This is a genomic window from Novosphingobium oxfordense, from assembly GCF_044029435.1.
Lineage (GTDB): Bacteria > Pseudomonadota > Alphaproteobacteria > Sphingomonadales > Sphingomonadaceae > Novosphingobium.
In genome coordinates this window covers 2,054,264-2,109,603 of record NZ_CP147005.1, presented here as the reverse complement: position 1 = coordinate 2,109,603, position 55,340 = coordinate 2,054,264, and the positions used below count along the sequence as shown (strand labels likewise).

General features: G+C 65.0%; 52 protein-coding genes, 3 tRNA genes and 1 pseudogene (1 of these 56 cut by a window edge). 30 read left to right on the top strand and 26 right to left on the bottom strand.

All coding sequences use genetic code 11. From position 1 onward, the window contains the following. Positions 1-144 precede the first annotated feature (144 nt). Positions 145-1,917 carry a fatty acyl-AMP ligase gene (locus tag WBP07_RS09820; protein ID WP_395390845.1) on the bottom strand — a complete coding sequence of 591 codons (1,773 nt, stop codon included), beginning with the start codon at positions 1,915-1,917 and terminating at the stop codon, positions 145-147. A gap of 163 nt (positions 1,918-2,080) precedes the next feature. On the opposite strand from WBP07_RS09820, the gene WBP07_RS09815 reads away from it, so the two are divergent. Both WBP07_RS09815 and WBP07_RS09810 read left to right on the top strand, forming a co-directional pair. Next, positions 2,081-2,635, top strand: a complete 555-nt coding sequence (locus WBP07_RS09815) for a regulatory protein RecX (RefSeq protein ID WP_395390843.1) — start codon at positions 2,081-2,083, stop codon at positions 2,633-2,635. A gap of 3 nt (positions 2,636-2,638) precedes the next feature. Further along, on the top strand, positions 2,639-3,136 hold the full coding sequence (locus tag WBP07_RS09810; protein ID WP_395390842.1) for a DUF192 domain-containing protein: 498 nt from the start codon (positions 2,639-2,641) through the stop codon (positions 3,134-3,136). Positions 3,137-3,143: 7 nt separating this feature from the next. Here the strand turns inward: WBP07_RS09810 and WBP07_RS09805 are convergent, their stop codons facing one another. Further along, a complete protein-coding gene (locus WBP07_RS09805) occupies positions 3,144-4,199 on the bottom strand; it encodes a hypothetical protein (RefSeq protein ID WP_395390841.1) in 1,056 nt (351 codons plus the stop codon). Positions 4,200-4,410: 211 nt separating this feature from the next. On the opposite strand from WBP07_RS09805, the gene WBP07_RS09800 reads away from it, so the two are divergent. Both WBP07_RS09800 and WBP07_RS09795 read left to right on the top strand, forming a co-directional pair. Further along, a complete protein-coding gene (locus tag WBP07_RS09800) occupies positions 4,411-4,818 on the top strand; it encodes an NADH:ubiquinone oxidoreductase subunit NDUFA12 (RefSeq protein WP_395390840.1) in 408 nt (135 codons plus the stop codon). After that, positions 4,712-5,260 (top strand): annotated as a pseudogene (locus tag WBP07_RS09795) (DUF2155 domain-containing protein); the annotation flags it as partial. The gene WBP07_RS09800 and the pseudogene WBP07_RS09795, both read left to right, overlap by 107 nt. A gap of 35 nt (positions 5,261-5,295) precedes the next feature. Here WBP07_RS09795 and aat read toward each other — a convergent pair. Further along, a complete protein-coding gene (gene aat, locus WBP07_RS09790; protein ID WP_395390839.1) occupies positions 5,296-6,096 on the bottom strand; it encodes a leucyl/phenylalanyl-tRNA--protein transferase in 801 nt (266 codons plus the stop codon). Between the two features lie 177 nt (positions 6,097-6,273). Here aat and WBP07_RS09785 point away from each other — a divergent pair. The 4 genes from WBP07_RS09785 (at position 6,274) to nusG (ending at position 9,072) form a co-directional block, all read left to right on the top strand. Beyond that, positions 6,274-6,349 (top strand) — tRNA-Trp (locus tag WBP07_RS09785). Positions 6,350-6,618: 269 nt separating this feature from the next. Beyond that, complete coding sequence (locus WBP07_RS09780) at positions 6,619-8,169, top strand: hypothetical protein (RefSeq protein WP_395390838.1); 1,551 nt, start codon at positions 6,619-6,621, stop codon at positions 8,167-8,169. A gap of 145 nt (positions 8,170-8,314) precedes the next feature. Then, complete coding sequence (secE, locus tag WBP07_RS09775; protein WP_395390836.1) at positions 8,315-8,512, top strand: preprotein translocase subunit SecE; 198 nt, start codon at positions 8,315-8,317, stop codon at positions 8,510-8,512. Positions 8,513-8,535: 23 nt separating this feature from the next. After that, entirely contained in the window at positions 8,536-9,072 is a 537-nt protein-coding gene (nusG, locus tag WBP07_RS09770; RefSeq protein ID WP_395390834.1) for a transcription termination/antitermination protein NusG, read from the top strand. 96 nt (positions 9,073-9,168) lie between these two features. Here the strand turns inward: nusG and WBP07_RS09765 are convergent, their stop codons facing one another. Then, positions 9,169-9,885, bottom strand: coding sequence for a GNAT family N-acetyltransferase (locus tag WBP07_RS09765; RefSeq protein ID WP_395390833.1), 717 nt, complete (start codon positions 9,883-9,885; stop codon positions 9,169-9,171). Between the two features lie 136 nt (positions 9,886-10,021). Between WBP07_RS09765 and WBP07_RS09760 the strand changes: the two genes are divergently transcribed. The 6 genes from WBP07_RS09760 (at position 10,022) to WBP07_RS09735 (ending at position 15,251) form a co-directional block, all read left to right on the top strand. Continuing rightward, entirely contained in the window at positions 10,022-11,065 is a 1,044-nt protein-coding gene (locus WBP07_RS09760; protein WP_395390832.1) for an acyltransferase family protein, read from the top strand. A gap of 182 nt (positions 11,066-11,247) precedes the next feature. Next, positions 11,248-11,679, top strand: coding sequence for a 50S ribosomal protein L11 (gene rplK, locus WBP07_RS09755; protein WP_395331488.1), 432 nt, complete (start codon positions 11,248-11,250; stop codon positions 11,677-11,679). A gap of 4 nt (positions 11,680-11,683) precedes the next feature. Further along, positions 11,684-12,385, top strand: a complete 702-nt coding sequence (gene rplA, locus WBP07_RS09750) for a 50S ribosomal protein L1 (RefSeq protein WP_395390830.1) — start codon at positions 11,684-11,686, stop codon at positions 12,383-12,385. Between the two features lie 222 nt (positions 12,386-12,607). Further along, entirely contained in the window at positions 12,608-13,381 is a 774-nt protein-coding gene (locus tag WBP07_RS09745; RefSeq protein WP_395390828.1) for an SDR family NAD(P)-dependent oxidoreductase, read from the top strand. A 17-nt stretch (positions 13,382-13,398) separates the two neighbouring features. Next, on the top strand, positions 13,399-13,962 hold the full coding sequence (locus WBP07_RS09740) for a hypothetical protein (protein ID WP_395390827.1): 564 nt from the start codon (positions 13,399-13,401) through the stop codon (positions 13,960-13,962). A gap of 440 nt (positions 13,963-14,402) precedes the next feature. After that, positions 14,403-15,251, top strand: coding sequence for a TauD/TfdA dioxygenase family protein (locus tag WBP07_RS09735; protein WP_395390826.1), 849 nt, complete (start codon positions 14,403-14,405; stop codon positions 15,249-15,251). Position 15,252: 1 nt separating this feature from the next. Here WBP07_RS09735 and WBP07_RS09730 read toward each other — a convergent pair whose 3' ends face one another. The 4 genes from WBP07_RS09730 to rimO all read right to left on the bottom strand — a co-directional run bounded on the left by WBP07_RS09730 (position 15,253) and on the right by rimO (position 20,496). Further along, entirely contained in the window at positions 15,253-15,792 is a 540-nt protein-coding gene (locus tag WBP07_RS09730; protein ID WP_395390824.1) for a chorismate--pyruvate lyase family protein, read from the bottom strand. Further along, positions 15,782-16,543, bottom strand: a complete 762-nt coding sequence (locus WBP07_RS09725) for a competence/damage-inducible protein A (RefSeq protein ID WP_395390823.1) — start codon at positions 16,541-16,543, stop codon at positions 15,782-15,784. The genes WBP07_RS09730 and WBP07_RS09725 overlap by 11 nt, the downstream gene beginning before the upstream one ends. Positions 16,544-16,592: 49 nt before the next feature. Next, complete coding sequence (locus WBP07_RS09720) at positions 16,593-18,044, bottom strand: serine hydrolase domain-containing protein (RefSeq protein WP_395390822.1); 1,452 nt, start codon at positions 18,042-18,044, stop codon at positions 16,593-16,595. 1,072 nt (positions 18,045-19,116) lie between these two features. Continuing rightward, complete coding sequence (rimO, locus tag WBP07_RS09715; protein ID WP_395390821.1) at positions 19,117-20,496, bottom strand: 30S ribosomal protein S12 methylthiotransferase RimO; 1,380 nt, start codon at positions 20,494-20,496, stop codon at positions 19,117-19,119. A gap of 157 nt (positions 20,497-20,653) precedes the next feature. Here rimO and WBP07_RS09710 point away from each other — a divergent pair, with 157 nt between their 5' ends. Next, complete coding sequence (locus WBP07_RS09710) at positions 20,654-21,046, top strand: DUF1761 domain-containing protein (protein WP_395390820.1); 393 nt, start codon at positions 20,654-20,656, stop codon at positions 21,044-21,046. Here the strand turns inward: WBP07_RS09710 and WBP07_RS09705 are convergent. The 4 genes from WBP07_RS09705 to serS are packed head-to-tail and all read right to left on the bottom strand — an operon-like array spanning position 21,038 to position 25,265. Beyond that, positions 21,038-22,090 carry a potassium channel family protein gene (locus WBP07_RS09705; protein ID WP_395390819.1) on the bottom strand — a complete coding sequence of 351 codons (1,053 nt, stop codon included), beginning with the start codon at positions 22,088-22,090 and terminating at the stop codon, positions 21,038-21,040. The two genes, WBP07_RS09710 and WBP07_RS09705, sit on opposite strands and share 9 nt — an antisense overlap. Before the next feature lie 12 nt (positions 22,091-22,102). Beyond that, positions 22,103-23,224: a LysM peptidoglycan-binding domain-containing protein gene (locus WBP07_RS09700; RefSeq protein WP_395390818.1), complete on the bottom strand. Its 1,122-nt coding sequence runs from the start codon at positions 23,222-23,224 to the stop codon at positions 22,103-22,105. After that, the gene (gene surE / locus WBP07_RS09695) at positions 23,221-23,985 is read right to left on the bottom strand and encodes a 5'/3'-nucleotidase SurE (RefSeq protein ID WP_395390817.1); all 765 of its coding nucleotides are present in this window, start codon (positions 23,983-23,985) and stop codon (positions 23,221-23,223) included. Before surE ends, WBP07_RS09700 begins: the two co-directional genes overlap by 4 nt. Beyond that, on the bottom strand, positions 23,985-25,265 hold the full coding sequence (serS, locus tag WBP07_RS09690; protein WP_395390815.1) for a serine--tRNA ligase: 1,281 nt from the start codon (positions 25,263-25,265) through the stop codon (positions 23,985-23,987). Before serS ends, surE begins: the two co-directional genes overlap by 1 nt. Positions 25,266-25,654: 389 nt before the next feature. Between serS and WBP07_RS09685 the strand changes: the two genes are divergently transcribed. Continuing rightward, positions 25,655-26,905 (top strand): methyl-accepting chemotaxis protein, encoded by a 1,251-nt coding sequence (locus WBP07_RS09685; protein ID WP_395390814.1) that lies wholly within the window; start codon positions 25,655-25,657, stop codon positions 26,903-26,905. A gap of 107 nt (positions 26,906-27,012) precedes the next feature. Here the strand turns inward: WBP07_RS09685 and WBP07_RS09680 are convergent. Next, positions 27,013-27,087: transfer RNA gene (locus WBP07_RS09680), tRNA-Val, on the bottom strand. 89 nt (positions 27,088-27,176) lie between these two features. Here WBP07_RS09680 and WBP07_RS09675 point away from each other — a divergent pair. Beyond that, a complete protein-coding gene (locus WBP07_RS09675; protein WP_395390813.1) occupies positions 27,177-27,464 on the top strand; it encodes a DUF3297 family protein in 288 nt (95 codons plus the stop codon). A 36-nt stretch (positions 27,465-27,500) separates the two neighbouring features. On the opposite strand, the gene WBP07_RS09670 is transcribed toward WBP07_RS09675, so the two are convergent. Next, positions 27,501-28,154, bottom strand: coding sequence for a CHAP domain-containing protein (locus WBP07_RS09670; protein WP_395390812.1), 654 nt, complete (start codon positions 28,152-28,154; stop codon positions 27,501-27,503). A gap of 189 nt (positions 28,155-28,343) precedes the next feature. Here WBP07_RS09670 and der point away from each other — a divergent pair, with 189 nt between their 5' ends. Then, positions 28,344-29,717, top strand: coding sequence for a ribosome biogenesis GTPase Der (gene der, locus WBP07_RS09665; protein ID WP_395390811.1), 1,374 nt, complete (start codon positions 28,344-28,346; stop codon positions 29,715-29,717). Between the two features lie 91 nt (positions 29,718-29,808). Here the strand turns inward: der and WBP07_RS09660 are convergent, their stop codons facing one another. Next, positions 29,809-30,966 (bottom strand): AI-2E family transporter, encoded by a 1,158-nt coding sequence (locus WBP07_RS09660; protein ID WP_395390810.1) that lies wholly within the window; start codon positions 30,964-30,966, stop codon positions 29,809-29,811. Between the two features lie 160 nt (positions 30,967-31,126). Between WBP07_RS09660 and WBP07_RS09655 the strand changes: the two genes are divergently transcribed. Then, positions 31,127-33,244, top strand: coding sequence for a prolyl oligopeptidase family serine peptidase (locus tag WBP07_RS09655; protein WP_395390809.1), 2,118 nt, complete (start codon positions 31,127-31,129; stop codon positions 33,242-33,244). On the opposite strand, the gene WBP07_RS09650 is transcribed toward WBP07_RS09655, so the two are convergent. From WBP07_RS09650 to WBP07_RS09630, 5 genes are all read right to left on the bottom strand, one after another. Beyond that, a complete protein-coding gene (locus WBP07_RS09650; protein WP_395390808.1) occupies positions 33,231-34,289 on the bottom strand; it encodes an NAD(P)H-dependent flavin oxidoreductase in 1,059 nt (352 codons plus the stop codon). The genes WBP07_RS09655 and WBP07_RS09650 overlap by 14 nt on opposite strands. A 37-nt stretch (positions 34,290-34,326) precedes the next feature. Next, entirely contained in the window at positions 34,327-34,806 is a 480-nt protein-coding gene (bfr, locus tag WBP07_RS09645; RefSeq protein WP_395390807.1) for a bacterioferritin, read from the bottom strand. Between the two features lie 104 nt (positions 34,807-34,910). Then, positions 34,911-35,105 carry a bacterioferritin-associated ferredoxin gene (locus tag WBP07_RS09640; RefSeq protein WP_395331532.1) on the bottom strand — a complete coding sequence of 65 codons (195 nt, stop codon included), beginning with the start codon at positions 35,103-35,105 and terminating at the stop codon, positions 34,911-34,913. A gap of 86 nt (positions 35,106-35,191) precedes the next feature. Continuing rightward, entirely contained in the window at positions 35,192-36,493 is a 1,302-nt protein-coding gene (locus WBP07_RS09635; protein ID WP_395390806.1) for a DUF418 domain-containing protein, read from the bottom strand. A 141-nt stretch (positions 36,494-36,634) separates the two neighbouring features. Continuing rightward, on the bottom strand, positions 36,635-37,777 hold the full coding sequence (locus WBP07_RS09630) for an SPOR domain-containing protein (protein WP_395390805.1): 1,143 nt from the start codon (positions 37,775-37,777) through the stop codon (positions 36,635-36,637). A 281-nt stretch (positions 37,778-38,058) separates the two neighbouring features. On the opposite strand from WBP07_RS09630, the gene WBP07_RS09625 reads away from it, so the two are divergent. Genes WBP07_RS09625 through WBP07_RS09615 form a run of 3 tightly spaced genes read left to right on the top strand, consistent with a single transcriptional unit; the run spans position 38,059 to position 40,839 of the window. After that, the gene (locus tag WBP07_RS09625) at positions 38,059-38,784 is read left to right on the top strand and encodes an AAA family ATPase (protein ID WP_395331538.1); all 726 of its coding nucleotides are present in this window, start codon (positions 38,059-38,061) and stop codon (positions 38,782-38,784) included. Between the two features lie 14 nt (positions 38,785-38,798). Beyond that, the gene (locus WBP07_RS09620; protein WP_395390804.1) at positions 38,799-39,497 is read left to right on the top strand and encodes a hypothetical protein; all 699 of its coding nucleotides are present in this window, start codon (positions 38,799-38,801) and stop codon (positions 39,495-39,497) included. A 22-nt stretch (positions 39,498-39,519) separates the two neighbouring features. After that, positions 39,520-40,839 (top strand): tetratricopeptide repeat protein, encoded by a 1,320-nt coding sequence (locus WBP07_RS09615; RefSeq protein WP_395390803.1) that lies wholly within the window; start codon positions 39,520-39,522, stop codon positions 40,837-40,839. 276 nt (positions 40,840-41,115) lie between these two features. Here the strand turns inward: WBP07_RS09615 and WBP07_RS09610 are convergent, their stop codons facing one another. Both WBP07_RS09610 and WBP07_RS09605 read right to left on the bottom strand, forming a co-directional pair. Beyond that, on the bottom strand, positions 41,116-42,357 hold the full coding sequence (locus WBP07_RS09610; RefSeq protein ID WP_395390802.1) for a dihydroorotase family protein: 1,242 nt from the start codon (positions 42,355-42,357) through the stop codon (positions 41,116-41,118). Beyond that, positions 42,354-43,334, bottom strand: coding sequence for an aspartate carbamoyltransferase catalytic subunit (locus WBP07_RS09605; protein ID WP_395390800.1), 981 nt, complete (start codon positions 43,332-43,334; stop codon positions 42,354-42,356). The genes WBP07_RS09610 and WBP07_RS09605 overlap by 4 nt, the downstream gene beginning before the upstream one ends. 306 nt (positions 43,335-43,640) lie before the next feature. On the opposite strand from WBP07_RS09605, the gene sppA reads away from it, so the two are divergent. Further along, positions 43,641-45,539 (top strand): signal peptide peptidase SppA, encoded by a 1,899-nt coding sequence (sppA, locus tag WBP07_RS09600; RefSeq protein ID WP_395390799.1) that lies wholly within the window; start codon positions 43,641-43,643, stop codon positions 45,537-45,539. 103 nt (positions 45,540-45,642) lie between these two features. Here sppA and WBP07_RS09595 read toward each other — a convergent pair whose 3' ends face one another. Beyond that, on the bottom strand, positions 45,643-45,804 hold the full coding sequence (locus WBP07_RS09595) for a hypothetical protein (RefSeq protein WP_395390798.1): 162 nt from the start codon (positions 45,802-45,804) through the stop codon (positions 45,643-45,645). A gap of 199 nt (positions 45,805-46,003) precedes the next feature. Between WBP07_RS09595 and WBP07_RS09590 the strand changes: the two genes are divergently transcribed. From WBP07_RS09590 to WBP07_RS09580, 3 genes are all read left to right on the top strand, one after another. Further along, a tRNA-Leu gene (locus WBP07_RS09590) sits at positions 46,004-46,088 on the top strand. An 89-nt stretch (positions 46,089-46,177) separates the two neighbouring features. Then, positions 46,178-47,761: a trigger factor gene (gene tig, locus WBP07_RS09585; protein WP_395390797.1), complete on the top strand. Its 1,584-nt coding sequence runs from the start codon at positions 46,178-46,180 to the stop codon at positions 47,759-47,761. Between the two features lie 93 nt (positions 47,762-47,854). Beyond that, positions 47,855-48,472 (top strand): DJ-1/PfpI family protein, encoded by a 618-nt coding sequence (locus tag WBP07_RS09580; protein WP_395390796.1) that lies wholly within the window; start codon positions 47,855-47,857, stop codon positions 48,470-48,472. Here the strand turns inward: WBP07_RS09580 and WBP07_RS09575 are convergent. Then, a complete protein-coding gene (locus WBP07_RS09575) occupies positions 48,442-49,947 on the bottom strand; it encodes a hypothetical protein (protein WP_395390795.1) in 1,506 nt (501 codons plus the stop codon). The two genes, WBP07_RS09580 and WBP07_RS09575, sit on opposite strands and share 31 nt — an antisense overlap. Before the next feature lie 249 nt (positions 49,948-50,196). Here WBP07_RS09575 and clpP point away from each other — a divergent pair, with 249 nt between their 5' ends. The 3 genes from clpP to WBP07_RS09560 all read left to right on the top strand — a co-directional run bounded on the left by clpP (position 50,197) and on the right by WBP07_RS09560 (position 52,741). Then, positions 50,197-50,865, top strand: a complete 669-nt coding sequence (clpP, locus tag WBP07_RS09570) for an ATP-dependent Clp endopeptidase proteolytic subunit ClpP (protein ID WP_395331556.1) — start codon at positions 50,197-50,199, stop codon at positions 50,863-50,865. Between the two features lie 160 nt (positions 50,866-51,025). Next, entirely contained in the window at positions 51,026-52,288 is a 1,263-nt protein-coding gene (clpX, locus tag WBP07_RS09565) for an ATP-dependent Clp protease ATP-binding subunit ClpX (RefSeq protein ID WP_395390794.1), read from the top strand. A 96-nt stretch (positions 52,289-52,384) separates the two neighbouring features. Then, positions 52,385-52,741, top strand: coding sequence for a low molecular weight protein tyrosine phosphatase family protein (locus tag WBP07_RS09560; RefSeq protein ID WP_395390793.1), 357 nt, complete (start codon positions 52,385-52,387; stop codon positions 52,739-52,741). Here the strand turns inward: WBP07_RS09560 and WBP07_RS09555 are convergent. Together WBP07_RS09555 and WBP07_RS09550 are read right to left on the bottom strand one after the other, a co-directional pair. Beyond that, a complete protein-coding gene (locus WBP07_RS09555; protein WP_395390792.1) occupies positions 52,738-53,328 on the bottom strand; it encodes a nuclear transport factor 2 family protein in 591 nt (196 codons plus the stop codon). The two genes, WBP07_RS09560 and WBP07_RS09555, sit on opposite strands and share 4 nt — an antisense overlap. 114 nt (positions 53,329-53,442) lie before the next feature. After that, positions 53,443-54,309, bottom strand: a complete 867-nt coding sequence (locus WBP07_RS09550) for a cation diffusion facilitator family transporter (RefSeq protein ID WP_395390791.1) — start codon at positions 54,307-54,309, stop codon at positions 53,443-53,445. Positions 54,310-54,800: 491 nt separating this feature from the next. Between WBP07_RS09550 and WBP07_RS09545 the strand changes: the two genes are divergently transcribed. Beyond that, a protein-coding gene (locus WBP07_RS09545; protein WP_395390789.1) for a TonB-dependent receptor crosses the window boundary here: on the top strand, positions 54,801-55,340 show its beginning. It continues 2,061 nt past the right edge of the window; the window shows 540 of its 2,601 coding nt (coding positions 1-540); its start codon is at positions 54,801-54,803; its stop codon lies beyond the right edge, outside the window.

The window sequence follows — 55,340 nt, the reverse complement described above, 5'->3', positions numbered from 1 at the left end:
GGCGACGGGGTCTTGTATTGGGGCGATTGGTGGAAGCACCGACGTCAGATATCGGATGAGCGTTCTCGTTGCTCCCACCGGAATCGAAACGGGCCGGAAAGCGCAATGCTTCCCGGCCCGGTCCTGAAATCAAAAAGCCTTAAATCAGGCGGCGAGCTTGAACGGCTCGATCTCGCCCGAAAGGTACAGCTTCTTCGCCTTGGCGCGGCTGAGCTTGCCCGAACTGGTACGCGGCAGGCTCTTGGGTGGCACCAGTTCCACCACGCAGTTCATGCCGGTGATCGAACGCACCTTGTCGCGGATCAGGTCGCGCAGTTCGATGCGCTTCACCGGATCGGAAACGCGGCAGTGGACCAGCACGGCCGGCGCTTCCTCGCCATTGTCCATTTCCACCGAGAAGGCGGCGATGTCGCCATGGTTGAAGCCCGGCAGCTGTTCCACGGCCCATTCGATGTCCTGGGGCCAGTGGTTCTTGCCGTTGATGATGATCATGTCCTTCGCGCGGCCGACGATGAACAGGTAGCCATCGGCCATGTAGCCCATGTCGCCCGTGTCCAGCCATCCGTCGACGAGGCAGGCCTCGGTCGCTTCGGGGTCGCGGAAGTAGGAATGCATGACGCTGGTGCCGCGGCACCACACCTTGCCGATCTTGTGGTCGGACAGGCTGGCGCCGTTCTCGCCGCGGATCACCACTTCCATGTCGAGCACGGGCTTGCCGCAGTTGACGATGGCGCGGTAGCGGGCCGGGCGGCTGAGGTCGCGCGGCGTGCCGGAGAGGCGCTCTTCCTCCACCAGTTCCACGCGGATGCCTTCGCCCGGGGGCATGATGGTGACGGCCAGCGTCGCTTCGGCCAGGCCATAGCTGGGCAGGAAGGCGGTTGCCTTGAAGCCTGCCTGTGCGAAGGCGTTGACGAAGTTCTGCATCACGTCCGGACGGATCATGTCGGCGCCGTTGCCGGCAAGCCGCCAGCGCGACAGGTCGAAGCGATCGTCGACGTGGCTCTGGCTGGAAATGCGGCGGGCGCAGATGTCGTAGCCGAACGTCGGCGAGTACGAGATCGAGGTGCCCTCGTTGCGCGTGATCAGGTCCAGCCACGCCAGCGGGCGGCGGGCGAAGTCCTCGGTCTTCAGGTAGTCGCCCGAGACCTGGTTGGCGATCAGCGAGAGGAAGCAGCCGACCAGACCCATGTCGTGATACCAGGGCAGCCACGAGATGCAGCGGTCGGTATCGCAGAGTTCCATGCCGTGGCTGTGCGCGGCCAGGTTCGACATCAGCGAACGATGGGTGACGGCAACGCCATGCGGGAAGCGGGTGGAGCCGCTGGAATACTGCAGATAGCAGATATCGTCCGGGCTGGCCTTGGGCAGATCGACTTCGGGGGCGTCCCCATTGGCGATCTGCGCCGCGAAATCGGCCCAGGTGGCATGGCCGCAGCCCTGCTTGTCAGCGGCGGCGGCGGTCATCTCGGCAATCTCGTCCGGGCCGACCAGCAGGATCGGGTCCGAGCTGGAAAGCTGGACGGCCAGCTGCTCGATATAGTTGTCCTTGCCGCCGAAGCTGGTGGGCAGGGGCAGCGGCACCGGCCAGGCGCCGGCATAGACGGTGCCGCAGAACAGCGCCGCGAAGTCCGTGCCGGTTTCGGCGATCAGGGCGATGCGGTCGTTCGGCTTCACGCCGCGCGCGATCAGCGCATGGGCGACCTTGATCGAATCCGCGCGCAGTTCCGAAAACGCGTAGACGCGCTTCAGCACGCCACGCGGATCGTGGAAATTGAACCCGCGCTGGCCCTTCGCCGCATAGTCGAGGGCATCGCAGAAAGTGTCGAAATCGGCAAAACGGCGGGCAAGCGCATCCCCGTTGGGGGTTGCGACAAGTGCTTCACTCGCTTGCGGCACCATATTGATGGTGTCGTTCATCTCGTTATAACCCGTTGTTGTTATACCGTTTTATTCTCATCGGAACCTGGCGCTTCTATCCGGCTCAACCTGAACCGGACATAGCTGTTTCCCGGGCTGTTCCACCTGCAAGGTTCCGCACGCTCTCCCCATTCGGAGCCGAGTGTGGCACGAATAGGGCAAGATGTCAGTCAAGCGTCGCAATCCACAACCGCTCAGCCAGACGCGCCTGGAAGAATTGGCGCTCGCCTATGTCGCGCGTTTCGCCACGACGCAAGGGAAGCTGCGCGATTATCTGCAACGGAAATTGCGGGAGCGCGGGTGGGAGGAGGAGATCGGCCCCGATCTCGACGCCTTGGTCGCCCGCTATTGCGAGCTTGGCTATGTGAATGACGAGGCTTGGGCGCGGATGAAGACGGGCAGCCTGCTGCGGCGCGGCTATGGCGCACGTCGCGTGGGGGAGGCGCTGGGTCACGCCGGGCTGGACGAGGACCTGCGCCACGCCGCGCGGCCGGACGAAGCGGCGGAGCGGCAGGCGGCGCTGGTCTTGGCAAGGCGGCGGCGGTTCGGCCCGTTCGCGGTTCAGCCGGCCGACAGGCCGACGCGCGAAAAGCACATCGCCGCTATGCTGCGGGCCGGGCATCGTTTGGACATGGCGCGCACGATCGTCGAGGCCGACAGTCCCGAAGCGGCCGAAGCCTGGGCCTGCGAGATAGAATCCGAAGCCGGAGAATTCTGAACCATGCGCCTGAACCGCAATCTTGCCATGCTGTTGCTGCCCGCATTGCTGCTGCCATCGGCTTGTTCGAAAAGCGGGGCGGAAGCGGCGGTCGCGGCGGCGACGGCAACCGGCGCGGTCCATCCCGAATCGGGCCTGCCGGTGGTGCCGCTGACGGTGGCCGGATCCGGCAAGGCCCACGTCTTCCAGGTCGAAGTGGCCGCCAGCGAGGCGGAGCAGGCCAAGGGCCTGATGTTCCGCACCGCGATGGGCGCGGACGAGGGGATGGTGTTCCCCGAGAAAGCCCCGCGCAAGGCGGCGTTCTGGATGAAGAACACCGTGATCCCGCTGGACATCCTGTTCATCGGGCCGGACCACCGCGTGCTCAACATCGCGGCGAATGCCGTGCCTTATGACGAGACGCCGCTGCCGTCCAACGGGCCGGTGATCGGCGTTCTGGAACTGAACGGCGGTCGCGCCGCCGAACTCGGCATCGCTCCGGGCGACAAGGTCAGCTGGTGAGCTTGTCCTAGTTGCCGGTTTCGGCAAGCCGGTCGATCATCGCCTGCACCGATTGCGTTTGCGGGCCGTACCGCGTGGCAAAGGGGCCGGTATAGCCCCACCAGTCCCAGCAACCCATCGGATTGCCCGAAAGCGGGCTTTTTTCGACCTGCGGATAGAGCACCACGATGCGGTTGCTGTCCGCCCAGGCATTGTAGCCAAGCTTCCCGTAGACCGCGTCCCCGGCATAGGCCGCCGCCTGTCCGCAGCCGTGGAAGACCACGTGGATGCGGCAATTGGCGCCTGGCTGACTGCATGGCTTGGGAACATAGACGTAGCCGGTCGTCGCCATCGAACTCATCGCCGAGAGGTAGGGCGATTGCGAGAAGGCCTGCGGTGCACTGGAAAGCGTGGCGGCCGGCGGGGTGACATCGCCGCCGATCACTTTGGTCAGAATCGCGCCGGGCTGGTCGTAGCGGGGCAGGCCGCCGACCGTGCCGTCCGCCCCACAATGGTTGACATAGGGACTGCCGAGCCGCGCGCAGTCGGATTTGGCGGTAAGCGAGAGGAAGGCGTGCTCTGCCGGAAAGTTCTGCAGGTACTGGAGATTCGCCGCCGGCACGCCGACCGCCGCATAGAAGTCGCGCAGCGCATCGAGCGCGCCCTGGCCGACCACCGTGTCTGCCGCGCCGCGGAACAGATAGACGCGCTGGCCCTTCACATGGGCCAGGGGGTCTATCAGCCCACTCATCTCGTTCATCTGCGCGGCCAGCCTGGCCCCGGCGCCGGACGGCGTGCCGGTCATGCAGGCAGAGACGACGGTCAGCCCCATCAGCCCGCAGCCGTAAGGCCCGCCGGCGACAATGCCGACGCCGGTGACCGTGGACGAATGAATCACCGAGAACTGCGCCGCCATGAACCCGCCCGAGGACAGGCCGGATACCGTGACGTGATTCGCGTCCACCCCCAGTGCGGGCAGCTTGGCAAGCCTGCCTGCGGCTTGTGCGTTTGACAGCGGGGCGGTTGAAAAAGCGAACTGAACCAAAGCGACAAATGCAAGTCGCGCGAAAGCCTGCTTGCGCATGAAACCCCTCCTCCGGGTCGTTGCCAAACCAGCGCCTTCAGGCTTCTCTCCCGCATTGCAGGGTGATCCTGCCGGGGTGGCCTGTCCAGAGCGGGGCAGAGGGAGATGGCTCGGAAACGGAGAGGAGGGCCTGGACGATACCCCCCGGAACTGTCGTTTTCGCGCGGGAACATGCTTGGCATCGGCGCGGAACGGCGCTAACGCGCAGCCCATGGGAATCCTGTCCAAGATCTTCACCTGGTGGGACGGCGCCACCATTGGCACCTCGCTCTGGAGCTCGCGCAATGGCGAGCATGTCGGCACCGACGCGCAGGGCAACAAGTACTATCGCTCGAAGTCCGCCAAAGTGCGGACGACCGAGGGGTACGAACGTCGCTGGGTGATCTATGCGGCCGCCAACGATGCCAGCAACGTCCCCGCCGAATGGCACGGCTGGCTGCACCACAGCTATGACGGCGTTCCCGAAAGCCACCTGCCGCCGCCGCGCATCTGGGAAGTGGACTACACCCCCAATGCCACCGGCACCGTTTCGGCTTATCGCCCGCAGGGCGCGCTGGAACGGGGCGGCGTGCGTGCACCTGCCACCGGCGATTACGAAGCCTGGTCCCCCGAAGCCTGAGCAGGCAAGGGGTATCGGGCCTGTGAAGCGGACTTTCGCTTTCGTTCCGGTTCTGGCCTCATCGCTGGCGCTCGCCGCCTGCGGCAAGGGTGAGCCGGCGCCCGAAGTGCAGGACACTTCGATCCCCGATGCCATTGCCGGCATGCAGGCTGGCCCGGCCCAGGCGGCGCAGGGCCAGCAGCTGGGCACGCCCAACAAGGACCGCGTGGTCACGCTGGGCGTTCTCAACAAACGCAACAACCTGACGCAGGACCTGGTGATGAAGCCGGGTGAGGCCAAGCGCCTGGGCAACCTGGTGGTCAAGGTCGCCACGTGCGAGAAGTCGCTGCCGTGGGAGCGTCCTCAGGAAGAGGGCGCCTTCGTGCAGGTCTTCGTGGAAGAACGCGCCACCGCGAACGAGAAGCTGGCCTGGCACAAGGTCTTCTCGGGTTGGCTGTTCAAGAATTCGCCCGCGCTGAACACGGTGCAGCACCCGGTCTATGACGTCTGGGTCAAGAGCTGCGCGATGACTTTCCCGGGTGAGGAAGCGCTGCCGGCCTCGGCGGCAAGCTCCACCAGCGCTGCGAAGGCATCGGGCAAGCCAAGCACGGCCGCCTCGCCGGAACCGTCCGAATCGGCAGCACCGGCCGCAACGGTCAGTGCCTCTCCTTCCGCAACGCCTTCGCCTTCGGGCACTACTGCCGACTGAGCCTGCTGCAGCAGCGCCAGATAGCGCTTCTGCGGCATTTCCACCGCGCCCAGCGAGGCGAGGTGCGGTGTCATGAACTGGCAGTCCAGCAAAGTCGCGCCGCCAAGCCGCAGCGCCGCCACCAGCCACGCCAACGCCACTTTCGATGCATCGGTCTCTCGCGAGAACATGCTCTCGCCGCAGAACACCCGGTCGAACCCCACGCCGTAGAGCCCGCCGACCAGTTTTCGCGTGCCGTCCTCCTCGCGCCAGACCTCGATCGAGTGGGCCTGGCCCATGAAGTGCAGGTTCTCGTAACTGGCCTGGATGCGGTGGCTGATCCAGCTGCCCGATTCGTCGTCGCTGCCCGGCCGCACCATGCGCGGGGCGGCGCAGGCTTCCATCACCTCCGAAAAGGCGGTGTTGCAGGTAACCGTGAAGCGGCCGCGCCGCAGCGTGCGTGCCAGCGAGTGCGAAAGGTGGAAACCGCCGAGCGGAAGAATCGCCCGCAGGCGCGGTTCTATCCAGAAGATTTCCGGATCGTCGCGGCTGTCCGCCATCGGGAAGATCCCGCTGCGGTAGGCGAGCATCAGAAGCTCCGGCTCGATCATGCGTGTGGAACTGGGGGCGTGCACGTGTCTGGTCTGGTTGAAGGGGCAGGGCTTCAGCGTGCCTCTTCCGGCGGCTGAAATGCAAGTCGGATATATGCCTGTGGATTAAGTTCTGCAGTATCTGCCGTAATCCCCTTGTCATCCTGCGGAACAGTGTCTAGAGGCCAGCCCGCCCGCAGGAGTGTAGCTCAGTTGGTAGAGCATCGGTCTCCAAAACCGAGGGCCGTGGGTTCGAGTCCCTCCACTCCTGCCAGCATCTTCCTTCGCTGGAATAACAAAGGCCCCGGACATCTCCGGGGCCTTTGCGCGTTCAGGGTGAAGCGATTCGCGCGCCATTGCAGGGCCCGCTCGCAAGCAGGCTGCCTGCCTTCGCAATTGCGATAAGCCGCAAGCCGCGATACCGTGATTCGCTTTGCCAATACCGCGATTGCGGTTAGGCGCGCTCTGGAGGGGCCGCGTCTGGCGATTCGGAAGGCTCGTTGAGAATTTGATTCTCCCCGCCCCGTTGGGCACCAGACTGGCTTGAAGTCGGGAAAGAATACGCCGCAGATGCACGGTACCGCGCAACCGCAGACTCAGGACCTGTTCAAGGCGGCCATCAGCCGCTTCCGCCTGCCGGCGATGGATCGCGGACTTATGTTCGCGCTTGCCATGGCCGTGCTGGCGGCTTTGCCCGTGCTGGTCGCCTGGGCGCCGCAGATGACCGACTATCCCTCGCACCTGGCGGGGTACAAGGTCGCGCTCGATCACGGGCAGGATCCCTATCTGACGCGCTATTTCCGCTTTAATTGGGAATGGACCGGAAACCTCGGCGTCGAACTGCTGATGGTGCCGCTGACGCCGATCTTCGGATTGGAACAGGCCGGGCGCATCATCGTCGCGCTGATCCCGTTCCTTTCGGTGCTGTCCGTCCACGCGCTGTGCCGTTCGCTCGGCCGCAAGATGGGCGTGGGGCCGATTCTCTCGCTGGCGATGATCTGGTCGCCCTCGCTGCTGATGGGCTTCGTCAACTGGTCGCTTTCGGTGGCACTGGCGCTGTTCGTGTTCGCGGCCTGGGTGAAGCTGGAAGGCAAGCCGTGGCGCTGGGCGGTGATGGTGCCGGCCAGCTTCGTGGTCTGGCTCAGCCACGTTTCCGGCTGGGGCGTGATGGGCGTGCTGATCTTCGGCTACGAATGGGCCCACCGGAAAAGCTGGCGCGACTGGCGCCCGTTCCTGAAGCCGTGGCCGCTGATCTTCCCGCTGCTGCCGATGCTGATGGGCATGGGCAGCAATTCCAAGGTTTCCTACGGACGCTGGGTGCTCGATTACAAGTGGAGCATCCTCTACAAGTCGATGCGCAGCTTCGACTACACGTTCGATATCGCCAGCCTGTGGATCGTGCTGGGCGTGCTGGGCGGGGCGCTGGCACTGCGCAAGATCGACGGGCGCTTCGGTTGGGCGGCGCTGATCCTGTTCGTGCTGACGCTGATCGTGCCGCGCCAGATCTTCGGCGGCGACTATGCCGACTATCGCCTGTCCACCATGGCGCTGATGGTCGCGTGCCTCTCGATCGACTGGAGCCTGCCGCGCTGGGCGGTGCGGGGGGCGACCGCGCTGTTCGTGGCGCGTACGCTGGTGACCACGGTGGTCTGGTATCAGGACGCGCAGACCGCGCGCGAACTGATCGCCGCGCTGGACAAGGTGCCCGAAGGCGCCCGTGTCGCCACCGCCGTGGCGATCCCGCGCAGCCAGTGGCGCTTCGGCCCGTTCGAGCATTTCGGGTCCTATGCGGTGGTTCGCCGCAGCGCGATGGAGAATTCGAACTTCGCGCTGCCCGACGTGCACATGCTGTCGATGCGTGACCTTTCGTACCGCTTCGCCGATCCCTCGCAGCGGATTATCTACGCGCCGCAGCAGCACATCGATCTGCGCACCTTCCCGCCGGCACGCCATGCCGATTATCTTTGGTACATCGGCACGATCAAGCCGGTGGCGCTGCCCGATGGCGCGCGCGTGCTCTATTCTAGCTCCAACTCGTTCCTTGCGCGTCTTGCCGATCCGGCAGACCTTGCAAATCAGGACGACGGACGCTAAGTCGCGCTTTCCTTCCGACATACGGATTTCATCTGCCCCTCCCGGCCCCGGCCGGGGCGGCGATGAGCCCTAGGCGGAAGCCACAAGACTTTTTCCCGCCCGGAACGCCTTTCGGGCACCAGGCAGAGACGCGAGTACGACTGACATGGCCAAGACCACTCCCGGCGAATTCTTCCGCCAGGTGCGCACCGAAGCCTCCAAGATTCACTGGCCGTCGCGCCAGGAAACGGTGACGACCGCGATATTCGTCGGCCTGATGACCGTGCTTCTCGCGGTCTTCTTCCTGGGCATCGACGCACTGTTCGGCTGGATCGTCAGCTCGCTCCTGTCGCTGATCGGCTGAAACCAGACAACGAAGAGAGAACCATGGCCCGCTGGTACATCATCCACGCCTATTCCGGCTTCGAGAACAAGGTGAAGGAAGCTATCCTCGCCGAAGCCGAACGTATCGGCCTCTCGCAGCTTGTCGAGGACGTGCAGGTCCCGCATGAGACCATCACCGAGGTCAAGCGCGGCAAGAAGGTCCAGGTCGAGCGCAAGACCATGCCCGGTTACGTGCTGGCCAAGCTGACCCTGAACGACGACGTCTACCACCTCGTCAAGAACACCCCGAAGGTCACCGGCTTCCTGGGTAACAACGGCAAGCCGCAGGCGATCAGCGAGAACGAGGCTGCCCGCTACTTCGGCGCCGCCGAAGCCGCCGCCGCCGCCCCGCGCAAGCAGGTCAGCGTCGATTACGAGATCGGCGATTCGGTCAAGGTGCTGGACGGCCCGTTCGCCAGCTTCAACGGCATTGTCGAGGAACTCGATTTCGACAAGAACCGCGTCAAGGTTTCGGTTTCGATCTTCGGCCGCGCCACGCCGGTCGACCTCGATTTCGAGCACGTCGAACTCAGCAAGTAAGCCAGGCCGCTTCGCTTCGGCGGAGCAGTCGGTACAAAAAGGGGCGCCTTCCCGAGTGGAAGGCGCCCCTTTTTCGTGCTGGCAATGCGGTTTGGATCAGCCCCGCGGGGCGTAGATCGTCAGGCCGACCCTTGCGCGCTCCACGAAGCCCAGCTTGCGATAGAGCGACAGCGCGGCCTCGTTATCGGCATAGGAATGCAGGATCGGGGTGCGACCGCCGTCGAGCACGGCTGCGGCCACCCGGCGCGAAAGCAGCCCGGCAAGGCCGCGTCCGCGCGCATCGGGGTGGGCGCAGACGGCGCTGACCTCGATGAAGGTGCCGGTGCGCGTGCGCTGCCCCGCCATGGCGAGCAGGCGGCCGTCTTCCTTGATTCCCCAGAAATCGCCCAGTTCCCCGGTGCGCGTACCGAACGGGCCGGGCTGGGTCAGCGTGGCGAGTTCCAGCATCTCGGCATGGTCCTGCGCCGTCAGCGCGACGATGCGCGGATCCTGCGCCGCCTCGGCAATGGCGTCGCGCGCGGCGGCCTCTCCGGCGAAGATCATCTGTACGCCCAAGGCAGACTTCACGAGGTCGATCCCGGGCATCTCCACCGGCTCGCCCGGCTGCATCAGGGCCAGCGGTCCGTGCTCGCGGGCGAGGGCGGCAAAGTCCGACCGGCTTTCGGCCGAAAAGTCGCGAATGGCGGCCAGCGGGCCGATCTCCGGATGAAAGCGGCGCGCGCCTCCGCTGCCGATGTCGCTGCCCAGCGCGAAGTGGGCCTGTTCTCCGGTAAGGGCGGTCCAGATCAGGTGGTCGAGTTCTGTATTGTCCATGGCCGCGCGGTATGGCGAGCGCGGCAACCCGCGTGAAGATGCAATTATCGGCATTTTAACTGTGCCTGCGTAACACTTCGCGGCGATGGGGATTTTCGCGACATTGAAAGGAGAGGCGACAGGGCCGGGCGGACGCTTGACGCGCCTCGACGGACTGCGCGGTCTCGCCGCCTGCGGCGTGGCGCTGCTCTACCACCCGCAAGCGCTGTTCGCGGCCGACGTGAACGAGGCGCTGCCGGGCCTGCTGCGCTGGTTCCAGCACTGGGGCTGGACGCTGGTGGACCTGTTCTTCCTGATCTCCGGCTACATCTTCGCGCACGTCTACCTGGTCGAGCGCGGGCCCGGGCAAGGCTATGTCCTCAAGCGCGGGGCGCTGGGCGGCTTTGCGGTGGCGCGCGCGGCGCGGCTCTATCCGCTGCATCTTGTCATGCTGCTGGTTTGCGCGGTGGCGTTTCTGGGCAATCCCGACAACACGCCGCTGGCCTTCATGGCCAACCTGTTCATGCTGCAGGGCTTCGTCGGAGCGGTGGGTCGCAGCTTCAACGGGCCGAGTTGGTCCATCTCGATCGAGTGCCTGTGCTACGTCCTCTTCGCGTTGGGTGCGGTCGGCGGCAGGCGCATGTTGCAGCGGGTGACGGTGTTGGCGATCCTGGGCGCGCTGCTGCATTTCGCGGTGCAGGGCAGGGCCGGCGGCCCCTGGGTGGGTGATAACCTTCCGCGCGGGCTGCTGGGCTTTTTCCTGGGGCAAGTGCTCTGGCATGCGCGGGCGCGATTACGCCATGCGCCCAGCGGGCTGCTGGTCTGCCTGATGGCCATCGGCATCGCGCTGGATATGGGCCGCGTAAGTTCGCTGCTGCCGCTGAGCCTGCTTGCCTGGCCGGCCCTGTTGCTGCTGGCGCTGCGGCTGAAGTTCATGGGGTCCGCGCCGATGCGCTGGCTGGGCGATCGCTCCTATGCGATCTACCTCGTTCACTGGCCGATCCTGCGCGTGCTGGACACGCAATATAGCCCGATCCCGGGCGGGATCGGCACGTGGTTCGCCGTAACTCTGGGTTTCGGCGTGCTGGTGCTGCTGGTATCGGACCTTTCGTTCCGCTATCTCGAAACCCCGGCCCGCCGGGCCATCCGCGCGGCATGGCAAAGGCGGGCGGAGACGCTGCGGGCCCCACGCGCGGCCTAAAACGGTTTCAGGCGGCGGAACCCTAATCCGCCCTTTTCTTTTCTCCCGATTTCGTTTAGGGGCGCGCCCTTCGGAGCGGCCTCGTGCCGACCGATTCCCTGCGGGAGGATGCCTCGGCGTCCGTAAAACCGCTAAACATGAGCATCTGCCCGGCAGGTGCGAAAGTGTGAAGGAGTGGCCACATGGCCAAGAAGATCGAAGGTTACATCAAGCTGCAGGTCAAGGCCGGCAGCGCCACGCCGTCCCCGCCGATCGGCCCTGCGCTGGGTCAGCGCGGCGTGAACATCATGGAATTCTGCAAGGCGTTCAATGCCGCCACGCAGGAGCTCGAAAAGGGCATGCCGATCCCCACCATCATCACGGTGTATGCGGATCGCAGCTTCACGTTCGTCACCAAGACGCCCCCGGCGACCTTCCTCATCAAGAAGGCCGTGAACCTGAAGTCGGGCTCGAAGGAGCCGGGCAAGATCAGCGCCGGTACCGTCAAGCGTTCGCAGCTTGCCGAGATCGCCCAGGTCAAGATGGCCGACCTCAATGCCAACGACATTGATGCCGCCACCAAGATCATCGAAGGTTCGGCCCGCGCGATGGGCCTGCAAGTGGTGGAGGGCTGATTCCATGGCCAAGGTGACCAAGAAGCAGAAGTCGCTGACCGAAAAGCTCGGCGATAACCTGAAGCACTACCCCGTCGCTGACGCGCTGCAGACGCTGCGCGACCTGAAGACCACCAAGTTCGACGAAACCGTCGAAGTCGCGATGAACCTGGGCGTTGACCCGCGTCACGCCGACCAGATGGTTCGCGGCATGGTTTCGCTTCCGGCCGGCACCGGCAAGACCGTTCGCGTCGCCGTGTTCGCCAAGGGCGACAAGGCTGCGGAAGCTCTCGCCGCCGGCGCCGACAAGGTTGGTGCGGAAGACCTCATGGACGACATGCAGGCCGGCAACCTCGACTACGACCGCGTCATTGCCACCCCGGACATGATGGGCGTCGTCGGCCGTCTCGGTAAGCTGCTGGGTCCGAAGGGCCTGATGCCGAACCCGAAGCTCGGCACCGTGACCCCGAACGTCACGCAGGCCGTGAAGGACGCCAAGGGCGGCCAGATCGAGTTCCGCGTTGAGAAGCAGGGCATCATCCACGCCGGTATCGGCAAGATGTCGTTCTCGGACGCCGACCTGCTGACCAACTTCAGCGCGTTCGTCGATGCGATCGTCAAGGCCAAGCCCTCGGGCTCGAAGGGCAAGTACGTTCGCAAGATCTCGCTGTCGTCGTCGATGGGCCCCGGCCTGAAGATCGACACGACCGACATCGCCGGCGCCTAAGCACCGGTTGGCGACATCGCCGGCGGCTAAGCACCGGTTGGCGATATCGCCGGCGCCTGATTTCAGGTCCAGCGAAACGGATAGAAGGGCCGGGGGGAAACCTCCGGCCCTTTTTCTGTGCCGGTGCACTCGTGTGGCGGCCCGGCCAGACATCGTGCCCGCGCTTGGCGTTCCGGGGCGCGCGCTCTTAAATCCTTCGTCGCTACGATGGAGGACATTGAAATGAACGGATCGGCTGCATCAGCGGGGGAGAGAGCTGGCTCGGTTGCGGTCATCACCGGAGGTGGCCGGGGTTTCGGGAAGTCTTTCGGTGAGGCGCTGGCGGCACAGGGCGCCCATGCGGTGCTGATCGATCGCGATGGTCCCGAAGCGGAGGCTGCCGCGGCGGGGATCCGGGATGCGGGCGGCGCAGCGACCGGTTACGCCGGCGACGTTGCCGACGAAGCGCGGATGGCTGCGATCATGGCCGAAGTCGCTGCTGCCCATGGCGGGATCGACCTGCTGATCAACAATGCCGGCCTCCACAGTGACGAATACAGTCAACCGATCGCCACGATGGGCGTCCCCAAGGTTCGCCGCCTGTTCGAAGTCAATGTGATAGGCACCGTCATCGCGACGCTTGCCGCCAGGCCCTTCATGGCGGGCCGCAGGAATGCCAGCATCGTCAACATATCCTCCTCTGCCGCGCATATGGGCGGAACGGCCTACGGGACCTCCAAGCTGGCGGTCGCCGGCCTGACGATCACGTTCGCGCGCGAACTGGCCCCCGACGGCATCCGTGTGAACGCGATCTCGCCGGGGCTGATCCTGACCGACACGATCCGCAGCGAATTGCCGGAGGCAACCAAGGTACGCGTGAAGGCGATGCAGTACATGGATGCCTTCGGGGAAGAGGCGGACATCGTGGAGGCCATGCTGTTCCTTTCATCCCCGCGCGCGCGTTTCATCACCGGGGAGACCCTGCGCGTGACTGGGGGCATGGCGGCGGGCATCTGACGGATTGCCGGATTGCCTTGCCGTCCGGGACCGAACGGTCCTTTATCTTCACTCCATTGGGTGAGGAGGCGGCATTGCATTCGGCGTTGACCCTGCTGTTGTCCGTCGCGACCTTGGCGACCGCCGGAGCCGCGGAAGCGGCGGATCTTTTCCCGGCCTGCACCGCTCCATTCGAGCATCTGTTTTCAGAGAACGCGTTCAAAACCCACCCAGTGTCGGTGCCTGTCTACATGCGCACTCCGCCGGATGTGAGGGCGGGGCGCGCGCATCTCTATCGGACGGTCATTTCATCCGATGCAGCGGCCGGCGCGAACTTCGCGGGCCATTACACCATCTCGTCGGCGGGCTGCGGCACGCGAACCGCCTGCATCGCGTTCATCGATCAGCGCAGCGGCAAGGTGCATTTTCCGGCGGAAATGCTGGAAGCATCGCGGCTTTGGGCCGATATCGGCGATCGGGACTACGCAGCGCTCCATTACCGGCGCAACAGCAATCTGCTGGTCCTGGTGGGCTCTGCGAACGAGAACTCGGATCGGGAGGGCATCAGCATTATCTCTGGAAGGACGATCGGCTTCGGCTGATCCGTTACATTCCGATTGGGACGCTCTGCCACGGGCCGGATGGGAAGCGGCCGTGAGGTTTCCTACAGAGCCGGGTTCCGTCATTCTGGGCGGCAGTGAGGCTCTTTGAAATCGTCGGATTTGTGCGCCGAAATGCGGCCCTCCGAACGCGCGGCGCCGTCTGGAAACGCGGTGGCGCCTTTCAGGCTCGGAACAGTGTCAACCGTGTCAACCTGTGTGTCGCCTTGTGGGCGTCCCCCATCATTGCGTTTCCCAAGCTCCGGTTGGCGAGCAGCTCGCCGAAGTCCGATGCAATCTCCTGCGGCCTATCTCGGGGGCATGAGCGGGATGGCGGCATCGATGAAAATCGTCTGGCGCCACGACTCATCCCTTGTGCGATTGCCAAGTTGCACACTGCGCTGTACATGTGTTCAGCATAACGAAACGGGAGAGGCGGCCAGATGGCTATCCGCTTTGAAGACATCAAGGAACACATCGGCTCGCGCGTGGTCTGGGACGACCGCGCCGACATCTTCACGCCCGAAGCGGCCAGGGCAATCCGCGCCAAGGTCGAGGAACGCACCGTCGTGGTCTTCCCCGAGGCGAACCTGACCGATGAAGAACAGCTGACGATCACCGGCCTGATGGGCGAAAAGGTGCGGCTGACCGCGCGTAACAATGTGCAGAGCAACGATGCCGACGTCTATCAGGTGACGCTGGACGAGAAGATCAATCCGCAGCCCGAATATGTGCTGGGCACGTTCTTCTGGCACATGGACGGGATCACCGTGGACATGCCGCCGCCCTTCGCGACGCTGCTGTCCTGCCGCATCGCTCCGGACAAGGGCGGCGAGACCGAATTCGCCAGCACGTATGCTGCTTACGAAGGCCTGTCGGATGAAGAGAAGCGCGATCTGGAGGGCATGAAGGCCGTCCATTCGGTGCGCGCCAGCCTCTCGCCGATTGCCGACGCGATCCCCGAAAAGCATCGTGAACGCGTGCTGGGCATCGGCCTGGTCAAGGAGCACCCGCTGGTGTGGACCCACGAATCGGGCCGCAAGTCGCTGGTGATCGGGACGACGGCCGACCACATCGTCGGCATGGAAGTGCCCGCCGGCCGCGCCATGCTGATCCGCTTGCAGGAATGGGCCGCGCAGCCGGCCTACTCGCTACGGCACAAGTGGACCAAGGGCGACTTCGTGATCTGGGACAATACCGGCGCGATGCACCGGGCGATCCCCTACGATAAGTCGACCGGCCGCATGATGCACCGCACCTCGATCGCGGGGACCGAGGCGGTCGCAGCCTGAGCTACTTCTCCAGCGCCTCGCGCTGGTAGCACTCGACGACGAGGCTGATCGGCCTCCCGTCGGGCAAACGCAGCAGCGCCCGGTGCGTCAGGAACGTGCCGGGCGGGCAGCCTTCAAGCCGCCCGTGCCGCGATTCGAGCCGCTCGCGCGTGAAGTGCAGCGGGGCGACGACTTTGCCGAAGGGAGTGTCGGTAGAGGCCAACGTTGCGTTCATCGCATCGGTCAGGCGCGAAGGCACGAACCAATTGTGCGCTTCGGACAGCGTTACGCCGTCGCACGTAAGGCGGACATGGCGATAGCCGAGCGGTTCCTCGCCCGCGGTTTCCAGCAATGCGCGCGCGTCGGAGGGGAGGGCGGCGTCTTCGCCCTTCACCGGCTTGGCGGTAACGACCGGGGCATCGGCGCTGCGGTGCGTGGCGCACCATTCGCCCAGCGCGGCAGTGGCGCTGTCGTTGCTGGCCAGCAGGCGTTCGAACTCGGCCTCTTGCGGCGCGGCGCCGGCAAGGAAGATCGGGGCGAGGGAGATGAGGCTAAATCCCACCCGGCACGGCCGCCTTGCCCAGCGCCGCCAGCCCTTCGACAAGGGTGCGCGTGCAGGCCGCCAGTTGCTCGGCATCGACTGAGCGGATCACGAAGTTGGCGCCGGTCCGGCCTTCGCCCCAGAACGGGTAGGAACCGATCTGGCAGCCTTCGAAGGCCTTCTCCGTCTCGCGCAGCAGGTCCGCAACTTCGCTTTCGCCCACCCAGCAGCCGACCGTTTCCGACAGCAGCGGCGCGCCGCCGTCCAGCGTGCCGGTGAGGGCGTCCAGCATGCCGGCGGTGATGCTGGGCACGCCGGCCATGATGAAGACGTTGTCGTAGCGGATGCCCGGCGCGCCGGTGTAGCGGTTGGGGATCAGGCTGGCACCTTCGGGCGTGCGGGCCATGCGCAGGCGGGCATCGGTAAGGCCGCCGCGCGTCTGGTAATAGGTCTCCAGGATCGCCCGCGCTTCGGGATGGACGATCACCGGGACGCCCAGCGCTTCGGCAATGGCGTCCACGGTGATGTCGTCGTGCGTCGGGCCGATGCCGCCGGTAGTGAACAGATAGTCGTTGCGCGCGCGCAGCAGGTTCACCGCTTCGACGATGGCGGGCGTATCGTCTGCCACCACGCGCACTTCCTTCAGGCGGATGCCCTGCACCTGCAGCCAGGCGGCGACCTGGGCAATGTTCTTGTCGTGGGTTCGGCCCGAGAGAATCTCGTCACCGATGACGACGAGGGCGGCGGTGTAGATACGCGACGAATCGACCATGCCGCATTGGCTAGCCGACCCGAAGAGACACCGCCACCCGTGCGCACCGTCAATCTTCAGCAGGCATGACGATGAACTGCTCCCACGCCCCCTTCGCGCCGGGATCGGCGTACGTCGATACGGCCAGCTTGCGATTGCCGAAAGTCGCAGTGAAGGTGCGGTTCACGAAGCCGCCGCGCAGCTTCGGCTTGCCCGCAGGCTCGAACGCGGTGAGCGGGCCGAGCGCGGCCAGACTCTCACGATAGTCCTTGCGGACGGACGCCGAGAAATAGTCGCGCGCGTGGGCGGTGAAGGCGGCGGGATCGAACTTGCCGGCGATCAGCGCCTCCAGTTGGGCGCGGGCGTCATCGGTGCGGGGCGCTTCGCCGCTGTCGAGCGGGAGATCGCGCGGCATCACGATATCGGCGATCGCAGTGGTGACCGATCCGGTCACCGCGCCGAAGTCCGCATTGGTCAGCACCACGATGGCGACATCGCTGTCCGGATAGATCGTGCTCTGCGACAGGAATCCAACCGATTCGCCGCCGTGGTTGATGATGCGCCGACCGTCAGCGGTCTTGGTGAAAACGCCCAGGCCATAGGAGGAATTGCTGCCGTCGGTGAGGATCGTGGGTGCTTCCTGCTCGTCCCAGTCGGCAGCAGACAACAGCGTGCGGTGCAGGCGGGCGATATCCCAGCGTGCAAGGTCGGATGCGGTCATGGAGATTTCGCCTGCCGCCCAGAGCCAGCCCGGCGCGGGCGGCGTGGCAGTCACCACCGGGCCCATCGCGTAACGGTGATAGCCTTGTGGGAAGCCGGGCTTGTTGGTGTCGTCCAGCTTCAGCGGATGCAGGCCGAGCGGTTGGAACAGCTCACGCTCGAACTGCGCCCACAGCGGCGCGCCGCCAGCCTTTTCGGCGATCAGGCCGGCGACGACATAGCCGGTGTTGGAATACTGCCAGCGCGTGCCGGGCTTGTAGTCCAACGGGGCCGTGGCCCAGCGCGCGACGATCTGTTCCGGCTTCACCGGCGTGCGCATGTCCGAGAAGAGGTAATCCTGTGGCCAGAAGTCGCGCAGGCCGGACGTGTGAGACAGCAACTGGCGGATCGTGATCTCGTCGCCGCCGGAAACCCCGGTCAGATACTTGGAAACCTTGTCGTCCAGCGAGAGCTTGCCCTGATCGCGCAGCTTGAGAATCAGCGCGCCCAGGAACTGCTTGGAATTCGATGCGATCTGATAGGGCTGGTTAGGCTTGGCGGGCATGCCGTCCGCCGCTTTGCCCCATGCCTTGGCCAGTACGATCTGGCCGCCGCGCGCCACGGCGATTTGCGCCGATGGCACGCCGCTATGTGCCAGCGCCTTGGTCACGGCCTCATCGATGGCCTTTTCCTGCGCCGGCGTCAGCGCGGCATTCGCTTCGGACGTGGCAGCCGGTGGAGCGGCAGTCTGGGCGGCTGCGATGGAGGGGGTGAGAACGAGGGCGCCGGCAGAGAGCAGGCTGGCAAGCAGGGTGCGATTCATGGCGCGACGCTACCGTCTGGTCGCGCGAATTCAATGCCGGGCCGCACGGAAGCGGGGCAAAAAGAAAGGGCCGATCCGAAGACCAGCCCGTGAAAGTTTTTGGGAGAGGATGCCTGAAAGGCCCGATCCTTATGCCGCCAGACACGCTTTGCTGCAAATGCGAAAAAATCGGCCATAATTGCATTTCATACAACACATCGCAGGTGCGAAGTGGCGGAAATGCGTGAACGGGGTTTGCCGCATTTGCATTTTTCCAGGTTCTGGGCGGTTTTTCATGCTGCCACTGCGTCGGGAATGGAGGCGGAAAGGCCTTCGCCGTCTCCGATCTTGCACGCGGTGTTCGGGATGCGGGAATGGCATCGCACACGCGTTGCGTGTGGCGGAGACAAAAAAGAAGGGCCGGTCCGAAGACCAGCCCCTTGGAAAGTTTTTGGGAGAGGATGCCTGAAAGGCCTGCTCCATATGCTCGCCGGACCGATTCTCCGCAAACGCGAAAAACTGGAGTGTAAGTGCAAGACGTGCAACTCATTCGGCGCGAGAGTGGCGGAAATGCGTTGAAGTGGTTTGAATGAATTGCATTTCTCCAGTCTTTTGACGGAGTAATGAATGATTCTGGCCACTGCTGTGGATGCGCCGAAAGATCGCGGGCGACGTTTCCCGGGGCGCGAACGGTTCGCTGACCATCCAGTCAGTCCATCTAAGTCGTCATCCCCGCGAAGGCGGGGATCCCGCTTCCTTCTGCGGTGCGTGGCGGAAGATTAGCGGGGCCCCCGCCTTCGCGGGGGCGACGGAATGTTTGGGGAAGCGTTCGTCGACTATAGGTGGTGGCGCTTTGTGGACCGGGCTGCAAGCGCATGAGTTCCACGCGCGCAAAACCAGCCTGGGCAGTTCGCGCACGCGTGCCGAAGGCAAAAAAGAAGGGCCGGTCCGAAGACCAGCCCCTTGGAAAGTTTTTGGGAGAGGATGCCTGAAAGGCCCGCTCCATATGCTGCTGCGACCGATTCTCCGCAAACGCGAAAAGATCGCCCTCGATTGCAAGACTTGCAATCGCAAGGCGCAGAACCGATCGGGCTCAGCCCTGCGTCAATGCGCCGTAGAGGTCGTGCTCGTCCGCATCTTCGACAAGAACGTCAACGATATCACCGACTTGCAGGCCGCCCACGTTGCGCAGGAAGACATTGCCGTCGATCTCGGGCGCGTCTGCCTGAGAGCGGGCGGTTGCACCGATTTCGCCATCTTCGTCCGGCTCGCCGACTTCGTCGATGATCACCGGGATCACGCGGCCGACCTTGGCTTGAAGCTTGGCGGCGCTGATCGCGGCGGTCTTTTCCATGATCCGGGCGTAGCGCTCTTCCTTCACCTCTTCCGGAACCGGATTCGGCAAGTTGTTGGCGGAAGCGCCCTCGACGGGTTCGAAGCGGAATGCACCCACGCGGTCGAGCTGGGCTTCGTCCAGCCAGTCCAGCAGGTACTGGAAGTCCGCCTCGGTCTCGCCGGGGAAGCCGACCACGAAGCTGGAGCGGATGGCGATATCCGGGCAGATTTCGCGCCACTTGTGCAGACGGTCGAGCACCTTGGCCTCGTTCGCCGGGCGCTTCATGGACTTCAGCACTGAAGGCGCCGCGTGCTGGAATGGAATGTCCAGGTACGGCGTCAGCAGGCCTTCCGCCATCAGCGGAATCACCGCGTCAACATGCGGGTAGGGATAGACATAGTGCAGGCGCACCCAAGGAGCGCGGCCTTGCGCATCCTTCAACTGGCCCAGTTCGCGGGCCAAGTCGGTCATGTGGGTGCGGACCTCATGGTCCTTCCACGTGCGCGTTTCATGCCGCACGTCCACGCCATAGGCCGAAGTGTCCTGGCTGATGACTAGCAGTTCGCGGGTTCCGGCCTGCACCAGCTTTTCCGCTTCGCGCAGTACCGCATCGATACGGCGGCTTGCCAGCTTTCCGCGCAGCGACGGAATGATGCAGAACGAGCACGCGTGGTTGCAGCCTTCCGAGATCTTCAGATAGCTGTAGTGGCGCGGCGTCAGCTTCACACCGGCTTCGTCGTAGATCTGCGGGATCAGGTCGACGTAAGGCGAAAGCTCAGGCGGGGCAGCGTCGTGCACGGCCTCCACCACGGCTTCGTACTGATGCGCGCCGGTTACGGCGAGCACGTCCGGGAAGCGGGCGCGGATCACGTCGGCCTCATTGCCCATGCAGCCGGTGACGATCACGCGGCCGTTTTCGGCAATGGCTTCACCGATTGCGGCCAGGCTCTCTTCCTTCGCGGAATCGAGGAAACCGCAAGTGTTGACGAGCACGACATCGGCGCCGGCATAGTCCGGGCTCATCGTATAGCCATCGGCGCGCAGGCGGGTGAGGATGCGTTCGGAGTCGACAAGCGCCTTGGGGCAGCCGAGGCTGACCATGCCGACCTTGGGCGGGGAGGGGATTTCAATAGCCATAGGAATGGCGCGCCCGATACGCTGATTGCGGCCGAGAGTCACGAAAAACGAATCATGGCCATCGTGATATGGCGAATCCGCGCCGCAAGTCGTTACATGACTTGCGCCTTTGCCGTCAGCCTGCGCAAGGGTGAACCTGTTGGAAAAAGGAATCGCAATGGGTCCGGTGAACTGGTTGGCCGTCGTTCTTGCAGCAGCGCTGGCCGTCGTGGTGGGATTCGTCTGGAACGGCCCGCCGTTCCAGGATGGCAGGCAGCTTTCTCCCGGCAAGTCAGCACGGGCGAGCAATTACGGGCTGGTGTGTCTGGTTTTCCTGATCAGCTCGATCATGCTGGGCCATAACTTCGCGCGCATTGGTGCCGAGACGCTGGCCGCGAAGCCCTGGCTCTATTTCATGCAGACCGGCGGAGTCGCCATCGCCTTCGTCATCCCCTCGGTCTGGCTGACCCATGTGCGCAATCGCATGGAGCCGATCCGCCGGGTGATGGACTGCCTTTTCTGGTTGGTCGCCTACCTGGCCATGGGGCTGGTGTTCTGGGCGCTATCCTGAGGTTTCTGCGTCCGATGGCGTGGTGGGGGTAATCTCCACCACCACGTCGCCGGCTTGCAGCGTTTTCGCATCGTCTTCCCAGAAGCCGATGCAGCGATTCCCGCGATAGATCCTGAGGCCGCGCCCGCCGCTGGCAAGGCGATCGAGGGGCTGGCCGATTTCGGATGGTTCGACCGGCCGTTCCACAAGTTGCACGCGCCCGGCTACCGAGGCGAGGTCGGACAGGTATTCGGCCACATGCTGCCCCTCAGCCGATCCCGCCAACAGGAGCCCGGTGAAGCGCACCGGATTGATCACATTGTTCGCCCCCGCCTGCCGCGCGAGCAGTTCGTTGTCGTCCGCGCGGATGACGACGGTGATCGGCACGTTCGGCGCGAGGTGGCGCGTGGTCAGCACGATCAGCACCGAGGTATCGTCACGCCCGGCGGAAACCAGCACAGTGCTGGCGGTACTAACGCGTACGGCTGTCTGGATCTCATCCCGCGTGGCGTCGCCCTGCAACACGTTGCAGCCCATGCCCTCTGCCTGCGAAAGCCGCGCCTGTGCGGGATCGACCACGACGATCCGCGCCGCATCGGTGCCGCGCTCGATCAGTTCCTTGACCGCTTCCGAACCGCTGACCCCGAAGCCGAGCACGACGATGTGGCCTTCAAGCCGTTCCTGGATGTGCTTCATGCGCCAGGTCTCCCAGCTTCGCTTGATGATGAAGTTGTAGGCGGTGCCCACGAAGATGGTGATCACCGCCAAGCGGATCGGCGTAACCAGCACCGCCTCGATCAGTCGGGCCCGATCGCTGACCGGGGCGATATCGCCAAAGCCCGTGGTGGTGATCGAGATCATCGTAAAGTAGACGACGTCGAGGAAGCTGACCTGCCCGTCATGCGTGTCGTTCAGGCCCGCCCGGTCGGACCAGTGGACCATGATGACGATGAAGATCAGCAGGAAGGCGCCGCCCAGTCGCAGCGCGACATCGGCCCAGACCGGAACCGCCAGCGAGCGGCGCAGCGGCCTGAACACCGCACGGACGGGGCGCTTTTTCGACATGCGCCGCGAAGCTTAGGGGGCCTTTGGCAACTCGTCCAGCGGGTCTACCGGCTTGCCGTCACGCCGCACTTCGAAGTGCAGTTCGTCGCCTTTCGCAAGGCCGGTCTTCCCGACCAGGCCCACGCGTTCGCCGGAGGCGACTTTCGCGCCTTCCTTCACGGTAATGCGGCTGAGGAAGGCATAGGCGGTGAACCATCCGTTGCCGTGATCGAGCACTACCAGATTGCCGAACTGCTGCTTTTCTGCGCCCGCGAACCTGACGGTGCCGGCAGCAGCGGCGCGGACCATCGTGCCCTCGGGCGCTTTGATGTCGATGCCGTCATGCGGATCGGTGCCGGCGGCGAAGGTGCGGCGCACCGGGCCGGAGACTGGCCAGAGGAAGCGGGTGGAGGCAGGTTTGGCGCCGGGTTTGGCCGCTGTGGCTGGTGCGGGCGTGGAGGCCGCAACCGACGCGGACTTCGCATCGACCAGGGTCGGGATCAGCAGCGACTGGCCGGGCTTGACCGGCGCTTCGGGATCGAGCCCGTTGGCAAGCGCGATCTGTTCCCACGGCACCGCGTACTTCATCGAGATCGAAAAGCCGGTGTCGCCGGCCTTCACCGTGTAGCGGCGGGTGCGCGGGATCTTCAATTGCTGGCCGGTGCGCACGGCGAACGGCGGCTGCAGTGCATTGGCCTCGATAATCAGCACGCGGGCCACTCCGGCGCGCTGGGCGATGCCGCCCAGCGTTTCGCCGGGCTCGACCACGTGGATTTCCTCGGTCTGGGCAGAGGCGGCCGCAGCCTTGCGCGCCACGGTCTGCGCGCGCGCGGCGGTGCGGGCTTCGGGCGTGGGTGTCGCGGTCGGTGTTGGTGTCGATGCGGGCTTGGCTGGCGTGGCAGGCTTTGCCGGCGTAGCCGATTTGCCCGGAGCGGCACGGGGGATCGTCAGCTTCTGGCCGGCCTTGACCACGTAAGGCTCTTTGAGGCCATTGGCCTTGACGATCGCACCGGCCGTTACGCCAGCCCGGTTGGCAATGCCGTTCAGCGTCTCTCCCTGCTCGACGACGTGGACCTTCTCGGTCGCCGTCGCGGCAAGCACGGGCGCACTAGCCAGCGCTAGCGTCGCAAGCAGGGGAAACGTACGAAGGATCATGCCGTGTAGCGGCTCGCGATCTGCGCCATCGAAGCGTCGTGCGTGAGATCCAGCTGAAGCGGCGTTACCGAGATATAGCCCTCGGCAATCGCTTCCAGATCGGTGTTGTGGCCCAGCGTGTGCTCAATGCCGTGCAGGCCGAACCAGAAGTAGGGGAACCCGCGCGGGTCCATGCCTTCGACCACCGAACCACGCGCATAGTCGTGGAAGCCCTGGCGGACCACGCGGATGCCCTTCACGTCGGCGGCAGCCACCGGCGGGAAGTTCACGTTGATCAGCGTGCGCGGCGCGAAGGGTGCGTCGAGCAGCGGCTTCAGCACCTTGGCGCCCCATTCCTCGGCAGCCGAGAAGCTGACGTTGTTGCCGTGCCCTTCGCCCGAATAGACCTGGCTCAGCGCGATCGAACGGATGCCCGCCAGCGCGCCTTCCATCGCGGCGGAGACGGTGCCCGAGTAGGTCACGTCATCGCCCAGGTTGGCACCGCGGTTGACGCCGGAGAGGATCAGGTCGGGCGGGCCGGGCAGGGCCTTCTTGATGCCCATCGTCACCGAATCGGTGGGCGTGCCGGTTACCGAGAAGCGCTTGGGCGCGTGTTCGCGCATGCGCACGGGACGGGTCAGCGTCAGCGAGTGGCCGGCGCCGGACTGTTCCTCGCTCGGCGCGCAGATCCAGATATCGTCCGAAAGCTGCGCGGCGATCTTTTCGAGAACGTAGAGGCCGGGGGCGTTGATGCCATCGTCGTTGGTGAGCAGGATACGCATCAGAAGCAGGGCTCCAGCTTTTCGATTCCGCCCATCCACGGCTTGAGCGCCTCTGGAACCAGCACCGAGCCGTCTTCCTGCTGGTAGTTCTCCAGCACGGCCACGAGCGTGCGGCCGACCGCGAGGCCGGAACCGTTGAGGGTGTGCAGGAACTCGGTCTTCTTCGAACCTTCCGGCTTGAAGCGCGCGTTCATGCGGCGGGCCTGATAGTCGCCGCAGTTCGAGATCGAGCTGATCTCGCGATAGGCGCTCTGGCCGGGCAGCCAGACTTCAAGGTCGAAGGTCTTGCGCGCGGTGGCGCCCATGTCGCCGGAGCAGAGCAGCACCTTGCGATAGGGCAGTGCCAGCGCCTGCAGGATGGATTCGGCGGCAGCGACCATCTTCTCGTGCTCTGCTTCCGACTGGTCGGGCTGGCAGACGGTGACGAGTTCGACCTTCTCGAACTGGTGCTGGCGGATGAACCCGCGCGTATCGCGGCCCGCCGCGCCGGCTTCCGAGCGGAAGCAGGGGGTGAGCGCGGTCATGCGCAGGGGCAGGGCTTCGAGATCGACGATCTCGTCCTGTACCGCGTTCGTCAGCGAGACTTCGGCGGTGGGGATCAGCCAGCGGCCATCGGTGGTCTTGAACAGGTCTTCGGCGAACTTGGGAAGCTGGCCGGTTCCGAACACGGCCTCATCCTTCACCAGCAGCGGGACGATGCATTCCATGTAGCCGTTGGTGGCGGTCTGCGTGTCCAGCATGAACTGCGCGAGGGCGCGGTGCAGGCGGGCCATCTGGCCCTTCAGGAACGTGAAGCGTGCGCCGGAAATCTTCGCACCGGTCTCGAAGTCGAGGCCGAGCGCCGGGCCAAGGTCCGCATGTTCCTTGGGCTCGAACGCGAAAGCGCCGGGGGTGCCCCACTTGGCGACTTCCAGGTTCTCGCTCTCGTCCGCGCCGTCCGGCACTTCGGCTACCGGGATGTTGGGCAGGCCGGCCAGGGCATTGTGAAGCTGGGCGGAAAGCTCCTTCTCCTCGGCTTCCAGTGCGGGGAGGGTGTCCTTCAACTGGGCGACTTCGGCCTTCAGTGCTTCGGCCGTGGCGGTGTCGCCCTGGCCCATGGCCTTGCCGATCGCCTTTGAGGCTTCGTTGCGGCGATTCTGCCCTTCCTGCATGCGCGTCGCGACCGAGCGGCGCTGCTCGTCGAGGGCGAGGATGTCAGCGGCCACGGGGGCAACCCCACGGCGGGCGAGGCCGGCGTCGAATCCTTCGGGATTCTCGCGGATCAGGCGGATATCGTGCATGGGCCGGGGCTATGCCGCCTCGCGCCCGCAGGCGCAAGATTGGGCGATACGCTTTGCGCCATTGTCGTTGCCGGGAGAGAGTTGTCCTTGCCGGGAGAGACGGTCTGGCCGCGCCATCCCCGGACTCTGCATTCGAAGAATAGCCTATAATAGGAAGGGTGCTTCTCATTAATTAGGAAAAAACCATTAAATTTCGGCAATATAACCTTTCGACAGTGTTGTTGATAATTCGTCGCAATCGAAGGCTCTGAACGCCGCCTATAACGTCCTTGGGGCCCGCAAAAGCAGGAACGGTTCCGGCTTACGTGGGCGGGATTGGGGTAAAAGCTATGGAATGGTTCAGAGCGAATGCACCTATTCGTCTTAAGTTGCTGATTTCATTCGGCAGCATGGTCGCATTGACTATGGCGAGCGGGCTGGCCGGCATGAATCTGGGCAGCGGCAAGGCCGGTTGGGCAGTCCTTGCGGCAACGGTAGTGGCGGCGGTTCTGGGATTTGCCTATCGCGAGGCCATCGCCGGGCCTTATGTCGCCACCGTCGTTCGCATGGAGGGCTTGGCTGCGGGCGATCTCGAAAGTCCGATCGAGTTCACGCATTTCCGTGACTGCGTGGGGCGCATGACGCAGGCGATGTTCCAGTTCCGCGCGACGGCGCAGGCAGAGATCGCCAAGGGCGGAGAGGCCCAGCGCAATGCCCAAGTGGTGCAGGGCATGGCGGTGAACTTTCGCCGCCTTTCCGATGGCGACCTGACGGCGGATATCGTCGAGGACTATCCCGGCGAATATGCGGCGCTGAAGGAGAGTTTCAACGATGCGCTCGGCAGTCTGCGCGGATTGCTGGGATCGGTGAAGTCCGGCACGCAGAACAGCCTCGTCGGATCGCGCGAGATCGCGCAGGCGTCGGAGGATCTGGCCCGGCGGACAGAGGCGAATGCTGCCAGCCTGGAGCAGACGGCGGCGGCGATCCAGCAGATCGATCATCGGCTGAAGGCGACGGCGGAGGCGGCGACACGATCGGTTTCGACGTCGGGGCAGGCGATGGATGCGGTGCATGAAGGTCGCACGCGTACGGACGCGGCGGTGGAGGCGATGAACCGCGTCAGCGAAAGCGCCAAGGGCATCGATGCCGTGATCGAAGGTCTCGACAAGATTGCCTTCCAGACGCGCGTCTTGGCGATGAACGCAGCGGTGGAGGCCGGTCGCGCCGGCGATGCAGGGCGCGGCTTTGCCGTGGTGGCCGATCTCGTTTCGGCGCTGGCGATGCGTGCCGAGGAAGAATCGAAGCGTGCGCGTGACCAGCTTGGTGTGACGCAAACCGATATCGAGGCGGCCGTGGAGGCCGTTCACAAGGTGGATTCGGCTTTCGGGGTGATCTCGGTCTCGGGCGAGGAAGTCACGCGCCTGGCCGGTCAGATCGCTGCCGACAACGACGCGCAGGCGGCTGCGATTGGCGAAATCAACGCGGCGGTGAGCGCGATGGACCATTCGACGCAGCAGAACGCGGCGATGGTGGAGCAGACGTCGGCGGCGGCGCGTAACCTCTCATCCGAAGTGGCGACGCTGGCGGCGGAGGCGGATCGCTTTCGCATGACGCCGGCACAGGTGGGCTTTCGCCCGACGCTGGTAAGTGGCCGCGTCTGATTTTCGATCCGTCGCGATGGCACGCACTGTCGCGACGGAGGCCGTCGCTTGCGTGCCGGAAGATCATTGATTTTCGGGATTTCCGCATGGACCATCTCTGGAAGAGATGGTGGGCGCGGCAGGGATTGAACCTGCGACCCCACCCGTGTGAAGGGTGTGCTCTACCACTGAGCTACGCGCCCGCCGGTCGGACTGTGTCCGCTGCGGAAGCGCGCCTCTAGATGAGTCGGATCGAATTGACAAGCGGTCATCTGGAATTAAATCGCGTGGCATGACCGAAGAGACCAAGACCGGCGCAGACGTGCCGCCCGACCACCTTGCCATCAACCCGAAGAGCCCGTTCTTCGATGAGGAAAAGCTGAAGCGCGGCGTCGGCATCCGCTTCAAGGGCACCGTGCGCACCAATGTCGAGGAATACTGCATTTCCGAAGGTTGGGTGCGTGTGCAGGCCGGCAAGACGCTGGATCGCAAGGGCAATCCGCTGACCGTCAAGCTCGCCGGTCCGGTCGAAGCCTGGTACGAAGACCTTGGCGAGGACGCGCCGGTCGCGAAGATCTGAATGCAGATCGGGCCGCAATCACGCGGCCCGGTTTCTTCAGCGACGATAGGTTCCGGCGATGATATCGCCGATGGGGTCGCTTCGGCGGCCCTTTTTCTTTGCCGGCGGCGGAGAAGGGGCAGGCGATTCGTCTGCCGCCGCAATGGCGTCGAGCCGCGCGCTGCCCACATCCTGCACGCTTCCCGGCCGGGCATTGTAGATGAAGCCTGAAACCGGCCAGTGCGTGGTGCCCAGGTTGTGGATCGGTGCGTACCAGACGCGCACTTCACTCCAGTCGTTCTGCGTCGAGACGTCCAGCACGGTGACGTTCTTCTCGATCTGGCCGCGCCGACCGTTGATGGGCGACCAATTGGAGTGGCTGACCAGGATCGTGCGCGAATCGACCACTTTGCTGACCGTCGCCACATGGCCGAGTTCGGAATTGGCGTAAGGCTCCATTGCCATCACCGCGCCGACGCGCGGCGTATGACCCGTGGCATAACGCCCACGTGCCTGCTGCCACCAGGTATGCGCGTCTCCGAAGATGCGGATGCCGGAAATCTGGCGCGCATAGGGCACGCATTCGAGATAATCTGGGCCTTTCGGCGCGTCCGAACCGCCGTCTATTCCGGCTTGAATATCGTCGATGGCGGCGCTGGCAGCGGCCGGATTGATAGCTGGTGCCGCCGCCGCAAGTGCGAGGCCCAGCATGATGAATCTGCGGTAACCCTTCATATTTGCCATGTTCGGCGGGCAGGGTTAGGGGCTTCCTGCATTATGTGGTTAACGGCGTGGTAACTATTTGAGCGCCGAAACCGCCGAAAACCGTGCCTTTTTGCAGGGTCATTTCCATTTGCGGCGAATTCCCCTATCGGCGCGAATCCTTTATCGAGTTCTTATATGCTTCCCCAGGTGATCATCATCGGCCGACCCAACGTCGGCAAGTCCACGCTGTTCAATCGGCTCGTCGGCAAAAAGCTTGCGCTTGTCGACGATCAGCCGGGCGTCACACGTGACCGTCGCTTCGGCGATGCGGAACTGCTGGGGCTTAAGTTCCAGATCGTCGACACTGCCGGTTGGGAGGATGACGAGGCGGAAACGCTGCCCGGCCGCATGCGCAAGCAGACCGAGGCCGCGCTGGAAACCGCCGACGTCGCCCTGTTCGTGGTGGACGCGCGTGCGGGCCTGACGCCGCTGGACGAAGAGATCGGCAACTGGCTGCGCGCCTCGCCGGTGCCGGTGATCCTGCTGGCCAACAAGGCTGAAGGCCGCGCGGGCGAGGGTGGTCTGCTCGAAGCCTATTCGCTGGGCCTTGGCGATCCGGTTGGCATCTCGGCCGAACATGGCGAAGGCATGGCAGATCTGTTCGAGGCGCTGCTGCCGCATCTCGACCCGCTTCAGCCCGAAGAGGATGAGTTCGAAGAACTGGACGAGGAAGCGCTGCTGCGTGCCCCGTTGAAGCTGGCGATCGTTGGCCGTCCGAACGCCGGCAAGTCCACGCTGATCAACAAGATCCTAGGACAGGATCGCCTGCTGACCGGGCCGGAAGCGGGCATCACCCGCGATTCGATCGCGATCGACTGGGAATGGACCGATCCCAAGACGGATGAAGTCCGCGAAGTCCGCCTGATCGACACTGCCGGCATGCGCAAGCGCGCCAACGTGACCGAAAAGCTGGAGCGTCTGGCCGTGGCCGACGCCCGCCATGCGATCGACTTTGCCGAAGTGGTCGTGCTGCTGCTCGACGCCACGCGCGGGTTGGAACATCAGGACCTGACCATCGCCTCCAAGGTGCTGGAGGAAGGCCGCGCGCTGATGATCGCGATCAACAAGTGGGACGTGGCCGAGGACGCTTCGAAGCTGTTCCAGGGCATTCGCGGCGCACTGGATGACGGTCTGGCCCAGGTCCGCGGCGTGCCGCTGCTGGCGGTGTCCGCACGCACGGGCAAGGGGCTGGACGAACTGATCGCCGCCGCTTTCTCGATCCGCGAGGCGTGGACCCGCCGCGTGCCGACTGCCGCGCTCAACCGCTGGTTCGACGATGCGCTTTCGGCCAATCCGCCGCCGGCGCCGGGCGGCAAGCGCATCAAGCTGCGCTACATCACCCAGGCCAAGACCCGCCCGCCGGGCTTCGTGCTGTTTGGCACGCGTCTCGACCTGCTGCCGGAGAGCTACAAGCGCTATCTGGTCAATGGCATCCGCCGCGAACTGGGCTTCGATGCGGTGCCGATCCGCCTGAACCTGCGCAGCGCGAAGAACCCGTTCGCCAAATAATAGGAAATGCCCGCAAGGGCGTTTCCCGAACGAAAAACGGCCCGCTGCCACATCTGGCAGCGGGCCGTTTTTGCGTCGGCAGCGAGTTTCCTTACGACGGATGCGCCGCCGTCTGTGCGCTGGCATCCCGCTGTTCGGTGGCTTCGTCTTCCTGCTCGATCGCATCCGGCTCGATCATGCCGTCGGCGCTGCGCATCTCGCGCATCAGCGTCCAGACCGAGATGAACAGGGCCGCGATCACCGGGCCGACGATGAAGCCGTTGAGCCCGAAGATCTGCAGGCCGGCCAGCGTGGCGATCAGCACCACGAAGTCCGGCAGGCGCGTGTCGCGGCCGACCAGGATCGGGCGCAGCAGGTTGTCGATCATGCCGATCACGAACATGCCGCAGAAGCCTAGCACCGCGCCTTGCCAGATGTGGCCGGTGGCCAGCAGGTAGAGCGCCATGGGCACCCAGACGAGGCCGGTGCCCACTGCTGGCAGCAGCGAGAAGAAGCCCATCAGCACGCCCCAGAGCAGCGATCCGGGGATGCCCAGCAGCGAGAAGATGATCCCGCCGACCAGGCCCTGAAGGATGGCGACGACCACCGTCCCCTTCATCGTCGCACGGACGACGACCACGAAATTGGTGACCAGCCTGTCGCGCAAGTGCGGGCGCAGCGGCATGGATTCGCGGATCAGCTCCCCATAGCGGCGCCCGTCGCGCAGCAGGAAGAAGGTGAGGTAGAGCATCACGCCCAGCGCGGCGAGGAAGCTGAGCGCACCCTGGCCCGCCGAAACGAGCCGCGTCGCCAATCCCTGCAAGCCGCTGGCGATCCCGGCGCCGAACTGGCGGCGGAGCGATTCGAAGTCGGCCAGGCCATAGCGATCGACCATTCCCTCGATCGAATCCGGCAGGGCGGTGCGTAGCTTGGCGATCATATGGCCGATATCGAGCTGGCCGGTGGCAATCTTGTCGTAGATCGCGCTCACTTCCTGCACCAGGCTGATGCCCAGCAGGATGGCGGGGATGATGAACAGCGCCAGCAGCATCAGCAGCATCAGGCCAGCGGCGGTGTTGGGCTTGCCGCCCATCTTCTGCGAAAGCCGGTGCGTCAGCGGTTCGAATAGAATCGCGGCAACCACGCCCCAGAGCACGGCGCCGAAGTAGGGCATCAGCAGCCATGCGAAGGCGGCCGATACGAGAATGACCAGAAATGCGAAGCCGTAGTCTTCGAGGCGGTAGGGGGGCTGGGAACGTGGACTATCCATGATCCTGTCTTAGCACGATTTCATATTGCGCCAGCCCGGATCGGGTGCGGGGTGGATTTTTTCGGGCAGCTAGGCAAGACAGAGCGCATCGGGCGGGCGGCGAACGGCTTTCCGCGCATCCGGAAAATGAATCTCAAAAAAGATAAACGGAGATCGCGTCTTGCGCACATCCCTCGCCACCAGATCCTTGCACTTACGCCTCGCAACGCTTGCGCTTGGCTGCGCCGTCGTTCCCCTTGCCCCCGCGCTGGCCGACGATGCCGGGACGCAGGGGCCTGAGCGGGCCTTCACGCCGGACGATCTGTTCAAGCTTTCCGGCGTCACCGATCCGCAGATTTCGCCGGACGGCAGCCGTATCGCCTATGTGCGTTCCAGCGCGGACGTGATGGTGGACAAGCAAGTGCCGTCGATCTGGCTGGTGGACGTGGCAAGCGGCGCGCAGCGTCCGCTGGTTGCCGGGCAGGGCGCGCATTTCTCGCCGGTATGGTCGCCGGATGGCAAGCGCCTGGCCTTTGTTTCCAGCGATGGTAGCGGCGCGCCGCAGCTCTACGTGTTGTGGCTGGATTCCGGCGCGAAGGTGCGCGTCACCGGTCTGCCCGACAGCCCCGGCAGCATCGCCTGGTCGCCGGACGGCCGCCAGATCGCCTATACCATGCGCGTTCCGGGGCAGGCCATGAAGCTGGGCTCCGCACCCGCCAACAAGCCAGAGGGCGCCAAGTGGGCGGATCCGCTGGAAGTGATCGACCGCGTGACCTACCGCGCGGACGGCGGCGGATATACGCAGCCGGGCTACGACCACGTGTTCCTCGTCTCCACCGATGGCGGCGCGCCGCGCCAGCTGACTTTCGGCGATTTCGACGATCAGGGTCCGCTCTCCTGGACCCCGGACGGCAAGCGCATCCTGTTCTCGGGCAATCGCAATGCCGACTGGCAGCGCGACATCAACAATTCGGAAGTCTACTCGCTGGATGTCGCCAGCGGTTCGGTAACGGCACTGACCACGCGCAAGGGGCCGGACAGCAATCCGCAAGTCTCGCCCGATGGCAGGCACGTCGCCTATCTCGGCTATGACGACGTCAACCGATCTTACGAGAATACCGAGCTTTACGTCATGAACATCGACGGTTCGGGCGTGAAGGCACTGACCGGCAAGTTCGACCATTCGATCGATTCGATCGCGTGGAGCGGCAATTCGACGGTGCTTGCCCAGTACGACGATCACGCGAAGACCTATGTGGCCCGCATTGGCCTCGACGGTTCCGTTCGTAACGTCGTCGATGGGCTGAGCCCGGGCAAAGGCTATGACCGCCCCTATACCGGCGGTGAGTTCTCGGTCTCCGGCAACGGGCGCATCGCCTATACCTCGGGCACGGCGTCGCGCCCGGCGGACCTCTGGGTGAGCACGGGCGGTGCGGGGCGCAAGCTGACCGACCTCAACGGCACCTGGATCGACGCCAAGGCCATGGCCCCGGTGCGCAAGCTGGCAGTGACCGCGCCCGATGGCCGTGCAATCGACGCCTGGCTGGTGACGCCGCCGGGCCTTGCCCCCGGCAAGCGCGCGCCGCTGATCCTGGAAATCCACGGGGGCCCCAACACGGCCTATGCGCCTGGCTTCGCCACCGATTACCAGCTCTACGCCGCGCACGGCTACGCGGTGCTCTACACCAATCCGCGTGGCAGCACGTCCTATGGCGAGGAATTCGCCAACCTGATCGACCGCGCCTATCCCGGCAAGGACTACGACGACCTGATGGCCGCCGTGGACGCGGCGATTGCCGATGGCGTGGCCGATCCCAACAACCTCTTCGTCACCGGCGGTTCGGGCGGCGGCGTGCTGACGGCGTGGATCGTCGGCAAGAACGATCGCTTCAAGGCGGCGGTGACGCAGAAGCCGGTGATCAACTGGATCAGCGAGGCGCTGACCATGGACGCGACCACGTTCACTTCGCGCTACTGGTTCGACAAGAAGCCCTGGGAAGACCCCATGGAATACTGGCGCCGTTCGCCGCTGAGCATCGTTGGCAACGTCAAGACGCCGACGATGGTCGTGGTGGGATCGGAAGACTACCGCACCCCGGTCAGCGAGGCGGAGCAGTATTACGCGGCCTTGCAGATCCGCGGCGTGCCTACTGCGCTGGTGAAGGTGCCCGGCGCCAGCCACGGCGGCATTGCTGCGCGGCCTTCGCAGTCTGCCGCCAAGGCTTCGGCGATCCTGGCGTGGTTCGACAAGTACCGCACCGACAAGGCGGCCTCGGCCGAAGCGCCTAAGGGCGAGTAAACGAAAGTTCGGCGGCGAGCTGGGCAACCAGTTCCGCCGCCGGCAATGGGCGGGACAGCGGCGCGCCCTGTCCTGCCCACTGTGCGCCGTAGAGGGGCTCGCCCTTGGCCTTGGCGGCGGCGTTCAGCGCCTTTCCTGCGTGATAAGTGCGCGGATAAGCGGGAACCGGTGGAATGTCCGTCCGCTCGCCAAGCTGCGTGAAACGGTTGGCAAGGCAGCGGGCAGGGCGGCCGGATATGGCGCGTGTCATCGTCGTGTGCCGGGCCGCATCCGAGGCAAGCAGAGCGCGGTAAGCGGCATCGGCATTGGTTTCCGGGCAGGCGACGAAAGCGGTACCCAGCTGTGCGGCTACGGCGCCAAGGTCCAATGCGGCGCGAATGCCGGCGCCGTCCATGATCCCGCCGGCGGCGATCACCGGCAGTTTGCCCCAGGCGACCAGCAGTCGTGTCAGCGCGAAAGTGCCGAGGCGGTCGTCAAGGGCATCCGGATCGAACATGCCGCGATGGCCGCCGGCTTCCCATCCTTGCGCGACCAGCACGTCGATCCCGGCCGCCAGCGAAAGCTCCGCTTCGGCCAAGCTGGTGACGCTGCCCAGTAGCACGCAACCTGCAGCCTTGAGCGCGGCGATCGTCGCGGCCTCAGGCAGCCCGAAATGAACGCTGACGACGGCCGGCTTCGTCTCCAGCACGACATCCCGCATCGCCGCGTTGCCGATAAAGCTGGGGTAGATCGTCTCCAGCGCGGCAGGCGGTTCGGCATCGTATTCGCGGAACAGGGGGGCGAGGGCATCCAGCCACGCCTGTTCGCCCGCTGGATCGGGCGCCAGCGTTTCGTGAACGAAAAGATTGAGGTTGAAGGGCCGGTCCGTGCGGCTTTTCAGCTCTGCGATCTGGCGGCGGGCCTCTTCGGGGCCGATGGCGCCAAGGGCGAGCGAGCCGAGCGCCCCAGCATTGCAGACTTCGGCGGCAAGGGCGGGCGTGGATGTGCCCGCCATTGGCGCCTGTACCAGCGGAACGGAAAGGCCGAAGCGCGCGAGAAAATCCATATTTGCCTGCGCGCCTCGTATCTTGCCGGTGTTCCGCTCAGTCTTCCGCCGGCTTGCTCTGCAGCTGGCAGTAGTTCTGGATGCCCATGCGCTCGATCATGTCGAACTGCTTTTCCAGGAAGTCCACGTGCTCTTCCTCGCTTTCGAGGATGCGCGCGAAGATTTCGCGGCTGACGTAGTCACGCACGGCTTCGCAGTGGGCGATGGCTTCGCGCAGCAGCGGAATCGCGTCGTGTTCCAGGGCGAGGTCGGCCTTCAGCACTTCCTCGACGCTTTCGCCGATGCGCAGCTTGCCCAGCGCCTGGAAATTGGGGAGGCCGTCCAGATAGAGGATGCGATCGGCCAGCACGTCGGCGTGCTTCATCTCGTCGATCGACTCGTGGCGCTCATACTCGGCCAGACGCTTGATGCCCCAGTTGTCGAGCATGCGGTAATGCAGCCAGTACTGGTTGATCGCGGTCAGCTCGTTGAAGAGAGCCTTGTTGAGAAAGTCGATGACCTGGGGGTCGCCCTTCATGGGGGGATGCTCCTGAAAATTTCAGGGCGCATTATGGGCGCGTATGCAAACGGGTGCAACCCGCGGAAGTCCCGCGAGTGTAACCTGTTAGTATGAGCGCGCCGTCAGGCGGCAGCGCTGAGTGGTGCGTCCAGTGCCGTCATCTCATCTGCAATGATATCCTCGGCGTCTTCGAGGCATTGTCCGCATTGCGGTGTCCGGCCGAGCGCGGCGTAGAGCGCATTGGCGTCTCCACGGCAGCAGCGCGCGGCGGTCCGCAGGTCGGTTTCCTTAATCGCATTGCAGATGCAAACGTACATGGGCGAATCCTCTTACAAGACCCATCATATGCAACTGCAAATGGATCGCAATAGCATTCTTTTCGCCCGAAAATCGGCCAAAAAACTCAGATAGATAGACTGCGCCGATTGGGCAGAAGGCGCTTTTCGACCAGCGAACGCCACACCAGTTCCAGCGGTCCGCGGCGGTATCGGCGCAGGAACGGCGCGCTCCAGGCCAGCATTACGGACCAGCCCAGCAGCACGAAAAGCCACTGTTCCGCCGCGCCGACCTTGCCGTAGAGGCTGAAGCCCCACCCGAAGAACAGCGCGCTCATCATCAGGCTGGTGCCGATGTAGTTGCTGAACGCCATCTGCCCGCAGGCCACGAGTCGCCGGCCCGCGCCAGTGCGCAGCAGGGCAGGGGCGGCCGCCAGCACCAGCGCGCCATAACCCAGCGCCGTAACGAAGTGCGCCGGCATCAGCCCCTTGCCCAGCATCACGTACATCGCGATCGGCGGAAAATGGCGCGGCCATGCCCATCCGAGGGCCAGCGCCGTCACCGCAAGTCCCACCCCGGTAGCTGCCACACCGATGGTCAGGAGCTTTCGGCGGGGCACTGCGCCTTCCGCCAGCCCCTTGCGCTGGAGAACCAGGCCCACGAGCATCAGCGGGATCACCTCGCTCCAGGCGTGGAGCGTCATCGTCACCAGCCAGAACGGATCGTCTTGCAGCTTGGTGGCGGCAATGTTCCAGAAACCCGCATGATAGAGCTGCGACTGCGCCGCCGCCGCTTCGCGGTACTGCGCGAGTCGGTCGGCAACGTCGTGCCGCTCGGCCAGGGTGGCGATGCCGAGGCGGACGGCTTCCTCCGCGCGCAGCAGCGGCAGGGTAGCGGTCAGATTGACGATGGCGGCGGTCAACGCGATTCCCGCCGCCAGTCCCAGCAGCACCGCGCAGGGCTGGCGTCGCACGAACAGCACGGCCAGGCCGCAGGTGGCATAGACGAACAGGATGTCGCCCCACCACAGCAGCAGATAGTGTAACTGACCCAGCAGCATCAGCCAGGCAAGGCGGCGGACCTGCAGGACGTCTCCATCGCGCCCGGCGGCATCCATCCGCTCGCAATAGAGCGCGATTCCCGCACCGAACAGCATGGCGAACAGCGCACGCATCTTGCCTTCGAAGAACAGGAACCCGAAGGCATAGCCCCATTCGTCGGCATGGCTGGCGTGCATCGCAAAGCCGGGGGAGGCCGATCCGACCGCCGGCCCCGCAAATCCCGATATGTTGATGGCAAGGATGCCCAGAACGGCGATCCCGCGAATGAGGTCAAGCGTTTCGAGCCGGTCGACAGCATTCGCCGCGCCGGTCGCCTCGAAATCGTAGTGGACCTCGCGGGCGTTATCGCCCGTCAATGCCTTCGGCATAGCCCCTGTCTCCCAAAGGGGAGGCTATGCCTGCGACTCGCCGGAGTCCATGGAAATACGCGCGGGGAGAAGGGGATGGCCGGGCCATCGCCCCGACGCTTGCGTCAGGCCGGCATTTCGGCGGGCCTGACTTGGGTGGCTCTACTTGGGCGGCGTAGCGATGCATTCGTGGCCGGCGGACTTCAGCGCGGCGCAGGCCTTGTCCGCTTCCGTCTTGCTGGCGAAGCCGGTGGCGTAAAGGAATGTCAGCGGGCCGCCGCGCACTTGTTCGCGGCGGCTGCCGGAAAGTTCGGGCCGCTTCGACAGACTGGACCAGAGCTTGTCGGCATTAGCGGCCACGCCGAAAGCGCCGAGTTGCAGGCGCCAACCGCCTGCCTTTGCAGGGGCTGGGACAGAAGCGGCCACAGGCGGCTTCGCGGCGGAAACCGCCTTCGGTGGTGCCGGCTTGGCGACGGCAAGCTTGGCCGGCTGCGATGGAGGAGCGCTCACGGTCGGCATCGTTTCGACGATCACCGGCTTTTTCGGCGTGGCGACCGTCGGCCTGACGATCGCGGGGGCGGGGCGTGCGTAGTCTGCGCCGGCGGTTGCGGGCCCACTGTCGACGGCCGATTCGCGGGCCAATTGCGGGCGATTCGGCGCGGGCGCGGTACCGCCCAGCGAAGCCGATGCATCGATGCGGGTACGCGCGGCGTCCGCTTCGGCGGCTAGCTTGGTGGCCAGCGGCACACTTTCCTGCCGTTGTTCCAGCGGAATATGCTCGTCCATCTGGGCCAGCGCGCGCGTGGCCTGCGGCAAGCCGGCCTGCTGGGCTAGGCTGACGAGGGCATAGGCGCGCACCCAATCCTTTTCGGCAAGGTCACCGTTGAAGCAGGCGACGCCCAATATGTACTGCGCCCGCGCATCGCCGCGCCCGGCAGCGGCGGCGATATAGGGCATGGCCTTCTCCCGCTCTCCGCGCTGGAACAGCAGCAGGCCGTAGTTGTCAGCCGCCTGCACATGCCCCTGCGACGCGGCCTTGCCGTAAAGCGTTTCCGCGCGGCCAAGGTCCAGCGGCACGCCGCGCCCCATCTTGTAGGCCTGCGCCAGATTGAATTCGGCATCGGCATCGCCCTTGTCGGCCAGGGGCTGCCACTGCTTCACCGCGGCTTCGTATTTCCCGTCCGACCAGGCATCGACTCCGGCCTTCACATCGGCGGCGGCGGGCGCCGGAATCAGCACGCTGGCCGCACAAAGCATGCAGCCGGCGACGCCACTGGTGGAAAGGAAACGAAGAATATTCTGCATCTTGATCCCGCCCCGATGGCCCTCCCGGTTGGATGGCATGCTATGCGAAGATTGACGGATGGCACCAGCCCAAGCGCGGGACAATACGGGCGACTGCCGAAAATCGCCCTTAACCGGCATGGTAAACAATTTCCTGACGCAACAGTGGCATGAAAGCATGGACGCAGGAAGGCTGCGCCCGGGGATGCAGGCTACGTAATTAACTCTAAATTAGGAACGATCTGCGATCCCAGCCCTCAGACAGGTTCACATTCCTAGCGGAATACTCAGGGGACAGGGCTTTGCGAGTACTGGCATTGGCATCGCAGAAGGGCGGCTCGGGCAAGACCACGCTCTCGGGACATCTTGCCGTCCAGGCGCAGCGCGTTGGCGCAGGGCCGGTCGTGCTGATCGACATCGATCCGCAGGGCTCGCTGGCCGACTGGTGGAACGAGCGTGAGGCCGAACTGCCTGCCTTCGCCCAGACCACCGTGGCGCGACTCGCCGCCGATCTCCAGGTGCTGCGCCAGCAGGGCTTCAAGCTCGCCGTGATCGACACGCCGCCGGCCATCACCATGGCGATCCAGAGCGTGATCTCGGTTGCCGAACTGATCGTCATCCCGACCCGCCCCAGCCCGCACGATCTGCGCGCCGTGGGGGCCACGGTCGACTTGTGCGAACGTTCGGGCAAGCCGCTGCTGTTCGTCGTCAATGCCGCCACGCCCAAGGCGCGAATCACTGCAGAGGCCGCCGTCGCGCTGTCGCAGCACGGCACCGTTGCCCCGGTGACGCTGCACCAGCGCACCGACTTTGCCGCCTCGATGATCGACGGCCGCACGGTGATGGAAGTCGATCCCAACGGCCGTTCCTCGCAGGAAGTGGCGGCGCTGTGGAACTACATTTCCGATCGTCTTGAAAAGAACTTCCGCCGCACCGTGTTCTCGGCCCCGCCGGTTCCGGGGCAGCCGGTGATCCAGGGTGCCCAGCGCCCGGTCGGTGGCTTCGGCCGCCGCGTCGCGGGGTCCTGACCATGTCCGGCGCGATGAGCGAACCCCGTACATTCGCGTCGCTTTCGCCGAGCCTGCTGGCCCGCAAGGGCAGCGCCAAGCCGGCGATGCGCCGCCAGGACAATGCCTCCTTCGGCATGAGCGGCATGCGCGCGGAGCCCGCCCCGATCGACGATCTGGGCTGGAACGATTGGGGCGCCCCCGAACAGGCGGCGACAACGCCCGTCGTCGCGGCGGTCGAGACGCCGGCGCCGGAAGCTATGCCGGCTCCTGTAATCGTCGCCGACGCAATACCGTTCGAGCAGCAGGTTCTTGAGGAAGACGCTTCCGAAGCGGACCAGCTTGACGAAATGCAGGCCACGGTGGGCCAATGGGCTGCCGAGGGTCAGTGGGCGGATGAAGAGGGCGAAGACGGTTCCACCGATGCGCCGATGGCCTCGCTCTCGCCCGAAATGCCCGCTTTCGCGCCGCGCAAGCCGGACGTTCTGCGCCAGATCGAGAATCTGGCAGAGCGCATCAACCGCACGGCCGCGCCGGTGCGGGCGATGGTTCCCGAAGGCCGCCGGGCCGCGTTCACGCTGCGCCTGGATGCCGAACGCCATTTCCGTCTCAAGATGGCAGGCGTGCTGCTCAATCGCAGCGCCCAGACCATCGTGACCGAAGCGCTGGACAAGTATCTCGCCGAATTCGCCGACGTTTCGGGCCCGGGCCGCATGGCCGCGAAGCGCAGCTGATCTGTCCTAGGGGGACATTTTGATGGAACGCCACAATACTTCCCGCACCCGGGCTTCTTATGTCCGGACCGGCGGTCTTGCGCTGGGCGCCGCCATGGCTGCCGCGCTGCTGGTAAGCTGCGCCGGCCATACCTCGGTCGCCAGTTCCGGCGCTGCCGCTGTCGCGGCGACGGGCGAGCAGAATGACGTGGCGGTTGCCCGCGCCGAACAGCGCGTGGCGAAATCCTCACGCGATGTCCGCGCCCGTACCGCGCTGGCGCAAGCCTACCTTTCGGCAGGTCGCTTCGATTCTGCGGCCACGACGTTCGAAGACGCGATTTCGCTGGGTGACACGGATCCGCACACCGCGCTGGGCGCTGCGCTGGCCTATATCGGCGCTGGCCGCAATGCAGAGGCTCAGGCCGTGCTCCAGCGCGTGCAGGACAAGCTGCCGGCCAGCGACTACGGCCTTGCTGTCGCTCTGGCGGGCGATCCCGCTGCCGGCGTGACCATCCTGACCGACGTGGTGCGTGGCGGTGAAGCGACGCCCAAGGCACGCCAGAACCTTGCCTATGCCTATGCCCTCGACGGCCGCTGGAGCGAGGCCCGCCTGATCGCCTCGCAGGATCTTGCCGGCGACCAGCTGGAAGCGCGCCTGCACGAATGGGCCGCCAACGTAGCGCCCACGCAGGGCCGTGAGCGTATCGCCGCCCTGTTGGGCGCACCCTTACGCGGCGACGCCGGTCAGCCGGCGATGCTGGCGCTAAACCAGCCCGCCGAAAGTGCCCAGCTTGCCGTGGCCGACGTTCCGGCGCCGGCTGCCGCCCCGGCAACCGCGCCGGCCGGAGAACTTCCCGCCGTTCAGTCGGGCGAGAGTTTCTGGGGCGCGAACCAGCCTGACGAGGCCGCTCCGGCGCCGGTCCCGGCCGCTGTACCGGCCCCTGCGCCGCGAGTGGTTGCCGCAGTTGCCGAAGCCGCGCCGGTGAAGCATTTCGTGCCGGCTCCGGCCGCGCAGCAGAACCCGGCCGCCCGCCGTGTTGCAGCCGCAGTTCCGGCAAGCCGCCAGAAGGCGGTTTCCAGCCCGCCCGCCACGCATCTCGTCCAGCTTGGGTCGTTCCGCACCATGGACGGTGCCAAGCGGGCCTGGGTTCTCTTCCAGACGAAGAATCCGAAGCTGAAGGATCACGCGCTGCGCATCACCGAAGCGCAAGTGAACGGCCAGCGCTACTACCGCGTCGCCGCCCTGGGCTTCGACCGCGACAGCGCCGAATCGCTTTGCACGTCCGTGCGCAAGGGCGGGGCGGCTTGCCTTGCCTATGCCGAGAATCGTTCGCAGCCGGGCGCCATGCTCGCGAGCCGCTGACGCACTCGCTTTCTACCAGTTCCATGTGAACCTGAACGGCTCCTGTCCTCGGACAGGGGCCGTCTTTTTTATGGGAACGGCATCCGGGATTTTCCGCAACCGGCCTTGTCGCCCCCGCGAAGGCGAGGCCCGCTGCGTTAGGCGACGGGACGAATTCGCGAGGTCGGAAAAGGAAGCGGGATCCCCGCCATCGCGGGGATGACGGGGTGTTTGGATTTCGGCGTGGGCGGGAACGGGGCGGGCGGAAGATTCCCGCCCATGCCCTGAACCTTCTGGCTATTTCTGCAAAACTGCCATGCCACCCTTGAACAGCGCCACGGCGCGGCCTTGTACGGGCTGCTTGTCGAAGGGCGTATTGCCGGCAAGCGCCGCCATCTTGCCCGAATCCACGATCCACGGCCGGTCGGGCGCGATCACCGCGATGTCAGCCTCTGCACCCACTTCAATGCGGCCGGCATTGACGCCCAGCAGCTTGGCCGGATTGGCCGCGACCAGTTCGAACGCGCGCGCCATGGAGATCACGCCATCGCGCACCAGGTTCATGGTGTGCGGCAGCAGCGTCTCGGCGCCGGCCATGCCGGGCACCGAATCGGAGAACGGCAGGCGCTTGTCTTCCGGCCCGCGCGGGTCGTGGCCGGATGCGATCACGTCGATCGTGCCATCGCCGATGGCGGCGATCACCGCCTTGCGATCGTCTTCCGAACGCAGGGGCGGAGAGAGGTGCGCGAAGGTGCGGAAACCGGCCAGCGCAAGGTCGGACAGCATGAAGTAGGCCGGCGTCACGCCCGCCGTCACTTTCAGCCCGCGCGCCTTGGCCGCGCGCACGAGGTCCAGCCCCTTGGCGGTGGTCACCTTGCGGAAGTGGATCGGTGCGTTCGCCAGTTCGGCCAGCGCGATATCACGGGCGATGGCGATGGCCTCGGCTTCGGCCGGAGCCGAGGGAAGACCCAGTCGAGTCGCCATCTCGCCGGAAGTGGCCACGGCCTTGCCGACGATGCCCGCATCCTCGGAATGGGTCATCACCACCATGCCCAGCATGCCGGTATATTGCAGCAGGCGCAGCATCGTGCCCGAATCGCCGATCCAGCGGCGGCCGGTGGCGACAGCCTTGGCACCGGCATCGCGCATCAGCGCAATCTCGGCCAGCGAATTGCCTTCCAGGCCCTGCGTCGCGGCGGCGAGCGGGTGAACCCAGAAGTCCGGCTTGCCCGATTGCGCGGCGAAGCGGACGCGGGCCGGCACGTCCAGCGGCGGGTTCTGGTCCGGCATCAGCGCGGCGCGGGTGATGCCGCCGAAGTGGAAGGCCGGCTTGTCGATGGCGAAGACACCCAGATCGACCAGGCCCGGCGCGATCAGATGACCGCCGGCGTCATGCACGACATCGCCCGGCTGCGCCGTGACGTCCGCGCCGATCGCGGTGATGAAGCCGCCCTCGCAGCGCAGCGCGCCGGGGGCGATGGTGCCGTCGGCAAGGACCAGCTTGCCGTTGGTGATGGTGAGGGATGCCTGCGCGCTCATGCCCAGCCCTCCACATTGCGGGCTTTTCGCGTCAGCACGTCAAGGCAGGCCATGCGAATGGCGACGCCCATTTCGACTTGCGTGGTGATCTGCGAACGGCCGACCAGATCGGCCACGTTGGAGTCGATCTCGATGCCGCGATTCATGGGTCCCGGATGCATGACAAGGGCGTTGGGCTCGGCCTTGGCAAGCCGGTCGAGCGTCAGGCCGTAAAGGTGGCGATATTCGCGGGGGGAGGGGATAAACTGGCCTTCCATGCGTTCCAGCTGGAGGCGCAGCATCATCACCACGTCGGCACCCTTCAGCGCCGCGTCGAAATCGTGGAACACCTTCACGTTCATCCGCTCGATATCGGCGGGCATCAGTGCCGGCGGTGCGCAGACGCGCACTTCGGCGCCCAGCGAGGCGAGCGAAAGGATGTTCGAGCGGGCGACGCGGCTGTGCAGGATATCGCCGCAGATGCTGACGCGCAGGCCGTTGAAGGCGCGCTTGGCCTGGCGGATCGTCAGCGCGTCCAGCAGGGCCTGAGTCGGATGCTCGTGCTGGCCGTCACCGGCGTTGAGGACCGGGCAGTCGACCAGATCGCCGATCAGCTGCACCGCGCCGGAACTGGCATGGCGGATGACGATGGCATCGGCGCGCATGGCGTTCAGCGTCATCGCCGTGTCGATCAGGGTTTCCCCCTTCTTCACGCTGGAATTGGCAACCGCCATGTTCACGACGTCGGCGCCCAGGCGTTTGCCGGCGATTTCGAAGCTCAGCAGCGTGCGCGTCGAATTCTCGAAGAAGGCGTTGATGATCGTCAGGCCGGAGAGCAGATCGCGCCGCTTCTGCGTACCGCGATTCAGCTCGACCCACTGTTCGGCTTCGTCGAGGAGGAACCAGATCTCATGCGGGGCAAGACCGCCGATGCCCACGAGACCGCGATGCGGGAAGGCGAGGGCGCCTTCCGGATAGATATATTCTGGGGATGTCATCGAAGATCAGGCACTAGGCTCAGGTGGCCTCCGGCTCAAGCCTTTTGCGGAGTCTGTTTGGAAAATGCCCGAATGGGCATTTTCGCGGCGGCACCGGCCCACTCCCCCACCCGACCTCCCTCGAGTGTATCCTGATGGGTGGTCGGGTGGGGGAGTGGGCCGGTGCCGCCAAAATTCGCCTTTAGCGAATTTTCAAAACCGAAAATTAGACACAAGAGTTAAGCCATTACGGGAAACCTTCTTTCCCGGTCTGGCCGCGATGGCCGTGCGGGCGTATGCAAGTCTTTCTGAAAGGCTGGTGAATCCATGAAGTTCGCGCACAGGGTCTGGAAATTGCTGGTGGGCGTGAAGGACGCGCTGGCGCTGGTTTTCCTCTTGCTGTTTTTCGGCCTGCTCTACGCGGTGCTGACCTCGCGCCCGGCGGCCACCCGCATCCAGGACGGCGCGCTGCTGCTGGACCTCAACGGTTCCATCGTCGAGGAGAAGAGCCGGCCCGATCCGCTCAGCCTGCTGGCCAGCAGCCAGGCGCCCAGCGGGCAGTTCCAGGCGCGCGATATCGAACGCGCGCTGAAACTGGCGGCGACCGACAAGCGCATCAAGGTGGTCGTGCTCGACATGTCGCGCTTTCTGGGCGGCGGCATGGTCCATATCGAGGAAATCGGCCGCGCCATGGATGACGTGCGCAAGGCGGGCAAGCCGGTGATGACCTTCGCCAATGCCTATGCCGACGATGGCGTCCAGCTTGCCTCGCACGCCAGCGAAGTCTGGATCGATCCGATGGGCGGTGCCTTCGTCGCGGGGCCGGGCGGCAACCAGGTCTACTTCAAGGCGCTGCTCGATCGCTTCAAGGTCAACGCGCACGTCTTCCGCGCCGGCACCTACAAGAGCTTCGTGGAGCCCTATCTTCGCAACGACATGTCGCCCGCCGCGCGGGAGGCCTATCAGGATATCTACGGCGCGCTCTGGGGCAGCTACAAGGCGGACGTGGCGCGGGCGCGGCCCAAGTCGCAGCTGGACCGGATGACCGGCGATCCGCTGGCCTGGTCCAAGGCGACCGGCGGCGATTTCGCCGAAGGCGCGAAAGCGGCGGGGCTGGTCGATCGTATCGGCGACAAGAGCGAATTCGACGCGCGCGTGACCGAGATCGCGGGCGAGGACGATGCGCGCGACGATAACGACCTGCCTTATCGCCACACCGATCTTGCCGCATGGCTGCGGGCCAATCCGGAGAAGAAGGATGGCGCCAAGATCGGCGTCATCACCATCGCGGGTGAGATCGTCGATGGACAGGCTGGCCCGGGCCGGGCCGGCGGCGACCGCATCGCCCAATTGCTGGACGACAATATCGACGAAGGCTTCAAGGCGCTGGTCGTGCGCGTCGATTCGCCGGGCGGATCGGCCATGGCGGCCGAGCGGATGCGCCGCGCGATCGAGCGGTACAAGGCGAAGAAGATCCCGGTCGTCGTCTCGATGGGCAATCTTGCCGCCAGCGGCGGCTACTGGGTCTCTACGCCGGGCCAGACGGTGTTCGCACAGCCGGCGACGATCACCGGCTCGATCGGCGTCTTCGCGGTTGTGACCAGCTTCGAGAAGACGCTGGCGGAATATGGCGTCACCAGCGACGGCGTGAAGACCACGCCGCTTTCGGGGCAGCCCGATATCCTCGGCGGCTTCACGCCCGAGGTTGAAGGGATGCTGCAGGCTTCGGTCGAAAACACTTATGGCAAATTCGTCGGTCTGGCCGCGAAGGCGCGCAAGACCACGCCGGAAAAGATGGACGCTATCGCCCAGGGGCGCGTGTGGCCGGGATCGGAAGCGCAGAGGATCGGGCTTGTCGACAAGATGGGCGATCTGGATGCCGCACTCGCCGAGGCCGCACGGCTTGGCGGCGTGGGCAATGGCAAGTGGCATGCGGTCTACCTGGAGAGCGAGGAGGATACTTTCACGAAGTTCCTCAGCAACATGACCTCGCAGGCGCCGGACGACAGCGCGCGCATCCAGGCGGGCGCCTACGACTTTGCCAGCCTGGTCTCCCGCCGCCGCGAGGAGCAGGCATCGCGCGTGGCGGGGCAACTGTCGGCCATGCTCTCAAGCCGCGGAGCGCAGGCCTATTGCCTGGAATGTCCGGTGGTGCCGGGCAGCGCCCGCAAGGCGGATCAGATCTCGACGCTGCACATGCTGGCGAAGCTGGTCGGGTTCGACTGAGAACGGGAGGAACGCGCTAGCCTCACGCGCACAAACCGTCGTCCCCGCGCAGGCGGGGGCGCCGCTCTCTGCTTTTCAGAAACCTTTCGACGAGAGCCGTCGCTCAATCGGGCGGCGGCATCTCCAGCGGGCCGGTATCGGGTTGATCGAAATCCGGCCCCTCGGGCGGCAGTTCCTCGGGCAAGTCCGGCACGCCGGGCTCCATCGGCGGAACCGGCGTTTCGGGCGGGGTATTGCCGGGATCGTCTGCGGGTTGGGTGGCCATCTTGCCTCTCGCTTCGCTGATAAACCTTTACCTGGGACGTAACGCGCGGGCGGGCAAGTTGGTGCCACCGAATGGACCGGCGATCCATCGCGCGGCCGGAACGCCATGGCCCTTCCGCGCACAATGCGAATCGCCGCACTTGCCCTTTCCCGCGTGTCCTTATAAGGGCACGTTCCTTGAGTTTCTGGCTTTCATCCATGCGGGCGTGGCGGAACTGGTAGACGCGCTGGTTTTAGGTACCAGTATCGAAAGATGTGGGGGTTCGAGTCCCTTCGCCCGCACCAGTCTCGTCGCCCCGGGGGAGGGGAGCCGCGAGAATCGGCCCGTAGGCTCGTCGCATGGGCCCGTTGAATTGCACAGGAAGGCATTTGAAATGCAGATCGTCGAAACCACCAACGAGGGCCTCAAGCGCGCCTACACGGTGACCATTCCCGCCACGACCATCACCGAGCGCGTCGAAGGCGAAATCAAGAAGATCGCCCCGCAGGTAAAGATGCCCGGCTTCCGCGCCGGCAAGGTTCCCGCCAACCTGGTCAAGAAGATGCACGGCGAAGCGATCCACCAGGACGCGCTGAACGCCACCATCCGCGAAGCCATGGACAAGCTGGTTACCGACCACGCGCTGCGTCCGGCCATGAACCCCGACGTCGCCCTGGGCGAAGGGTACGAGCAGGGCAAGGACGCCGAGCTGACCGTCAGCCTGGAAGTTCTCCCCGTCATCGAAGCGCCCGCCATCGACGGTCTGAAGCTTGAAAAGCTGATCGTGCCGGTTTCGGAAGACGCCGTGACCGAAGCGGTTGAGCGCATTGCCTCGCAGCAGCAGCGTTTCGAAACCAAGGACGGCGCGGCCGCCGACGGCGACCAGCTGATCATCGACTTCACCGGCAAGCTGGACGGCGTCGAGTTCGACGGCGGCAAGGCCGAGAAGGCCCCGCTCGTGATCGGCGCAGGCCGCTTCATCCCCGGCTTCGAAGAGCAGCTGGGCGGCGCCAAGGCTGGCGACGAGCGCACCATCACGGTGACCTTCCCGGAGGATTACCCGGCCGCGAACCTCGCCGGCAAGGAAACCACCTTCGACATCGTCGTGCACGAAGTGAAGGCCCCGGCCGAATCGAAGCTGGACGACGACTTCGCGAAGGAACTGGGTCTTGAGAGCCTTGAGCAGCTCCAGGGCCTGCTGAAGGGCCAGCTGGAGCAGGAAACTGCCGGCCTGACCCGCACCGCGATGAAGCGCCAGCTGCTCGACCAGCTTGCCGCCGGTCATGACTTCGACGTGCCGCCGACCATGGTGGAAGCCGAATTCTCGCAGATCTGGCAGCAGCTGACCCAGGAAGCCGCGCAGGAAGAAGATCCCGCCGCCGCTCTGGCCGAGATCGAAGCCGAGAAGGACGACTACCGCAAGATCGCCGAGCGCCGCGTGCGCCTTGGCCTGCTCCTGTCGGAAATCGGCCAGACCAACGGCGTCGAAGTGACCGCGCAGGAAATGCAGATGCTGGTTGCGCAGGCTGCGCAGCAGTATCGTCCGGAAGACCGCCAGCGCTTCATGGAATACGTCCGCCAGGACCCGATGATGGCTGCCCAGCTCCGCGCGCCGCTTTACGAAGACAAGGTCGTCGACTTCCTCATCGAGAAGGCTGACGTCACCGAGCGTGAAGTGACCCGCGACGAACTGCAGGCCGCCATCGAAGCCGACACCGACGGCGAGAAGGCGACGGAAGCCAAGAAGCCGGCCGCCAAGAAGGCCCCGGCCAAGAAGGCTGCCGCCAAGAAGGACGAAGCTGCCGAGGAAGCCCCGGCCGCTGACGCTTCTGCCGAAGCCGCTGCCGAGGAAAAGCCGAAGAAGGCTCCGGCCAAGAAGGCCGCTGCCAAGAAGGACGAGGCTGCCGAGGCTGACGCCGAAGCCAAGCCCGCCAAGAAGGCTCCGGCCAAGAAGGCTGCCGCCAAGAAGGAAGACTGACCGCTTCCATCGGACAGACCGTCACGAAACGGCCCGGTGCAGCGATGCACCGGGCCGTTTTCGTTTCGGGCCCATTTTCAGCAGGAGACCATCATGCAGATTGCCGTTCTTACCTTCGAAGGGTTCAACGAACTGGATTCGTTCGTTGCGGCGGCCATCCTCAATCGCATGAAGCCGCAGGGATGGGCGGCCCACATCACGTCGCCAAGCGCGCGGGTCACATCCATGAACGGGGTGACGGTGGAGCGGCAAAAACCGCTGGAATTCGCGCAGGAGGCCGATGCGGTGCTGATCGGCAGCGGTATCCTGACGCGTGAGATTGCCGCCGATGCGGATCTTCTGGCGCGGATCAGGCTGGACCCCACGCGGCAGTTGATCGGGGCGCAGTGCTCCGGAACGCTGCTGCTCGCGAAACTGGGGCTGATCGGCGACTTGCCGGCCTGCACCGACCTGACGACGAAGCCCTGGGTGATCGAGGCCGGCGTCACCGTGATCGACGCGCCTTTCGTGGCCCATGGCAATGTGGCGACCGCCGGCGGCTGCCTTGCCTCGCAATACCTCGCCGCGTGGATGATTGCGCGCGGCAGTTCGCTGCACGATGCCGAACAGGCGCTGCACTACGTCGCCCCGGTGGGCGAGAAGACGGAGTATGTGGCGCGGGCCGTGGGGGCGGTGGCGCCCTATCTGGAACCGGCGGTGCCTGTGGCCTGAGCGCCATTGGGCGCCGCCTCCGCCACCCAGCCGTCTCCGATTCGGTGGACTTCGATAGCGTCCACCGCAAAGCCGCTGGCCCGCAAGTGGGCGAGGATCATGGCCCGGTCGAACCGCTGGAGCGAATCGTGCTCCGCCCAGAACAGGGTCGGGCAGCTCTGCGCCAACCTGCGCGACCCTTCCGGCTCCAGCGGAAAGCCGAACCGTCCGGCAACCTCGCGATAGGCCCAGGGGCCGACGGCAAGGTTGTCCGCCGGCGGCATCGCCATCACGTCGCCGTTCCAGAAGCGGTCGACATGGACCAGCGTGCCGGGACAGTCCTCCACTTGCCTGGCGATGAAGCGCGCCGTCCCGTACCAGGAATAGCGCGCCGCCGCCGTTCCGGTGTTCAGCACCAGTCCCCAGATCGAGAGGGGCAGCCCCACCGCCAGGAACAGCGCGGTCGCGCGCGGCCCCAGTCCGCGAAGCAGGCGCCCGCAGGCCAGCGCGATGCCCACGCTCACCGCGCCGACCATCGCGGTGAGGTACTTCTCGATCAGCATCGGGCGCAGCAGGTGTAGCGTGACCAGGATGGCCAGCCCGAGCACCACGCCGCTTGCCAATAGCGCCAGAGTGCTCACGCCGGCGCAGGCAGAGCGCGTCCGCATGAGATCGCGGCCCATCAGGGCGACGCCCAGCAGCGCACCTGCCAGCACCAGCGGATTGGCTTCGAGCGTGCGCAACAGCGCATATTCGATGGACCAGCGGGCCGTGGCGAAGCCGGACTCTATCCAGAACTTTTGGGTGTTGGCTTGCCAGTGCGGCAGCTGGATCAGGCAGATGGCGACGAAGATGGTGCCGGCGAGCACCGGTGCCGTCCCGATCGCCCGGGCATAAGTCCAGTCGCGCCGCACCAGCCCTGCCAGCAGGAAGGGCGCGATCAGCGCTCCTGCGATCAGGGTGGTCACGATATGGGTGTTGAAAGCCACCAATACGGTGATGGCATAGACCGCTCGCCGCGCGCGGGAGCCGCCTTCGCAAGTCAGCGACAGCGCGCTCAGCGACAGTGCGAGCAGCGTCCCCGCGCAGAGCGAGAGGAAGTAGGAGCGTAGCTCGCTGCCGCTCATAACCGACCATTGGTTGCCCGCCAGCATCAGCAGCAGCGCGGCGCTTGCCGGCAACAGGCGCGGCACATCGCGCACCACGACGGCGCCGCCGATCAGGGTGAGCACGCCGATGGCAAGGTTCAGCAGCCGGTGAGTCTCGACCGCGCCCATCCAGGCAGTCGCGCGGGCGAGGGCGTAGTAGAGCGGTGGATGATTGTCCGGCAGCCAGCTCCCGCCCAGCGCCTGGCCCCAGCCGAGGTCGGCGCGCGTGACGTATTGCGTGTAGAACTCGTCGTACCAGGGGCCGCGGTTCAGGCACGCCCAGGCGATCGCCATCGCGAGCGCGATGGCCGCGAGCACGATCGTGCCCACTTGAAACTTCTTGGACATGCTGGGCTCCCCCCGAAGCCGGCGACTGGGATTTTCCTTATCCGGCCAAGGGATGACCGAATTATGGAGAAAGGGCAACGAAAGGGTGAGCGATGTCTCCACGCATTCGGTCGGAACCGGCACAAGTTGCGCTGTGAAGGTCAATTGCCCCCCGATAGTTGTGTGTCCCGCATCGAATGAAGGGTTAAAGCCCTTGAACATCGGGCAGGGGCACGCGACATAGGCGGTCCAAACCAGAAGAGGACTCCCATGCTCGACCTGTTTGGCGCCTCGGGCGCCCAAGGAAAGTTCACTACCGACCCCGTTACCGGCGCACTGGTGCCGATGGTCGTCGAGCAGACCAGCCGTGGTGAGCGCAGCTTCGACATCTACTCGCGCCTGCTGCGCGAGCGTATCGTTTTCATCACCGGCGAAGTCGAGGACCACATGGCCTCGCTGATCGTCGCGCAGCTCCTGTTCCTCGAATCGGAAAATCCGTCGAAGGACATCTCGATGTACATCAACTCGCCGGGCGGCGTGGTGACGGCCGGCATGGCGATCCACGACACCATGCAGTACATCAAGCCGCGCGTTTCGACCGTGTGCATCGGCCAGGCCGCCTCGATGGGCAGCTTCCTGCTCGCCGCCGGTGAGCCGGGCATGCGCATCGCGCTGCCGAACGCCCGCATCATGGTGCACCAGCCCTCGGGCGGCGCACGCGGCATGGCTTCGGACATCGAGATCCAGGCGCGCGAGATCCTGCGGATGCGCAAGCGCCTGAACGATCTCTATGTTAAGTACACCGGCAAGTCGCTCGACGAGATCGAGAAGGCGATGGACCGCGACACCTTCCTCGAAGCCGAGGAAGCGCTGGCGTTCGGCCTCGTCGACAAGGTCTTCGAAACGCGGCCCGACGCCGACAAGCCGGCAGAAGCCTGAGTACGGCGGCCTGAGCATGAGTGAAGGTCGGTGCTTGCGGGTATCGACCTTCAGTTCTTTGCAACGGTTATCGGGGTACCCATATCGGGCTAGGATTGCAAAACCGGCCCCGTCCAAGGTAGACTCGACGAGTCGCCTGGAAATGGCCTAAAGACGGAAAATGACGAAATTGAGCGGATCTGACGCGAAAAGCACCCTGTACTGCAGCTTCTGCGGCAAGTCGCAGCACGAAGTGCGCAAGCTGATCGCGGGCCCCACGGTGTTCATCTGCGACGAATGTGTCGAGCTTTGCAACGACATCATTCGCGAAGAAACCAAGGCCGGGATTGCGGGCAAGAAGGACGGCGGCGTGCCGTCTCCCCGCGACATTTGCGAGACGCTGAACGACTACGTGATCGGGCAAGACCGCGCGAAGCGCGTGTTGTCGGTAGCGGTGCACAACCACTACAAGCGCCTGAAGCACAGCGGCAAGCAGGGCGATGTGGAACTGTCGAAGTCGAACATCCTGCTGGTGGGCCCCACCGGTTCGGGCAAGACGCTGCTCGCGCAGACGCTCGCCAAGACGTTCGACGTGCCCTTCACCATGGCCGACGCCACTACGCTGACCGAAGCCGGTTACGTGGGCGAGGACGTTGAGAACATCATCCTCAAGCTGCTCCAGGCTTCCGACTACAACGTCGAGAAGGCGCAGCACGGCATCGTCTACATCGACGAGATCGACAAGATCAGCCGCAAGGCCGAGAATCCGTCGATCACGCGCGACGTGTCGGGCGAAGGCGTGCAGCAGGCGCTGCTGAAGCTGATGGAAGGCACCACCGCTTCGGTTCCGCCGCAGGGCGGCCGCAAGCACCCGCAGCAGGAATTCCTGCAGGTGGACACGACCAACATCCTGTTCATCTGCGGCGGCGCCTTCGCAGGTCTTGAAAAGATCATTGCCGACCGCCTCCAGAAGCGTTCGATCGGCTTCGGCGCGCATGTCGCCGATCCGGACAAGCGCCGCGTGGGCGAACTGCTCCAGAAGGCGGAGCCGGAAGATCTGCTCAAGTTCGGCCTGATCCCCGAATTCGTCGGCCGTCTGCCGGTGATCGCGACGCTCAACGACCTCGACATCGAGGCGCTGGTCAAGATTCTGCGCGAACCGAAGAACGCGCTGATCAAGCAGTACGCCAAGCTGTTCGAGCTGGAAGACGTCGAACTGACCTTCACGGACGAGGCGCTTGAGGCGATCGCTCAGAAGGCCATCGACCGCAAGACCGGCGCGCGCGGCCTGCGCTCGATCGTGGAAGGGCTGCTGCTCGACACCATGTTCGACCTGCCGACCGAAGGCGATATCGCCGAAGTCGTCGTCGACAAGGACGTTGTGGAGGGCCGCAAGGAACCCGTCCGCGTGCTCAAGGGCGACAAGGCGGAAGCTGCGGCCTAAGTCCGCGCCGAAGCCAAAACCGAAAAGGGCCCGTCCGGATCTTCCGGGCGGGCCCTTTTCGTTGCCGGCCTTCGCCGGATATGCTTCCTCGGGGCGATGAAGCGCTATCTCTTCGTTTGCAGCCAGAACAAGCTGCGCAGCCCTACTGCCGAGCAGATCTTTTCCCAGCGGGGCGACATCGAAGTGGCCTCCGCCGGCACCAATGTCGATGCCATAGAGCCGCTGACCGGCGAACTGGTGGCATGGTCGGACGTGATCGTCGTCATGGAAAAGGCACATCGCACCAAAGTGCAGCGCAAGTTTCGCCGGCATCTGAATGGCCAGCGGATGGTCTGTCTGGATATCCCGGACGATTATGAATTCATGAATCCGGAACTGGTGCGCCTGCTGGAAACCCGCATGGCGCGGCATCTGCCGCCCCGGCCGGCAAGCCGGGGCGGACAGGAGGCTTAATTTCCGTCCGAAGGCGGCGGGGGAGGCGGGCCCATGCGATCGCCGCCGCCACGGCCACCGCCGAATCCACGCGGCGGCATCGGATCGCCCTTCTTCATCGTGCGCACAACCTGCCCATCACGGGAGATGGTCATCTGCTCGGTCTCGGTGGATTTGAGCAACCAGCCCTTGTCGCCCTGAACCCAGGTGTCGTGCGAAAGCTCGCTCATCGCGAAGACATGGCTCTGGCCATCGCGGTCCTGACGGTTGCCGGAAGCTTCCTGCCGCTGTTCGACCTCGGCGGTCTGGCCATTGACGGTCAACGAGACGATCGTGTTGGTCGACTTGCGGCTTGGGTCGACCGGGATGTTGGCGAGGCGGTCGATCATCTCGTCAGCGGTCATCGAATTGCCGCCCAGATCGGTGCGCTTGAAGTCGGGCGTCAGGAAAGGCTTGATATCGTCCGGCTCGCGCGTGTCCATCGCGGTCTTGAGGGCGGCGTAGCGCGCTTCAAGGTCGCTCTTGGTGTCGGCAAGCGCGGCGCCGGGCAGCAGGGCGCAGCCCAGTGCGGCGGTCAGGAAGAGGCGGGCGGGAAGTCGACGTGTCATCGCGGATTTGTCCATCCAGTCAGTGATAACAGTGAGTCCTAGACACCGCCCGGTATGTCGCAATCGGGATTATTGTACCTTATTGTCGCGGCGATTGCCCGGTGGGCCACCGGTTCAGACCACCGCTTCGCTCTCCAGCGCACATACCGCGTCGTCTTCGGTTTCGATCTGGATGGTCGGATGGCCGATCTTGAAGTTGTGCTCAAGGTCATGGGCAAGGTCGTGCAGGAAGGCGTCGCCCGGCTGGCCTTGCGGCATCACCAGGTGCGCGGTGAGGGCGGTTTCGGTCGTGCTCATCGGCCAGACGTGGAGGTCATGCACGCGCGCGACGCCGGGTCGATCTTCAAGGAACCGGCGCACGGCGGCGATATCGATGCTTTCGGGCACGGCCATCATGCCCATGCGCAGTGATTCCCGCAGCAGGCTCCAACTGGACCAGGCGATGACGGCGGTGATGATCAGCGAGGCCAGCGGATCGACCATCGCCCAGCCCGTCCACACGATCACGATGCCGGCAATTACGACGCCTGCGGAGACCGCCGCATCGGCCATCAGGTGCACGAAAGCGGCGCGCAAGTTGAGGTCGTCCTTGCTGCCCTTGGCGAAGAGCATCGCCGACAGCGCGTTGACCGCGATGCCCAGCGCGGCGACCACGATCATCGTCGTGCCGGTGACCGGCGCGGGTTCCGCAAAACGGCGGATCGTCTCGACCAGGATTGCGCCGATCGCCACCCAGAGCAGCGCCGCATTAGCGATCGCGGCAAGGATCGAGGAACTCTTTAGTCCGTACGTGAATCGTTCGGTCGGCGGGCGCGAGGCAAGCACGCTGGCCGCCCAGGCAAGCATGAGCGAAAGCACGTCCGACAGGTTGTGCCCGGCGTCGGCGAGCAGGGCCATCGAGTCGCTGATGAAGCCCGCGGCAACCTCGGCAATGACGAAGGCGAGGTTCAGGCCTACCGCAAGCGCGAATGCCCTGCCCACATTGCCAGGTACGGCGTGATGATGGTGACCATGATGATGGCCGTGATGGTGGCCGTGATGGTGGCCGTGATGGTGGTGGCCGTGATCGTGGCCATGATGCTGGTGTGCGACGCCCATGGACGCGGTGTCTGACATGATCGCCGCGGAAGCAGCAAGCTATGTCGTAACATGTCATGCACTTTCGGAGCGATGGATGGTGCAATGCACCCTTGAAACGGAAAGGTGGCAGGCGCTCTCGCGTGACATTTTTGCCGCACCGCACACAACGTGGATTTCCCTTAACTCACGGGAATCTGCGAAAAAAGCGTTTAGAAGACGGAACATTGCGCAATGTCGCAGAAAAATTACGCGTGAGTTGGCAGAAATGAATCCCGTGCGTCAGAGACTTGTCATATTGCGCTGCTCTTAGCAGCCGCAGCAAAGTCTGCGGCAGGGGCAAACCCTTCTGCAATCAATGCAACAACCCACTCTGAAGGCTCCAGGGGGCTAAGATGAAACTTCACTCCGTTCTCTCCACGGCGACCAGCACGCTGGCTGTCGGCGCTGCGTTCCTCGCAATGCCCGCATTCGCGCAGTCGACCGGTTCGACCCAGTTCGAAGAAGGCGCCATCGTCGTAACCGGCAATGTCCAGCGCGGCATCAGCGGCATTCAGCTGCCCGATTCGACGAAGACCAAGCAGGTCATCACCCAGGACATGATCGCCAACCAGCGCGCCGGCCAGTCGGTGCACGAGCTGGTCAACCTGGTTCCCGGCGTCAGCTTCCAGAACAACGATCCCTACGGTTCGTCGGGCGGCACGCTGAACATCCGCGGTTTCGACGGAAGCCGCATTTCGCTGACGTTCGACGGTATTCCGCTGAACGACACCGGCAACTATGCACAGTATTCGAACCAGCAGCTCGATTCCGAACTGATCGAACAGATCAACGTGAACCTGGGCACCACCGACGTCGACAGCCCGACCGCTGCGGCTTCGGGTTCGACGGTGAACTACCGCACGCGCAACCCCACCGAAGACTTCCACGTCAAC

Bases quoted from the DNA above. Each gene is read 5' to 3' on its own strand.
- serS (WP_395390815.1), bottom strand. From the start codon at position 25,265: ATGCACGATATCCGCCTGATCCGCGAGAATCCCGAAGGATTCGACGCC.
- WBP07_RS09820 (WP_395390845.1), bottom strand. From the start codon at position 1,917: ATGAACGACACCATCAATATGGTGCCGCAAGCGAGTGAAGCACTTGTC.
- WBP07_RS09660 (WP_395390810.1), bottom strand. From the start codon at position 30,966: ATGGATAGTCCACGTTCCCAGCCCCCCTACCGCCTCGAAGACTACGGC.
- WBP07_RS09630 (WP_395390805.1), bottom strand. From the start codon at position 37,777: ATGCAGAATATTCTTCGTTTCCTTTCCACCAGTGGCGTCGCCGGCTGC.
- WBP07_RS09610 (WP_395390802.1), bottom strand. From the start codon at position 42,357: ATGAGCGCGCAGGCATCCCTCACCATCACCAACGGCAAGCTGGTCCTT.
- sppA (WP_395390799.1), top strand. From the start codon at position 43,641: ATGAAGTTCGCGCACAGGGTCTGGAAATTGCTGGTGGGCGTGAAGGAC.
- WBP07_RS09710 (WP_395390820.1), top strand. From the start codon at position 20,654: ATGGGTCCGGTGAACTGGTTGGCCGTCGTTCTTGCAGCAGCGCTGGCC.
- rplA (WP_395390830.1), top strand. From the start codon at position 11,684: ATGGCCAAGGTGACCAAGAAGCAGAAGTCGCTGACCGAAAAGCTCGGC.
- tig (WP_395390797.1), top strand. From the start codon at position 46,178: ATGCAGATCGTCGAAACCACCAACGAGGGCCTCAAGCGCGCCTACACG.
- WBP07_RS09640 (WP_395331532.1), bottom strand. From the start codon at position 35,105: ATGTACGTTTGCATCTGCAATGCGATTAAGGAAACCGACCTGCGGACC.
- WBP07_RS09615 (WP_395390803.1), top strand. From the start codon at position 39,520: ATGGAACGCCACAATACTTCCCGCACCCGGGCTTCTTATGTCCGGACC.
- WBP07_RS09635 (WP_395390806.1), bottom strand. From the start codon at position 36,493: ATGCCGAAGGCATTGACGGGCGATAACGCCCGCGAGGTCCACTACGAT.
- nusG (WP_395390834.1), top strand. From the start codon at position 8,536: ATGGCCCGCTGGTACATCATCCACGCCTATTCCGGCTTCGAGAACAAG.
- WBP07_RS09595 (WP_395390798.1), bottom strand. From the start codon at position 45,804: ATGGCCACCCAACCCGCAGACGATCCCGGCAATACCCCGCCCGAAACG.
- der (WP_395390811.1), top strand. From the start codon at position 28,344: ATGCTTCCCCAGGTGATCATCATCGGCCGACCCAACGTCGGCAAGTCC.
- WBP07_RS09810 (WP_395390842.1), top strand. From the start codon at position 2,639: ATGCGCCTGAACCGCAATCTTGCCATGCTGTTGCTGCCCGCATTGCTG.
- WBP07_RS09805 (WP_395390841.1), bottom strand. From the start codon at position 4,199: ATGCGCAAGCAGGCTTTCGCGCGACTTGCATTTGTCGCTTTGGTTCAG.
- clpX (WP_395390794.1), top strand. From the start codon at position 51,026: ATGACGAAATTGAGCGGATCTGACGCGAAAAGCACCCTGTACTGCAGC.
- WBP07_RS09745 (WP_395390828.1), top strand. From the start codon at position 12,608: ATGAACGGATCGGCTGCATCAGCGGGGGAGAGAGCTGGCTCGGTTGCG.
- rimO (WP_395390821.1), bottom strand. From the start codon at position 20,496: ATGGCTATTGAAATCCCCTCCCCGCCCAAGGTCGGCATGGTCAGCCTC.
- clpP (WP_395331556.1), top strand. From the start codon at position 50,197: ATGCTCGACCTGTTTGGCGCCTCGGGCGCCCAAGGAAAGTTCACTACC.
- WBP07_RS09725 (WP_395390823.1), bottom strand. From the start codon at position 16,543: ATGGTCGATTCGTCGCGTATCTACACCGCCGCCCTCGTCGTCATCGGT.
- WBP07_RS09700 (WP_395390818.1), bottom strand. From the start codon at position 23,224: ATGATCCTTCGTACGTTTCCCCTGCTTGCGACGCTAGCGCTGGCTAGT.
- WBP07_RS09800 (WP_395390840.1), top strand. From the start codon at position 4,411: ATGGGAATCCTGTCCAAGATCTTCACCTGGTGGGACGGCGCCACCATT.
- WBP07_RS09605 (WP_395390800.1), bottom strand. From the start codon at position 43,334: ATGACATCCCCAGAATATATCTATCCGGAAGGCGCCCTCGCCTTCCCG.
- WBP07_RS09560 (WP_395390793.1), top strand. From the start codon at position 52,385: ATGAAGCGCTATCTCTTCGTTTGCAGCCAGAACAAGCTGCGCAGCCCT.
- rplK (WP_395331488.1), top strand. From the start codon at position 11,248: ATGGCCAAGAAGATCGAAGGTTACATCAAGCTGCAGGTCAAGGCCGGC.
- aat (WP_395390839.1), bottom strand. From the start codon at position 6,096: ATGATCGAGCCGGAGCTTCTGATGCTCGCCTACCGCAGCGGGATCTTC.
- secE (WP_395390836.1), top strand. From the start codon at position 8,315: ATGGCCAAGACCACTCCCGGCGAATTCTTCCGCCAGGTGCGCACCGAA.
- WBP07_RS09720 (WP_395390822.1), bottom strand. From the start codon at position 18,044: ATGAATCGCACCCTGCTTGCCAGCCTGCTCTCTGCCGGCGCCCTCGTT.
- bfr (WP_395390807.1), bottom strand. From the start codon at position 34,806: ATGAAGGGCGACCCCCAGGTCATCGACTTTCTCAACAAGGCTCTCTTC.
- WBP07_RS09650 (WP_395390808.1), bottom strand. From the start codon at position 34,289: ATGGATTTTCTCGCGCGCTTCGGCCTTTCCGTTCCGCTGGTACAGGCG.
- WBP07_RS09575 (WP_395390795.1), bottom strand. From the start codon at position 49,947: ATGTCCAAGAAGTTTCAAGTGGGCACGATCGTGCTCGCGGCCATCGCG.
- surE (WP_395390817.1), bottom strand. From the start codon at position 23,985: ATGCGTATCCTGCTCACCAACGACGATGGCATCAACGCCCCCGGCCTC.
- WBP07_RS09815 (WP_395390843.1), top strand. From the start codon at position 2,081: ATGTCAGTCAAGCGTCGCAATCCACAACCGCTCAGCCAGACGCGCCTG.
- WBP07_RS09555 (WP_395390792.1), bottom strand. From the start codon at position 53,328: ATGACACGTCGACTTCCCGCCCGCCTCTTCCTGACCGCCGCACTGGGC.
- WBP07_RS09580 (WP_395390796.1), top strand. From the start codon at position 47,855: ATGCAGATTGCCGTTCTTACCTTCGAAGGGTTCAACGAACTGGATTCG.
- WBP07_RS09675 (WP_395390813.1), top strand. From the start codon at position 27,177: ATGACCGAAGAGACCAAGACCGGCGCAGACGTGCCGCCCGACCACCTT.
- WBP07_RS09685 (WP_395390814.1), top strand. From the start codon at position 25,655: ATGGTCGCATTGACTATGGCGAGCGGGCTGGCCGGCATGAATCTGGGC.
- WBP07_RS09765 (WP_395390833.1), bottom strand. From the start codon at position 9,885: ATGGACAATACAGAACTCGACCACCTGATCTGGACCGCCCTTACCGGA.
- WBP07_RS09620 (WP_395390804.1), top strand. From the start codon at position 38,799: ATGAGCGAACCCCGTACATTCGCGTCGCTTTCGCCGAGCCTGCTGGCC.
- WBP07_RS09705 (WP_395390819.1), bottom strand. From the start codon at position 22,090: ATGTCGAAAAAGCGCCCCGTCCGTGCGGTGTTCAGGCCGCTGCGCCGC.
- WBP07_RS09670 (WP_395390812.1), bottom strand. From the start codon at position 28,154: ATGCTGGGCCTCGCACTTGCGGCGGCGGCACCAGCTATCAATCCGGCC.
- WBP07_RS09735 (WP_395390826.1), top strand. From the start codon at position 14,403: ATGGCTATCCGCTTTGAAGACATCAAGGAACACATCGGCTCGCGCGTG.